We start from the raw sequence: 57,671 nt of genomic DNA on the forward strand, positions 1-57,671 counted from the left end.
CGATAGGTCAGTTCAAGCCCACCGCTGACGAGGGCGACCGCATCCGGCGTCAGCGCCACCTGCGCCGCGAACAGTTCCGGCAGGCTCGCCCCGGCAGCCCCGCCCCCGACGGCGGGCAGCAGCTCGCGGCGCTCCTCGGCGGAGAGCAGGTCGATCCCGCCGATCGGCCGGTCCGGCGCGGCGGCGACCGCGGCCAGCAGCCGCAGCCACCGCGCGACCAGGGCCTCGACCGTCGAACGGTCGAACAGGTCGGTGCTGTACTCGACCGCACCGCTGAGTCCGGCCGGCGCGCCGTCGGGCCCGTGCTCCTCCGCGAACCCGAAAGTCAGGTCCAGCCGCGCGGTCCCGGTGAGCACCGTCACTCCGGAGACCCGCAGGCCCGGCAACTCGAAGTCGCCGCCAGGCGCGTTCTGCACCACCAGACCGGTCTGGAACAGCGGGTGGTGGGACAGCGAGCGGGACGGGTTCAGCACCTCCACCAGGTGCTCGAACGGCACGTCCTGGTGCGCGTACGCCGACAGCGCCGTCTCCCGCACCCGGCCCAGCAGTTCGGCGAAGCTCGGATCACCACTGGTGTCGGTGCGCAGCACCAGGGTGTTGATGAAGAACCCGACCAGCTCGTCCAGGGCCTCGTCGGTCCGCCCGGCGACCGGGCTGCCGATCGGGATGTCCGTGCCCGCCCCCAGCCGGGTGTACAGCGCAGCGAGCGCGGCCTGCAGAACCATGAACAGGGTCGCACCAGCGTGTCGCGCCAACTCCGCCAGCGCCGCGTGCAGTTCGGCGTCGATTCGGAGTTCCAGCAGGCCGCCGCCGTAGGACATGGTGGCCGGGCGCGGCCGGTCGGCAGGCAGCTGAAGCTGCTCCGGCAGATCAGACAGCTGCCGCTTCCAGTAGGCGACCTGGCGGGCGAACACGCTGCCGGCGTCCTGCTCGTCGCCGAGGACCTCGTGCTGCCACAGGGTGTAGTCGCCGTAGGTCACCGGCAGCGGCGGCCAGGCCGGCGCTCCGCCGCCCCGCCGGGCGGTGTAGGCGGTGGCCAGGTCGCGGGTCAGCGGGCCCATGGACCAGCCGTCACCGGCGATGTGGTGCATCACCAGCAGCAGCACGTGCTCGTCCGGCGCGACCTCGAACAGCTCGGCCCGCAGCGGCACTTCCGAGGTCAGGTCGAAGCCGCGCACCGCCGCTTCACGCAGCAGCGCGGGCACCTCCGCCTCGCCGGCCGCACGCGCGGTCAGCGGGACGGCGGCCTCGGCGGCGTCCAGCACCCGCTGGTACGGAACTCCGGCGGTGTGCGGGAAGACCGTGCGCAGGGTCTCGTGCCGGGCCACCACGTCCGCGAGCGCGGCGTCCAGCGCGGTCCGGTCGAGCTCGCCGGACAGCCGCAGGGCCAGCGGCAGGTGGTACGTGGCACTCAGCGCCCCGAACTGCTGGAGGAACCAGAGGCGGCGCTGGGCGAACGACAGCGGCATCGGGTCGCGGCGGGGCCGGGGCACCAGGGCCTGCCGTGCGGTACCGGCTTCGTGCAGCCCGGCCGCCAGTCCGGCGGGCGTCGGGGTCCGGAACAGGCTGCGCAGCTCCAGCTCGACCCCGAGGGTCGCCCGGACCCGCGAGACCAGCCGGGTGGCGAGCAGGGAGTGCCCGCCCAGCGCGAAGAAGTCCTCGTCGACCCCGACCCGCGCGAGGCCCAGCACCGCGGCGAACAGCTCGCACAGGATCTGCTCCTGCGGTGTGCGCGGCGCCCGCCCGGCCGCCTCGACCGAGCCGAGGTCGGGGGCGGGCAGCGCCGCCCGGTCCAGCTTGCCGTTGGGCGTCAGCGGCAGGGCATCCACCAGCACGAACGCGGAGGGCACCAGGTGATCCGGCACCCGCTCGCGCAGGTACGACGCCAGCGCCGCGGCGCTCGCCCCGGACCCGGCCTGGGGGACGACGTACGCCACGATCCGGGTGTCGCCCGGCCGGTCCTCTCGGGCGAGCACCGCGACCTGGACGATCTCGGGGTGAGCGGCCAACTCGGCCTCGGTCTCACCGAGTTCGATCCGGAAGCCGCGCACCTTCACCTGGTGGTCCGCCCGCCCGGCGAACTCCAGCTCGCCGTCGGCCCGCCAGCGCACCAGGTCGCCGGTGCGGTACATCCGCGCACCAGCCGGCCCGTACGGATCGGCGACGAAGCGCCCGGCGGTCAGCCCGCGCCGGTTGAGGTAGCCGCGCGCCAGCCCCGCCCCGGCGAGGTACAGCTCCCCCAGCACGCCGGGGGCTACCGGTCGCAGCGCCGGATCCAGCACGTACGCGCGGCAGTTGGCGATCGGACGGCCGATCGGCACCGGAAGCGGGCAGTCCGCCGGGTCGGCCGGCAGCGGGTAGGCGGTGATCACATGGGTCTCGGCGGGCCCGTAGTGGTTGTGCAGCACCCGGCCCGGCCTGCGGGCCCGGAAGCGCCGCAGGGCACCGCCGAGGCGCATCGCCTCACCGGCCTGGGCGACCAGCCGCAGGTCGGGCAGGTCGAGCCCGGCCTCCTCGGCGGCCTCGGCCAGCGCCTCGACCACCAGGTTGGGAGCGAACAGCTCGCCGACCCGGTGCCGGTCCAGCCAGTGGGCGAACAGTTCGGCGCTGCGGCGCTGTTCCTCGGTCGGCACCACCAGCGTCTTGCCGTACAGCAGCGCGGAGAGCACCTCCTGCACCGAGACGTCGAAGCTGAGCGCGGTGAACTGCGCGGTGCGCGTGCCGGGTCCCCCGCCGACGGCCTCGTGGTGCCACGCCAGCAGGTTGAGCAGTCCGGCGGCGGGCATCACCACGGCCTTGGGGCGTCCGGTGGAGCCGGAGGTGTAGATGACGTAGGCCGGGTGCCGCGGGTCCACGGCGACGGCCGGGTCGTGCTCCTGCTGATCGTCGGAAGGGGCGACGGCCGCGCGGTCGTCGATCACCACGGCCGGGCGCGCGTCGTCCAGCATGAAGGCGATGCGCGCCGCCGGGTAGTCCGGGTCGACCGGCAGGTACGCCGCGCCCGTCTTGAGCACCGCGAGAACGGCGACCACCAGCTCGGCGGAGCGCGGCAGCCGCAGCGCGACGACCTGCTCCGGCCCGACCCCTCGCGCGATCAGCGCGTGCGCCAGCCGGTTGGCCCGGGCGTTCAGCTCCCGGTAGCTCAACACGGTGTCCTGGAACACCACCGCCTCGGCCTGCGGGGTCGCCCGGACCTGCGCCTCGAACAGGGCCGCCAGACCCTCGGCCTGGACGGGACGCGCGGTGTCGTTGCGGGCGACCAGCAGCTCGTGCCGCTCCTCGACGGTCAGGACCTCGATCCGGCTGAGCGGCCGGTCCGGCTCGGCGACCACGGCCGCCAGCAGCCGCAGCCAGCGCCCGACCAGGGTCTCCACCGTGGCGTGGTCGAACAGGTCGGTGCTGTACTCGACCCGCCCGACGATGCCCTCGGCCGGCCCGCCCGTGCCGCCGCGCTCCAGCAGGTGGAAGCCGAGGTCGAACATCGCCGTCGGTGTCCGCACCAGGACGATCTCGGCGGCCAGGCCGCTCAGCGCGAACTCGGTACGGGGCACGTTCTGCAGCGCCAGCAGCACCTGGAACAGCGGCTGCCGGGCGAGGGACCGGGACGGGTTGAGTGCCTCGACGACGTGCTCGAACGGCAGGTCCTGGTGCGCGTACGCCCCGAGCGCACCCTCCCGGACCCGGCCCAACAGCTCGGCGAAGGACGGGTCGCCGCTCGTGTCCGTGCGGATCACCAGGGTGTTGACGAAGAAGCCGACGAGGTCGTCCAGTGCCTGGTCGGTCCGGCCGGCGATCAGGCTGCCGACCGGGATGTCCGTGCCCGCACCGAGCTTGTCCAGCAGCGCCGCCAGGGCGGCCTGGAGCACCATGTACACGCTGGCACCGTGCTCCCGGCCCAGCCGGACCAGCCCGGCGTGCAGTTCGGCGTCCAGCTCGACCGCGAGGTGACCGCCGGAGTGGGAGGGGTTCGCTGGGCGGTGGCGGTCGGCGGGGAGCCGGATCTGCTCCGGCAGGTCCGCCAGCGTCCGCGTCCAGTACGCCACCTGACGGGCGAACAGGCTTTCCGGGTCGGCTGCGTCGCCGAGCAGCCGACGCTGCCACAGGGTGTAGTCGGCGTACTGCACGGACAGCGGTGCCCACTGCGGTTCCTCTCCCCGCAGGCGCGCCGCGTACGCGGTGGCCAGGTCGGCCGCCAGCGGGCCCAGCGACCAGCCGTCCCCGGCGATGTGGTGCATCACCAGGAGCAGCACGTGCTCCTCCGCCGAGAGCGCGAACACCTCTGCGCGCAGCGGCGGCTCGGCCGCGAGGTCGAATCCGCGTGCCGCAGCTCCGGTCAGCAGGGCCGGCAGGGCCGCTTCGGCGGCCGGGGTGACCTTCACTTCCGGCCGCACCTCTTCGGCTGCGAGCACCTGCTGGTACGGCTCGCCGTCAGCCGCGGGGAAGACCGTGCGCAGGGTCTCGTGCCGGTCCACGACATCGCCCAGCGCCGTCTCCAGAGCCACGAGGTCGAGCGGCCCCGAGAGCCGCCACGCGAGCGGCATGTTGTAGACCGAGTCGGCGCCCTCCAGCTGGCGCAGGAACCACAGCCTCCGCTGGGCGGACGACAGCGGCACCAGCGCGGGCCGCTCCGCCCGCTCCAGGGCGAGCCGGGAGCGGTCGGCGCCGCCCAGCCCGGCGGCCAGCCCGGCCACCGTCGGGGTGCGGAACAGGGTGTGCAGCGCCAGCTCGATGCCGAGTGTCGCCCGGACTCGGGCCACCAGCCGGGTGGCGAGCAGGGAGTGCCCGCCCAGGTCGAAGAAGTCGTCGTCGAGGCCGACCTGCGGCACGCCCAGCGCCTCGGCGAACAGCTCGGCCAGCACCTGTTCCCGGGGTGTGCGTGGTGCTCGGCCCGTTCGCGCCCCGGTGAGGTCCGGCGCGGGCAGGGCATGACGGTCGAGCTTGCCGTTGGTGTTCAGCGGCAGGGCGTCGAGGGGGACGAATGCGGCGGGCACCATGTACTCCGGCAAGCGCTCGCGCAGGTACGCCCGCAGTCCCTCCGGTCGGAGCGTCACCCCGTTGACGGGCACGAGGTAGGCGACCAGGCGCGTGTCCTCGGCCCGGTCCTTCCGCGCGATCACGGCGACCTGGCCGATCTGCGGGTGTTCGGCCAGTGCCGTCTCGACCTCGCCGAGTTCGATCCGGAAGCCGCGCACCTTCACCTGGTCGTCGGCGCGCCCGACGTACTCCAGCTGACCGTCGGCGCGTCGACGCACCAGGTCGCCGGTGCGGTACATCCGCGCACCGGCGGGGCCGAACGGGCAGGCCACGAACCGACCGGCGGTGAGTCCGGGCCGGTTCAGGTAGCCGCGCGCCAGGCCCGGGCCGGTTACGTACAGCTCCCCGGTCACACCCGCCGGCACCAGACCCAGCCGCTGGTCCAGCACGTACGCGCGGAAGCCGGCGACGGCGCGGCCGATCGGCGGCACGCCCGCTCCGGGCGACAGCGGCTCGCTGATCGTGGCGATGACCGTCGTCTCGGTCGGACCGTACGCGTTGACCATCCGCCGGCCGGGCGCCCACCGCGCGACCAGTTCCGGCGGGCACGCCTCGCCCGCCACCGCCAGCACCGGCACGGCCACCGTGTCCGGCGACAGCGCCGCGAGCACCGACGGCGGCACCGTCGCATGGGTGAGTGCGAGGCTCGGGTCGGTCAACGCGGCGACCGGCTCGGTCGCAGGCGCCGGAACCAGGGCGGCTCCGGTGAGCAGGGCACCGCACAGGTCCCACAGCGAGACGTCGAAGCTCGGCGAGGAGAACTGCAGTACCCGGCTGTCGGCCGCGATGCCGAGCCGTTCGACCTGCGCGGCCACCATTCCACGCAGACCCTCGTGACTCACCACCACGCCCTTGGGGCGGCCGGTCGAGCCTGACGTGTAGATCACGTACGCCGAGTGACGGGGGTCCACCACGACGGCGGGATCGGTCTCCGGCCACTCGGACGCCTCGGTGACCGTGGTCGGGTCGTCGACCACCACGGTCGGGCGGGCGTCCTCCAGCATGAACGCGATCCGCGACTCCGGGTACCCCTGGTCCACCGGCAGGTAGGCGGCTCCCGTCTTCAGGACGCCCAGGACGGCCACCACGAATTCGACCGACCGGGGCAGCGCCACCGCCACGATCTGTTCCGGCCCCACACCCTGCGCGATGAGCGAGTGTGCGAACCGGTTAGCCAGCTGGTCCAGTTGGCGGTACGTCAACTCCACGCCCGCGGAGACCAGCGCGACGGCCTCGGGAGTGGCCGCCACCTGCGCCGTGAACATCGCCGGCAGGCTCGCGGTGATCGCCCCGCCCCCGGGTACGGGCAGCAACTCGCGGCGTTCCCCGTCGGAGAGCAGATCGATGCCGCCGAGTCGGCGCTGCGGGTCGGCGACGGCCGCGCTCAGCAGCCGGACCAGGCGCGCGACCATCTTCTCGACGGTGGCGGCGTCGTACAGATCACTCGCGAACTGCACGAAGGCGTCGATCCCGGCAGGGGAGCCGTCCTCGGCCCGCCGCTCGGCCAGTGAGAGAACCAGGTCGAACTTGGCGGTGGCGGTGGTCAGTTCCAGCTCGTCGACACGCAGACCGGGTGGGGCGAACTCGGCCCGCGCGTTGTCCTGCAGCACCAGCATGATCTGGAACAGCGGATGGTGGGAGAGCGACCGGGACGGGTTGAGGACCTCGACCAGGTATTCGAACGGCATGTCCTGGTGCGCGTAGCCGGCGAGCGCGGTGTCCCGGACCCTCGCGAGGAGTTCCGCGAAGGTCGGGTCACCCGAGGTGTCGGTACGCAGCACCAGGGTGTTGACGAAGAAGCCAACCAGGTCGTCCACGGCCTCGTCGATGCGCCCGGCGGTGAGGCTGCCGACCGGGATGTCGTCGCCCGCGCCGAGTTTGTTCAGCAGCGCGGCCAGTCCCGCCTGGAGCACCATGAACAGACTGGCCCCGTGCGCGCGGGCGAGCTCGCGCAGACCGCGGTGCAGCTCAACGTCCAGCCCGGCGTACACGGACCCGCCCCGGTGCGAGGCGACGGCCGGGCGGGGCCGGTCGGTGGGCAGCTGGATCCGCTCCGGCATGCCCGACAACTGTTGCTTCCAGTAGGCCGCATGACGGGCGAACAGGCTCTCACCGTCCGCGGCATCGCCCAGCAACTCGTGTTGCCACAGGGTGTAGTCGACGTACTGGACCGGCAGTTCCGCCCACTGCGGCGCCCCGCCGCGGCAGCGCGCCGCATAGGCGGCCGCCAGGCACTGGGCGAGCGGACTCAGCGACCAGCCGTCGCCCGCGATGTGATGGAGCACCAGCTGGAGAACGTGCTCGTCCGGCGCCAGCTCGAACAGCTCGACGCGCAGCGGCAGGTCGACCGCCAGGTCGAAGGGGCGGTCCTTCGCCGCCGCCAGCGCACCGGACAGCTCGGCCTCGACGGTCCGGCTCACGGTCAGACCCGGGCGGGCCGCCACGGCGTCCAGCACCTGCTGGTACGGCGTGCCGTCGAACAGCGGGAAGACGGTGCGCAGGCTCTCGTGGCGCTCGACCACGTCCGCCAACGCGGCTTCCAGGGCCCGCCGGTCCAGGGCTCCGGACAGCCGCCAGGCCAGGGAGATGTGGTAGTTGGCGGTGCTGCCCTCCAGCTGGTGCAGGAACCAGAGCCGCCGCTGGGCGAACGACAGCGGAATCCGCTCGGGGCGCTCACGCCGTACCAGGGCGGCCTGCGCCGGTCCGGCCGCCACCAGGGCGGCTGCCAGGCCGGCCGGGGTCGGTGCCTCGAACAGCGTGCGCAGCGCCATCTCCACGCCGAGGGTGGCGCGGATCCGGGCGGCCAGCCGGGTGGCCAGCAGGGAGTGGCCGCCGAGGTCGAAGAAGCCGTCCTCGACGCCGACCGGGGCCACGCCGAGCACCTCGGCGAACAGTTCGCAGAGCACCTGCTCCTGCGGGGTGCGCGGCGCGCGGCCGGTGGCGGCGGGGGCGGAGTCGGGGGCGGGCAGGGCCCGGTGGTCCAGCTTGCCGTTGGTGGTCAGCGGCAGCGCGTCCAGCAGCACGAAGGCCGAGGGCACCATGTACTCCGGCAGCCGCGAAGCGAGGTGGCCGCGCAGCTCGGCCGGGCGCGGGGCGGCGTCCGCGGCGGGCACCAGGTAGGCGACCAGCCGGGTGTCGTCGGCGTGGTCCCGCCGGGCCAGGACGGCCGTCTGGGCGACGGCCGGGTGCGCGGCGAGGGCCGCCTCGATCTCGCCGAGCTCGACGCGGAAGCCGCGCACCTTCACCTGCTGGTCGGCCCGGCCGACGTAGCGCAGGCTGCCGTCCGCAGCCCGGCGCACCACGTCGCCGCTGCGGTACATCCGGGCGCCCGGCGGCCCGAACGGGTCGGCGACGAAGCGCCCGGCGGTCAGGCCGGGTCGGTTCAGGTAGCCGCGCGCCAGGCCGGGGCCCGCGACGTACAGCTCCCCCGCGACGCCCGGGGCCACCGGCCGCAGGCCGCCGTCGAGGACGTACGTGCGCAGGTCCGGCAGGGCCGTGCCGATCTGCCCGGCCGCCGTGCCGGACGCGCCGAGCGCCGCGTGGGTGACGTGCACCGTGGTCTCGGTGATGCCGTACATGTTGACCAGCCGCGGCGCGTCCTCCGGGTGCCGCTGGTACCAGTCCGCCAGTCGGGCGTGCTCCAGCGCCTCGCCGCCGAACACCACGGTGCGCAGGGCGAGTTCACGGCCGGTCCCGGGAGCGTCGGCGTCTGCCTGCATGAGCTGGTAGAAGGCGGAGGGCGTCTGGTTGAGCACCGTCACCCGCTCGCGGGCGAGCAGTTCCAGGAAGCGGCCGGGCGAGCGGCTGGTCTCGTGGTCCACGACGACCAGCCGGCCGCCGTGCAGCAGCGCGCCCCACAGCTCCCACACCGAGAAGTCGAAGGCGTAGGAGTGGAAGAGCGTCCAGACGTCCTCGGCGGTGAACCCGAACAGCTCCTCCGTGGTCCGGAACAGCCGCACCACGTTCCGGTGCGGGACCACGACACCCTTGGGGTCGCCGGTGGAGCCGGAGGTGTGGATGACGTACGCCGGGTGAGCCGGGTCGATCTCGACCTGCGGGTCGGTGTCCGGGTGTCCGTCCAGGTCGGCGGTGTCCAGCAGCAGCCGGTCCACGTCGTCCGCTCCCGGCAGCTCACCGGCCGTGCCGGTGGTCACCAGCAGCGCCGGCCGGCCGTCCCGGAGCAGGTAGCCGATCCGGGCGGCCGGGTACTGCGGGTCCACCGGGAGGTAGGCGCCGCCCGCCTTCAGCACGGCGAGCACCGCCACGACCAGCTCCGCCGACCGCGGCAGGGCCAGCGCCACCAGCTGCTCCGGTCCCACCCCCCGGTCGATCAGGGCGTGCGCGAGCCGGTTGGCGCGTGCGTTCAACTCGCCGTAGGTCAGGGTGACTTCGCCGTCCGCGAGGGCGACGGCGGCCGGGTTCTCCCGGACCTGCCGCTCGAACAGCGCGGGCAGGCCGCTCTCCGGCGGCTCTTCGGCCCGGCCGGTACGGGCCGGGAGCAGCGCGCCGCGCTCCTCGGCGGACAGCACGTCCACCCGGCCGATCCGCCGGCCTGGGTCGGCGACGACGGCGCGCAGCAGCCGCAGCCAGCGCTCGACGATCCCGGTCACGGTGGCCGCGTCGAACAGGTCGGTGCTGTACTCGACCACGCCCGACAGGCCGTCCCCGCCGGGCCGTTCGGCCAGGACGAAGGTCAGGTCGCACTTGGCCGTCCCGGTGTGGACCAGGTCGCTCTCCACGCGCAGCCCGGGCAGGTCGAGGGTGCCGAGCGGCGCGTTCTGCAGGGCGAGCATGGTCTGGAACAGCGGGTGGTGGGAGAGCGACCGGGTCGGGTTGAGCGCCTCCACCAGCTGCTCGAACGGCAGGTCCTGGTGGGCGTAGGCGGCCAGAGCGTCGGCGCGCACCCGGCCGAGCAGCTCGGTGAAGGTCGGGTCGCCGGAGAGGTCGGTGCGCAGCACCAGGTTGTTGACGAAGAAGCCGACCAGGTCGTCCAGGGCCTCGTCGGTGCGCCCGGCGATCGGGGTGCCGATCGGGACGTCGGTTCCGGCGCCGAGCTTGCCCAGCAGGGCGGCCAGTCCGGCCTGGAGCACCATGAAGAGGCTGGCGCCGCCGTCGCGGGCGAGTGCGTGCAGGCCCTGGTGCAGCTCCGGGTCGATCCGCACCGGCAGGTGGGCACCCCGGTGGGACGTCGCGGCCGGCCTGGGCCGGTCGAAGGGCAGCTCGACCTGCTCCGGAAGGTCGGCCAACCGCTCCCTCCAGTAGCTGAGTTGACTGCTCAGCAGGCTGTCCGGGTCCGAGCCGTCGCCGAGCAGCTCCCGCTGCCAGAGGGCGTAGTCGGCGTACTGGACGGGCAGCGGCGACCATTCCGGCTTCGCGCCCTCGGCGCGGGCCGTGTAGGCGGTCGTCAGGTCCCGCAGGAGCGGGCCCGCCGACCAGCCGTCACCGGCGATGTGGTGCACCACCAGCAGCAGCACGTGCTCCTCGTCCGCCAGCCGGAAGAGCTCGGAGTGCAGCGGTGGTTCCTCGGCGAGGTCGAAGCCGTACCGGGCCGCCTGTGCCAGCCGGTCGGGCAGCTCGCGCTCGCCGAGCTCGGTGACCCGCAGCCGCGGCCGGGCCGCTTCGGGGTCCAACACCCGCTGGCACGGCACGCCGTCGGCCGTCGGGAAGACGGTGCGCAGGCTCTCGTGCCGCTCGGCCAGATCCGCCAGGGCGGTCTCCAGGGCCCGCTGGTCCAGGCATCCGCTCAGCCGCAGGGCCAGCGGGATGTTGTAGGTGGCACTCGGGCCCTCCATGCGGTGCAGGAACCACAGCCGTCGCTGGGCGGAGGACAACGGGACCGTCTCAGGTCGCTCGCGCCGCCCCAGCGCCGGGCGCGCCCGGCCCGCGACGTCCACCGCCGCGGCCAGTCCGGCCACCGTCGGAGCGTCGAACAGGTCACCCAGCCGCAGTTCCACGCCCAGCACCGACCGCGCCCGGGCGACCAGCCGGGTGGCCAGCAGCGAGTGCCCGCCGAGGTCGAAGAAGTCGTCGTCGGCGCTGACTCCGGGCGCACCGAGCACCTCGGCGAACAGCCCGGCGAGCAGCTGCTCGGTCGCGGTGCGCGGAGCGCGGCCGGGGCCTGCGGGCTGCCGGTCGGGGGTCGGCAGGGCCTGCCGGTCGAGCTTGCCGTTCGGGGTCAGCGGCAGCGCGTCCAGCACCACGAACGCCGACGGCACCATGTGCTTGGGCAGCCGTTCCCGCAGGTGCCGGCGCAGCGCGGTGTCGGTCACCGTGGCACCTCGCTCGGGCACGGTGTAGGCGACGAGCCGGGGCTCGCCCTCGGCGCGCACCACGACGGCTGCCCGGGCGACCTGCGGGTGCTCGGCGAGGACGGCCTCGATCTCGCCGGGTTCGACCCGGAAGCCGCGGATCTTGACCTGGTCGTCCGTGCGGCCGAGGAACTCCAGGTTCCCGGCCGGGTCCCAGCGCACCAGGTCCCCGGTGCGGTACATCCGCGAACCGGTCGGACCGAACGGGTCCGCCACGAACCGCTCGGCGGTCAGCCCGGGCCGGTCCAGGTAGCCGCGGGCGAGGCACTCCCCCGCGATGTACAGCTCACCCGGCATACCGGCCGGCAGCCGCCGCAGCGCGCCGTCGAGCACGTACAGCCGGACGTTGGTGGCGGGCCGCCCGATGACCGGACGCGGGCTCGAGGCCACGGACGCGGTCACCGGGTTGACGGTGCACTCCGACGGTCCGTAGAGGTTGAGGCAGGACACGCCCTCGGCCGCCCGCAGTTGCTCCCACAGCCGCTCCGGTACGGCCTCGCCGCCCGCTGCGACCAGCGCCGGGCGGTGCTGCGCACCGCTCAACAGCCCGTGGGAGAGGAGCACTTGGAGGTAGGACGGGGTGGCCTCGACGTAGTCCAGCCCGCATCGCGCCGCGTAGCCGACGAAGGCGTCCGGTTCCGTCCAGGTGGCGTGGTCCAGGACGTGCAGCTCGTGGCCCGCGAACAGCGCGAGCAGCTGGTTCCAGGAAGCGTCGAAGGACACCGAGGTGGTCAGGGCCACCCGTCGGCGCCGCTCCCCCGGCACCGGCGGGAGGTGGGCCTGCCGGAGATCGGTGAGCAGGTTGAGCAGGCCGCCGTGGGTCGGCAGCACGCCCTTGGGCCGTCCGGTGGATCCGGAGGTGTGGATGACGTACGCAGGGTGGGCCCGGTCGACGGCCACCAGCGGGTCGGCCGCCGGGAAGCCCGCCACCAGGGCGGCCGTCTCCGGGTCGTCGAGCACCAACCGGTCGACGGGCCCGGCCTCGGGCAGCCGCTCAGCGCTGCCGGACGCGGTCACCACCAGCGCCGGGCGGGCGTCGTCGAGCAGGTGGGCGATCCGGGCGGCCGGGTACTCCGGGTCGACCGGGACGTACGCCGCACCGCACTTCAGCACCGCGAGGATCGCCACCACCAGCTCGGCGGACCTCGGCAGGGCCACCGCCACCAGCCGCTCCGGGCCGGCCCCTCGGGCGATCAGGGCGTGCGCCAGCCGGTTGGCCCGCGCGTCCAGCTCCGCGTACGTCAGCGAGACGTCCCCGCAGACCAGCGCGACCAGGTCCGGGGTCGCCCGCACGTGCTCCCGGAACAGTTCCGGCAGGCTCGTGGCCGGGGCCTGCGCCACCGGTCCGGTGCCGAGCCGCGCCAGCTCTCGGTGCTCCTCGGCGCCGAGCAGGTCGATCCGGCCGACCGGCTCGTCCGGGTCGCAGTCCGCGAGGGTGTCCAGCAGCGCGAGCAGTCGCTGCTGGTGGGCGGCGAGGTCCCCGTCGCCGTAGGCCTCCGGCGAGCCGTGCAGCCGGAGCAGCGGCGGGTTGCCGTCGCGGTAGTCGAAGACCCAGACGGCGAGGTCGGTGGTCGACCCGGACACGAAGTGGTGCACGGAGGCCGGGTGCCCGGCGAAGCTCGGCCGGGAGTTGAAGGCCATGACGTTGACGATCAGCGGGAAGGCCGTCCCGATGCCGCCCGGGGCGCCGAGGTCCCGCAGCAGGTCCTCGCTGCGGTAGCGCTCGTGCGCGACGGCCGTCCCGACCTCCCGCGCCGCCTGGGTGACGAGTTCCCCCCACGGCATGTCCGGCCGCACGGTCAGCCGCAGCGGCACCACGTTGGACATCGTGCCCGGCACCGCCGTCAGGTCGCGGTCGGCGCCGCGGCGGGCGGTGACGGGCAGGGCGAGCACCACGTCCCGGTTGCCGGTCAGCCGGTGGGCGTAGAGCGCCGTCGCCGCGACCAGCAGCCGGGACCACCGGACGCCGGAGCGTTCCGCGGCCGCCCGCAGGGCGTCCGGGCGGCGCAGTTCCCGTTCCCCGGCCAGCCGGAGGGCGCGGTGCGGGTCGGTCGCGGGCGCGGCGCCGAGCCGGGTCGGGGCGGGCAGGTCGGCGAAGCGTTCCGTCCAGTAGGCGCGGTCGGCGGCGAAGTCGCCGGACGCCCGGTAGGCGGTGTCGCTGTCGACCAGGTCCCGCAGCGGGCCGAACGGGCAGGGCGGCACGGTGCCGCCCCCGGCCAGCGCCGAGTACACCTCGCCGACCCGCTGCCGGAGCATGGAGCTGCTGATCGCGTCCAGCACCACGTGGTGGTAGTTCAGGTACCAGAGGTACTCGGTCGGCGACGCCTTGACCAGCGCGTGGCCGAACAGCGGGTCACGGGTGAGGTCCAGCGGGCGCAGCAGGTCCCGCTCCATCCACTCCACGGCCGCCGCCCGGGGGTCGGGCTCCCCGCTGAGGTCGAGGTGGACGGGTGCCCAGTCCCAGCTCTCCCGGAGGACCTGGCGCGGGCCGTCGCCGTCGTCGACGAAGGTCACGTGCAGGGCGTCGACCTCGTCGACGACCCGGCGCAGCGCGGCCTCGAAGAGCTCCCGGTCCACCGGCCCGTGGATCTCCAGGCACTCGCCGACGCGGTAGCCCGGGATCGGCGTCCGGGAGCGCTGCTCGGCGAGCCAGATCTCGCGCTGGGCCGCTGTCAGGGGAAGGACGTCGCCGTCGCGACGGGACATGGGGTTACCTCCGAGAGTGTGGGCGGGCGTACGCGCACGGCACGCCGGGCCGCGCCGACCGTGGGGGCGTCACGCGGTCGGCGGGGGGCGGCCTGGTGCGGTCAGGCGGCGAGTTCGCCGGCCTGGAGCTGCCAGAGGGATGCGTAGAGTCCGTGCTGGGCGAGGAGTTCGTCGTGGGTGCCCTGTTCGGCGACGATGCCGCCCTTGTCCAGCACGTAGATCCGGTCGGCGTGGCGGACCGTGGAGAGCCGGTGGGCGATGACGACCATCGTCCGGCCGGCCGCGAAGCCGCGCAGCGTGCGCTGGATGGCGGCCTCGGTCTCGTTGTCCACGGCGGAGGTGGCCTCGTCGAGGATGACGACCGGCGAGTCCTTGAGGATCGCGCGCGCCAGCGCGATCCGCTGCCGCTGGCCGCCGGAGAGGGCGGCCCCGCGTTCGCCGATCAGGGTGTCGTAGCCGTCCGGCAGGGTCGCGATGAAGGTGTGCGCCTCGGCCATGGTGGCGGCCTGGACGACGGCTTCGTCGGAGGCTCCGAAGCTGCCGTAGCGGATGTTGTCGGCGATGCTGCCGTCGAAGAGGAACGGGTCCTGGGCGACGAAGCCGATGGCGTGGCGCAGTTCGCGGCGCCGCAGGTCCCGCACGTCCTGCCCGTCGAGCAGCACGCTGCCGGACTCCGCGTCCTGGAAGCGCATCAGCAGTTTGGCGATCGTCGTCTTGCCGGAACCGGTGGCGCCGACGAGGGCGGTCACCCGCCCGGCCGGGATCGTCAGCGAGAGGTCCTCCAGCGCCGCCGGGCGGCCGGGGTAGGCGAAGGTGACCCCGTCGAGGACGATCTCGCCCCGTACCTCGGCGCGGTCGAGCGTCCCGTCGCTGCCGTCGGTCTCGACGGGCAGGGCATGCAGCCGCTGGACCCGGTCGTAGGAGGTCAGGGTGCGCTGGTACTGGTCGACGATGCCGCCGAGCCGGCTCATCCGCATCAGCAGCATCTGGGGCAGCCCGATCAGCGGGCTGAACACCTCGAAGCGCAGGGTGCCGTTGAGCACCGAGCGGCCGCCGATCAGCAGGGTGCCGGCCATCGAGGCGGTGGTGCAGGCCCGGACGGTCTCGGCGTGGCGAATCGTGCTCCGGTCGGTCTGCCGGGCGCTCTCCTGGGCCGCCTCGCTCAACCCGTCGATGCGTTCGGCCTCGTAGTCCTCGGTGCAGAAGCTCTTCACGGTGGCGCCGGCCTCCAGTGAGTTGATCACCTGGCTGCCCAGCCTGGCCCGGCGCTCGCCGGTGTCGGCGTAGTCGGCCGCGGCCTTGTCCTGGTGGCGCAGCGACAGCCAGGCGATGACCGGGATCGGCAGGAAGGCGATCCAGGCGATCTGCGGTGCCAGCAGCAGGAACGCCGGTACCAGCAGGGCCAGACTGGTGCCGAGTTGCAGCACGTCGTTGGCCGGGCCGGCGAAGAAGGCGCCAATCTGGCCGACGTCGTCGGTGAGCGCGCCGGCCACCCGGGTGGTCCGCTCGCCCTCCAGCTGCCCGAGTTCGAGGTGCTGGACGTGCCGGTACGTGCGGCTGCGCCAGTCGTGCTCGATGTCCTGGCCGAGCCGGCGCCACTGGAGGTTGGAGGCGTACGACAGACCCGCCACGGCGGCGCAGGCGCCGGCCACCAGCCCGGCGAGGCCCCAGAGTTGGGCGGACGCGGTGGTCAGGCCGAGGCTGACCAGCGGCGCCGCCTCGCCCTTGATGAGGACCAGTCCGGTCCAGCCGAGGAAGGTGCCGAGCGCCATCTCCGAGACCTGGCAGGAGACCGAGAGCGCGGCGGCCCGGTAGAGGCGGCGGCGGTGCGGTCCGACGATCTCCAGCAGGGGGTGTCGGCCCTCGCCCGGCCCGGCGACGTCCCGGGTGGTGTCGACGGTTCGCTGCCAGGCCTTCCGGGCCACGGCGGCGGTCGCGGTCGCGATCCCGCCGAGTGCCACCAGCTGCCTGCTCAGCGCTGACCCCTTGACCAGCGCGACGCCGGCCGCGACCCCGCCGCCGACGGCGAGCACCGGTCGTACGACCAGGCCGCGGTCCGCCCGCGGGACCGGTGCGGCGGCGGGCCGGGCCGGTGCGGGACGTCCTGCTCGGGTCGGTCCCTCCGCGACCAGGGCGACGGCCCGGCGGACGATCCCGCCGACGTCCGCGGCACGCACCCGGGCGTCGTGCCGGACGAGCACCCCGCCGGTGACCGGGTTGGCCTGGGCCTCGGTGATCCCGGGAACGCGGCGCAGCGCGGCGGCGAGGACCTCGGCCGTCCGGGGCCGTCCGAGCACCAGCTTGACGTCCCAGCGCTGGCGGCCCGGAATGACCGAGCGCGGGCTCGCGTCCAATTCCACGGAGCGGAATCCGGTTGCGGCACCCAGTAGCGATGGCATGTGTACGATCACCTGTTTGCGGAGGTCGCGGAAAAACCGTCACGGGCACGACGGAGTAGGGCGACGGAACGGGAATTCGGGGCGGCGGATCTCTTCGGCCGAACGGCCTGCGGTGGGCCGCCGCCCGTGCGCTCCGTCGAAATCGGTCGGAACGGGCGCCAGGCGGCGGCCGCGGCTCCTCAGGGGCCGTCAGTGCGTCTTTCCGGCGGCGGTTCCGGCGGCAGCGGTCGGCCGGATCTTGGGGGCCCTCGGGTCCCCCTCGGGGCGGGCTGCGACCTCCTCCTTGCCGCCGTTCGGGACGCCGCTCCCGGGGGCGCGCTGGCCGTCGCCGGAGCGGATCGCGGTGTCGCCGGAGGACGCCTGGGCGGCCACCATGTCGGCGGCCACCTCGGCGGCGAGGTCGTGGATGTTCTCCCCGGCCTCGTGGGCTGCCTTCTTCACCTCCATCGCGATGCCGACGGACGTCTTGACGACTCCTCGCACCAGTGGCTTGAGCAGTCGCTTGGCCAGCGGGGCGACGATGAGGCCGACCAGGAAGGGCGGTACTACGGGCGGCATGATGCTCCGTCCTCTCTACGCATACGTATGACAGGGAACCCGGGCACGGTGAAAAACCGGTGCAGCGCACACCGGGCAGACGGAAGCATTCCACCTCGGAAACCGGGATTCACCTACCGAACCGGATTTCCGACCACCGTCAGGCGCCGCCCGATCTCGTGGCCACCGTAGTCGAACCATGTCCGCCGGAGCCAAACGCCTTCCGGTCGGTTCACTCGTGCGAGTGTTCATGATCTTCTTGTACGGTCCGAATTTCAGCGCACCCGAACATCGCGCGATGTGACTGTCCGCTTTTACATGCCTCAGGAAGTGCCGAGTTCCCGTGCCACCCGCCTCCTGAGACCGTGGAACGGCAACGCCCCGCCACCCAGCACCGCCTCGTGGAACGCCCGCACGTCGAACCCGGCCCCGAGCGCCGCCTCGGCACCGGCCCGCAGCCGCCCGAACTCCAGGAAGCCGGCCCGGTAGGACAGCGCCTGCCCGGGCAGGTCCGTCGAGTAGCGCAGCAGGTCCGAGGCGATCTGGCCGTCCGCCTCGGTGGAGTTGGCGCGCATGAAGTCCCGGGCCTGCTCCAGGCCCATCGTCCCGAGGTTGAGCCCGGTGTCGACCACCAGCCGCTGCGCGGTGAACCGCTCCTGGGCCAGCCGCCCGTAGGCGTCCCACGGGTCCTCGTAGAGGCCCGCCTCCCAGCCCAGGCCCGCCGCGTACTCGGCCCAGCCCTCGTTGAACGCGCCGAACTCGGCCACCGTGCGCCGAAGTTGCGGCAGGGAGCGGTCCTCGGCCTGGCGGGCGAGGTGGAAGTGGTGGCCCGGCGCCAGCTCGTGGTAGATCAGCGAGGCCGAGCCGAGCAGGGACCGCCGCTCCAGGTCCGAGCCGTTGTAGCGGTAGCGCCCGACCGGGTCGGCCGCGGTCGGCGCCTCGTAGTACCCGAAGGTCATCCCGGGCTCCAGCGCCGGGTCCAGCCGGGCCAGCCCGTACGGCGCCCGCGGCAACACCGCGAACCAGCGCGGCAGCACCGGGGCCAGTCGGTCCAGGTGGCCCCGGTAGCGGGCCTCGACCTCCTCCGGCGTCCGGGCGTACAGCCGAGGCTCGGTCCGCAGCCGCTCGTGGAACTCGGCCTCGGAGCCGTGGAACCCGAGTGTCGCGCGCAACTCCCGCATCCGCTCGGCGAGTTCGCGGCACTGCTCGCGGCCGAGCTCGTGCAGCCGCTCGGGTGCGGTGTCGCCGCCGGTGCAGGTCCGGACGAAGTCCCGGTACGCCTCCTCGCCACCCTCGTAGCGCGCCCAGCCGACCTCCTGCGGCGCCCCGCGCAGATAGCCCGGGGCGTCGAGGACCGAGAGCAGCCGGTCGAACGCGGGCGCCAACTCGATCTCCGTCAACCGCCCCACGCCGTCCCGGAGCTGTCCGCGCTCGGCGGGCCCGAGCTCGTCGAGCCGGTCGTCCCCCACCTCGACCCGGCGGGCCACCGACTCCCGCAGTCCGGCGACTGCGGTGCGGACTCCGGCCAGCGCCTGGGGCGGCACCCGGAAGCCGCGCACCGCCTGCCCCACGAACTTGTCGCAGATCGAGCCGACCACCCCGGCCAGCTCCCCCACCAGTCCCAAGTAGCGCTCGACGTCCGCCCGTTCGGCGAAGCGGAACGGGCGCAGCACCGCGTCGACGTACAGCGACAGCGGGAACAGCCGGTACGGCGTGGCGGCGGGCGTCAGCCAGTAGTGGCGGTGGGCCCGCACCTCCTGTTCGGCCAGTCCGGCCAGGAAGGCGGCGGTGTCGGAGTCGGCGCCGGTCAGCTCCGTGCCGTCGAGCGACCGCACCTCGCCGAGCACCCCCTCGGCGAACCGCGCCCGCTCCTCGGCCTCGGCGAGCGAGGCCCCCGGCAGCGTCTCGACCGGAAGCCCCTGGCGGACCCTCAGCATCGGGTCGCGGGCCAGCAGGAACTCCCAGTAGCGGTCCGCCGTGCGGCCGATCCCTCGGCCCGGTTCGTTCGTCATGCGGCCATCCTGGCGACGACCGAGTTCTGGGCGGCCCGCTGCCGGACCCACGGATCGCGGCACCCCTCGAAAGGGTGAATCGTGATCGGCCCCCCAGGCCGCCGCCCCCGCTCCCGGCCCAGCGCACAGGCGGCCGAGCTCATTCGAACATGCTTGTCACACGCGTCAGTTGACTCGCCACGGCCAAGCCCCGGTGGCACCATGGCGCCATGCCCCGACGCTTCCCGCCGGTCGCCCCGGCGGCTCTCCTCACCGCCTCGGCCGTCGCGCTGAGCGGCTGCGGCGGCGTCGCCGGCTCCTCGACGACCACCCCCCTCGTCGACCGCGGCACCGTCCGGATCGCCGAGTCCAGCGAGACGCCGAGCTTCGACCCGTACTCCACCTTCGGCGCCGGTCAGGCCCGCTATGCCTACGACTCCCTAGTCAACCTCACCCCCGACGGCACCGTGGTCTCCGGCCTGGCCTCCTCCTGGCAGGCCACCACCACGACGGCAACCTTCACCCTCCGCCCGGGCATCACCTGCTCCGACGGCACCACGCTCACCGCATCCGCGGTGGCCCGGGCACTCGGCTACGCGGGCGACCCGGCCCACCAACTCGCCGGAGCCCAGACCGTCCTGCCGAACGTCCCGTTCACCGCGAGCGCCGACGACGACGCCGGCACGGTGTCGGCCACCACCGCCGCGCCCTTCCCGTTCCTCACCCGCACCCTGGGCCTGCTGCCGATCGTCTGCCCGGCAGGCCTCGACCGCCCCGCGACACTGGAACGCACCACCCAGGGCACCGGCCCGTACGTGCTCACCCGCTACCGCCCCGGCGGGCCCTACGAGTTCACCGTCCGCGAGGGCTACGCCTGGGGCCCGGCCGGGGCGACCACCGCAGAGCCGGGCCTGCCGGCCCGGATTGTCCTCTCGGTGGTGCCCCAGGCCTCCACCGCCGCGAACCTGCTGCTCACCGGGGGCATCGACATCGCGAACGTGAACGGGCCCGACCGCGCCCGGCTCACCGGCCACGGTCTGGCCACCGCCGACGTGCCGACGGTGGTCGGGCTGACCTTCTTCAACCAGCGCCCCGGCCGCTCCCTGGCCGACCCGGCGGTGCGCGGCGCCCTGGTGGCCGCGCTCGACCGCCAGGGCCTCGCCAACGTCGCCGTCGGCGGCGTCGGCCGGCCCGCCACCGACTTCGGCGCCGAGGGCGCCGTCTGCCACGCCGACCTCGCCGCCGCCAACCTGCCCGACCGGGACGCCGCCGAGGCCCTGCGCGCCGCCGGCTGGACCCGCACCGGCGGCGGCCCACTCGGCAAGGACGGCCACCGGCTGAGGCTGCGCCTGATCACCAGTGCCGACCTCGGCCCGACCCTGCCGCCCGCCGCCGAACTGATGGCCCGCGCCTGGACGGCGCTCGGCGCGGACGTCGAGCTGGTCACCGAGAGCCTGCCCGCGCTCGTCAACGCCATGTACCGGACCGCCGACTTCGACGTCGTGGTCGGCAGCACCCCCGGCTCCGCCCTGCCGGTCGGCTTCATCCCGTTCTTCTCCGGCCCGACCCCCGCCCGGGGCCTCAACTTCGCGGGCGTCACCAACCCGGAGTACGACGTGTTGGTCGCCCAGGCGCTGCGGGAGCCCGACACCACCGGCTGCGGCACCTGGAACCGGGCCGCCGCCGCGCTGCTGCGCGCCGCCGACGCCCTGCCCATCGCCGACGGCCGGAGCACCGTGTACGGCTACCGCACCACCTTCGCCACCACGTTCGGCGGCGGGCTCGTCCCCACCAGCATCCGGCTGCACCGGTGAACCGGCGGCCCGGCGCGGACCCGCCCCGCCTGCTGCGCAGCCCATGGACGGCGTTCCTGGCCCGGCGCTCGGCCCGACTGCTGGCCTCCCTCGCCATCGTGCTCACCGCCTCCTTCGCGATGGTCCGGCTCGTCCCCGGCGACCCGGTCCGCGCCGCCCTCGGCGTCGACGCGGCCCCCGAGTTGGTGGCCGCCCGTCGCCACCAACTCGGCCTCGACACACCGTTCCCGGCCCAGTACCAGCACTACCTCGACGGCCTGGTGCACGGCGACCTCGGCACCTCCCTGGTCACCGGCACACCGGTCGCGGAACTGGTCCGCACCCGGCTGCCGGCCACCCTGGGGATCGCCGCGCCGGCCTTCCTGGTCACCCTGGCCGTCGCCCTGCCCGGCGGACTGCTCGCCGCCGTCCGCACCCGCGACGGCCGGCACCCGCGCAGCGAGCTGGCGTTCACGGTGGTCACCGCCGGCCTGGCCGGGGTGCCGGACTTCGTCCTCGCCGCCGGGCTCACCGCCCTGCTGGCCGTCGGCCTCCAACTGCTGCCGGTGGCCGGCGCGGCGGGCGCCGAGTCCTTCGTCCTGCCGGTCCTCGCGCTCGCCCTCGCGCCCACGGCCGTCCTGCTGCGCGTCGTCCGGGTCGAGGCGCTGAAGGTGCTGGGCGAGGACTACCTCCGCACCGCCCGGAGCAAACGGCTCTCCCCCGCCCGCCGTTATCTGCGGCACGCGGCGCCCAACACGGCCACCGCCGCGCTCACCGTCGCCGGGAGCCTGCTGCCCGCCATGATCGCCGGCACCGTGCTGGTCGAGAAGGTGTTCGCCTGGCCCGGCATCGGATCGGCGATGGCCCAGTCCGTCGTGTCCCAGGACTACCCGGTGATCCAGGCGATGGTGCTGATCCTGGGCACCACCGTGCTGCTCTCCGGTCTCCTGGTCGACGTGCTGCTGGCCGTGCTGGACCCCCGTTCGGTGGTCCGGGAGAGCTGAGATGTCCCGTCCCCGCAGGTACCTCCGCTCGCCGATGGCCTGGGCCTCGGCCCTCATGCTGGCCTCACTGGTCGTGCTGGCGCTGGCCGCCCCGCCGGTGTGGGGCGTCGCGGCCGACCGTCCCGACCCCTCGGCGGTGCTGCAGGGCCCGTCCGCGACCCATCCTTTCGGCACCGACAACCTCGGCCGGGACGTGCTCGCCCGGGTCCTCACGGCCGCCCGGCCCTCCCTGCTGCCGGCACTGGCCGCCGCCCTGCTCGGCGCCACCGGCGGCGTCCTGCTCGGCGCGGCCACCGCCGTGGTCGGCCGCCGCGCCCGCCGGCTGCTCACCGCGCTGATCAACCTGCTGCTCGCCTTCCCCGCACTGCTGATCGCGCTCTTCCTCGCCGTCGTGTTCGGCGCGGGCGCGGCCGGGGCGGTGCTCGCCCTCGCCGTCGCGGGCGTCCCCGGCTTCGCCCGCCTCGCCCAGACGCTCGCCGCCGCGGTGGCCGGCACCGACCACCTGGCCGCGGCCCGGGTCCTCGGCCTGCGCCGGCACCGGCTGCTGTGGCGGCACGTCCTGCCCAACATCGCCGAGCCGCTGCTGCTGGCCGCCACCACCGCGGCGGGCACGGCGCTGGTCGCGCTCTCCGGGCTGAGCTTCCTGGGCCTGGGCGTCCAACCACCCGGCTACGACTGGGGGCAGCTGCTCAACCAGGGGCTGGACCGGATCTACGCCGACCCGCTGCCCGCGCTCGCCCCGGGCCTGGCGATCCTCTACGCGGCCCTGACCTTCCAGCTGCTCGGCGAGGTCCTGGCCGGCCGGGTCGCCCACCGGGCCCCGGCGGACCGGACGCCCGCGCCCCCACCCGCCCCGAGCGGGCCGGCCGAGGACGGCCCGGTGCTCCAGGTCGAGGACCTCTGCGTCGAACTGCCCACCCCGGACGGGGTGATCCGGCCGGTGCGCGGGGTCAGCCTGTCGCTTCGGCCGGGCGAGATCGTCGGGCTGGTCGGCGAGTCCGGCTCGGGCAAGTCGCTCACCGCGCTCGCCGTCGCCGACCTGCTGCCGGATCGGGCCCGGGTCTCCCGGCGGGCCATGCGCCTGCTCGGTGCCGACCTCGCCGCCATGACGCCGAAGGAGCGCGACCGCCACCTGGCGACCGGCCTGGCGATGGTCTTCCAGAACCCGGCCTCCGCGCTCAACCCGTCCCTGCGGATCGCCACCCAGCTCACCGAGGCCGCCCGGGCCCACCGCGGCGCGAGCCGTGCCGAGGCCGCCGCGCAGGCCGCCGACGCCCTGCGCCGGGTCGACCTTCCCCCCGCGCTGTTGCGCTCACGCCCCCACCAGCTCTCCGGCGGCCAGCGCCAGCGGGTGATGATCGCCTCCGGCCTGATGGTCCGGCCGGCCCTGATCATCGCCGACGAACCGACCACCGCCCTCGACGTCACCGTCCAGCGGCAGATCACCCGGCTGCTGTCCGAGATCCGCCGCGAGACCTCCGCCGCGATCCTGTTCATCAGCCACGACATCGCGCTCGTCGGCGAGTTCTGCGAACGCGTCCTGGTGATGTACGCGGGCACCGTCGTCGAGACCCTGCCCGCCGACCGCCTCGCCGACGCGACCCGGCACCCCTACACCCGGGCCCTGGTCGAGTCGGTGCCGGACCTCACCGCGGACCGCGACCGGGCACTGCCCACCGTGGAGGGCCCACCGCCCGACCCGCTCGCGCCCGCCCCGGGCTGCCTCTTCGAGCCGCGCTGCCCGCGCCGCCTGGACCGCTGCGCCGAACAGGCCCCGCCGCTGGACGGCCCCGACCCGGCGCACCGGGTCGCGTGCTGGAACCCGGTGCCGGTCGCCGTCGCGGCGGTGCCGTCATGACCGCCCTCCAGCTCCGCGACCTCACTGTCCGCCACCACGGCCCGCACGGCCCGGTCACCGCCGTGGACGGCGTCTCGCTGGACGTCCCCTCCGGCCGCACGCTCGGGCTGGTCGGCGAGTCCGGTTCGGGCAAGTCCAGCCTGGCCCGTGCGGTCGTCGGGCTCGCCCCGGTGCACGGCGGCCGGGTCCTGCTGGACGGCCGGGAGGTCCGGGTCCGCACCCTGCACGACCGGCGCCGGCTCGGCCGCCTGGTGCAGGTCGTCCTCCAGGACCCGGACACCGCGCTCGACCCGCGGATGACGGTTCGTCAGACGCTGGTCGAGGCAGCCACCGTCTTCCGGCGGCTCGACCGGACGGCCCGCATCGGGCACGTCACCGAACTGCTCGCCCTCGTCGGCCTGGATCCCCGGCTCTCCGACCGCCTCCCACTCCAGCTGTCCGGCGGGCAGCGCCAGCGGGTCGCCATCGCCCGCGCCCTGGCCGTCGGCCCGGAGCTGCTGATCGCCGACGAGATCACCTCGGCCCTCGACGTCTCGGTGCAGGCCGCCGTGCTCAACACGATCCGCGAACTCCAGCGGCGGCTCGGCCTGTCCATGCTGTTCATCGGCCACAACCTGCCCGCGGTCTGCCACGTCTCCGACACCGTGGCGGTCATGCGGCACGGCCGGATCGTCGAGACCGCCGCCACCGAGGCCCTGCTGCGCAACCCGCGGCACCCGTACACCCGGGAACTGCTCGACGCCGTACCGCGCCTGCGTACCCGCCCGGCCGAGGAGGAGCCGTCATGACCGTCGGGCAACCGGACGCCGTGGTGGTCGGAGCCGGGGTGATCGGCTCCGCCATCGCCCTCGAACTCGCCCGCACCGGACGGAAGGTGGTCGTGGTGGACAAGGCGGGCGCGCCCGGCCACGGCTCCACCGGTGCCTCCAGCGCGATCATCCGCTTCAACTACTCCACCTTCGACGGCGTCGCCACCGCCTGGGAGGCCCAGCACCTCTGGACGGACTGGCCCGGGCACCTGCGGCTCACCGGCAGCCGCCCGCTCGCCGCCTTCCACCGCACCGGAGCCGTCCTGCTCGACTCCCCCGCCGCCGACCCCTCCGGGGTCACCGCCCTGTTCGACCGCGCCGGCGTCCCGTACGAGCGGTGGGACGCCGCCGCGCTGCGCCGACACCTGCCCGGGATCGACCCCGGGCGGTACTGGCCGCCGAAGCCGGTCGACGACGACGCCTTCTTCGCCGACCCGACCGGCGAACTCGGCGCCCTGTTCACCCCGGACGCCGGGTACGTCGACGACCCTCAGCTCGCCGCCCAGAACCTCGCCGACGCGGCCGGCGAACTCGGCGCCCGCTTCCTGTTCCACCGGACCGTGACCACCGTGGACCGGCACGCGGACCGGGTGACGGGCGTCCGCCTGGCCGACGGCGGCCGGATCGCCGCACCGGTCGTGGTCAACGCCGCCGGACCGTGGTCGGGCGCCCTCAACCGACTGGCAGGCGTCAGCGGGGACTTCACCGTCGGCGTGCGCCCGCTGCGCGAGGAGGTCCACCAGGTCCCCGCGCCGAGCGGCTTCGGGCCGGTGGTCGCCGACCTCGACCTCGGCACCTACCTGCGAGCGGCCCCCGGCGGCCACCTCCTGATCGGCGGCACCCAGCCGGACTGCGACCCAACGGAGTGGGTCGACGACCCGGACGCCGCCGACCCCCGTCCCACCGCCCGCCGCTTCCGCACCCAGGTGACCAGGGCTGCCCGCCGCCTCCCCGCGATCGGGGTGCCCAACCGGCCCCTCGGGACCGCCGGCGTGTACGACGTCGCGGACGACTGGACCCCGATCTACGACCGCACCGCTCTCGACGGCTATTACGTCGCCATGGGCACCAGCGGCAACCAGTTCAAGAACGCCCCGCTGGTCGGCCGCTACCTGGCCACCCTGATCGGCCTGGTCGAGTCCGGCCACGACCACGACGGCGACCCCGTCCGCTACCGCTGCGACCACACCGGCAACGTCGTCGACCTGGGCTCCTTCTCCCGCCGCCGCCCGGTGCGGGCCGGCTCCGCGCGAACGGTCATGGGCTGACCCGGCTCATGGACTGACCCGGTCATGGGCTGGTCACCCGCAGCTCCCGCACCAGGTCCCGGACCACACCGACCACGAACCCGGGCGCCTCGCGCGGGAAGTCGTGGCCGGTCCCCGTCGGGGTGTGCACCAGCCGGGACGCCGTCGACGCCGCCAGGTACCGCACCCGGGCGCGCAGGTAGAACCGGCTGATCCGCTCGGCCTCGGCGGCGTCCCGGGCCCCGGCCAGCACGGTCTCGCCGCCGACGAGGTCCCGGGGTGTCACCAGCACCAGCGGCAGGTTCCCGAGGTCCCCGTCGTACACCACGGTCTCCCAGCCCACCTCCGCCAGCCCGGACGGCGTCAGTTCCCGGAAGGCCGACGCGGCGGCGCACAGGTGCCCCGTCCGCCCGCCCCGGCCGGTGAACAGCCGCCGCGCCGCCGCCAGCAGGAAACCCCGGCGCATCCCCGTGAGCTGCCGGTTGCGCGGCGCGAAGGCGATGATCTCCAGGGGCGTCGGATCCAGCAGCACGAGGCCGGCCACCAGGTCCGGCCGCCGCCTGGCCACGTTCGCAACCAGTAACCCGCCGAAGGAATGACCGACCAGCACGAAGGGGGGCCGCTCCCCCGCCGCCTCCAGCGCGGCCGGCAGCTCCTCGGCCTCGGCCGCCGTCGTCCGAGGGAAGGGCCCGACGTCGCTCCAGCCCGTCCCGAAGCGGTCGACCAGCACGGACCGGGCCTGGCCCGCCAGCATCGTGTGCAGCTCCCGGAACTCCTCACCGGGGGCGTGCCCGCCAGGCATCCAGACCACCGTCGGCCCGACTCCGGCCGGCCCCTCGGCGAGCACGTGCATCCGGTGGCCGTGCACCTCCACCAGCCGGCCCGGCGGCAGATTCAGGCGCGCTTCGCGGGCCACCAGCACCAGGTGCCGCGCGGCTCCCGTCGCCAGCAGCGCACCGACCGCCACCAGCAGTCCACCGAGAGCCACCGACCACGCCTCCCCCACCCCGACCAGCCCGCCACCGGCCCCCGCCACCAGCACCGCGACCGGCACCCCGAGCCAGTCCCGGCTCAGCAACGCGAGTAAGGAGTCCTTGATCCGTCCGTACCGGCGCATCGGTCCTCCGCGAAGGCACTCGAAAACCGATCCATGCCCTCTATCCTCCCCCCGTCCGACCGGGCCGACTCCAGGCTCCCGCGCCACCTCCCGGCTCCGGCCGTTCACGAACGGGTGAAACCCGACCGATCCCGCACTCGCCAGCCCCAGCTCGAACCCACCGCCGAGTACGGCATCGGAGCCGTGCCCTGCTTCGATGTCGCCCTGACGGACGACTCCTTCGCCGCCACGCCGTCGCGCACAGGCACGGTGGGCGACCTGCGGCTCGTCCCTCTTCGACGAGGAGCGGCGGCGGATTTCCACCTCACGCAGCGGCCCTTGCTTCCGTGCTCGGGATCACCGCTGAGCTATCAGATCCATCTCGCCGCGGACGGCCGCTGCGGGCGTCAGCAGCTCGGCGTGGATCTCGCGGATGGTCCGCTCGCCTTCCTCGGCCAGGACCGCCCTCGTGATCCGCCAGTCAGCGGGGGCGGCCTCCGGGCGGGCCAAGCCATGCATCTACAGCCGATCGACGATACCGGTGACGCTGGACAAGTAACGGCGAGCAGGTCGGCGAGGGCCTGCGTGGACTTGGGACGCCGAAGGAAGCTCGGCATCGTGCCCTGCGTCAGGGTGAGGCCGCGCGCTGCCGCCACAGTGACGAAGCTCCGGTAGTGCGCGGCCACGGCCCGGGCCGGCTGGTCCACGAGCTCGATCGGCGCGGGGGCGGCACGCGGGGTGACACTGGTCACAGTCCGACCGAGCAGAGATTAGTTGGCATCTTCAACTATTGAGGTCTACCATCGACGCATTGCTTGAGACTCTCAATCATCGATGATCTCAATTCTTTCTGGAGCACTACCATGACCGCCGCCCTCTTCGTCGTCACCGGCGCCGCGCACTGGACTCTCGCCGACGGCAGCCTCCACCCGACCGGCTACTGGGCCGAGGAGCTCGCCGAGCCACACCGGATCTTCCGCGAGGCCGGCTACGAGATCACCATCGCCACGCCCGGCGGGGTCGCGGCCCCCGTCGACCGTGGCAGCCTGACCGCCGAGGCCAACGGCGGCCAGGAGCGGGCCGACGCCATCGCCGGGTACCTCGACTCCATCCAGGCCTCGCTCAGCAGCCCCGCCACGCTGGAGGACATCGACCCGGACGCCTACGACCTGGTCTTCTACCCCGGCGGCCACGGCCCCATGGAGGACCTCGCGGTCAACGAGGCGTCCGGCCGGATCCTCACCCGCGCCCTCGACTCGGGCCGGCCCCTCGGCGTGGTCTGCCACGCGCCGGCCGCGATGCTCGCCGCGCGCCGCACAGACGGCAGCTGGCCCTTCGCCGGGTACCGCATGACGGCGTTCACCAACGCCGAGGAGGCCGCGGTCGGCCTGGCCGACCGCGCCACGTGGCTGGTCCAGGACCGCCTGGTCGAGCTGGGCGCCGACTTCGCCGAGGCCGCCCCGTTCACCCCGCACATCGCCGTCGACCGCAACCTGTACACCGGGCAGAATCCGGCCTCCTCCGCGGCCCTGGCCCACCGGCTGGTCGAGGCGCTCGCCACCGACGCCGCCACCGTCGTGAAGCGGCTGCGCGCCACGTTCCGGTCCGGGCACACCAAGCCGCTCGCCTGGCGCCTCGACCAGCTGCAGGCTCTGCGCTCACTGCTCACCGAGCAGTCCCAGGCACTTCTGGCCGCCCTCAACGCCGATCTGGGCAAGGGCGAAGCCGAAGCGCACCGTACCGAGGTGGCCTTCACGATCAACGAGATCGATCACACGGTGAAGCATCTGGAGGAGTGGCTGCAGCCGAAGCCGGCCGGCGTTCCCGACGCCTTCCTTCCGGCCGAGGCCCGGGTCGTGCGCGACCCGCTCGGCGTGGTCCTGATCATCGCTCCGTGGAACTACCCGCTGCAGCTGGCCCTCGCCCCGCTGGTGGGCGCCCTGGCGGCCGGGAACACCGCCGTGGTCAAGCCCAGCGAGCTGGCCCCGTCGACCTCGGCGGCCATCGCCCGCCTGCTGCCCCGCTACCTCGACCCGCAAGCCGTCGCCGTGGTGGAGGGCGCCGTCCCCGAGACCACCGCGCTGCTGGAGCAGCACTTCGACCACATCTTCTACACCGGCAACGGCGTGGTCGGCCGGATCGTCATGACGGCCGCCGCCAAGCACCTCACCCCCGTCACCCTCGAACTCGGCGGCAAGAGCCCCGTCGTGGTCGAGCCCGGCGTCGACCTGGCCGCGACCGCGCAGCGTCTCGTCCGGGGCAAGTTCCTCAACGCCGGCCAGACCTGCGTCGCCCCCGACTACGTCCTGGCCGTCGGCGACACCGCCGCCGCGCTCGAGACCGAACTGGCCGCCGCCGTCCGCACGGCCTACGGCGACGAACCGGCCGACAACCCCGAGTACGGACGGATCGTCAACCAACGCCACTTCGACCGCCTCACCGCCCTGCTCGCCGACGGACGCGTCGTCACCGGCGGCGGCCACGACCGCGCCACCCGCTACATCGCCCCCACCGTGCTCGCCGATGTCCCACCCGCGGCACCCGTGATGCAGCAGGAGATCTTCGGACCGATCCTACCGATCATCACCGTGCCCGACCTCGACGCGGCGATCGCCTTCATCAACGAGCGCGACAAGCCGCTCGCGCTGTACGCCTTCACCGACTCCGACCACACCAAGCAGCGCCTGGCCGAGGAGACCACGTCCGGCGCGCTCGTCTTCGGCCTGCCCGTGTCACACCTGGCGGTCCCCGAGCTGCCGTTCGGCGGCGTCGGCGAGAGCGGCATGGGCCGCTACCACGGCGAGTACTCCATCGACACGTTCAGCCACAGCAAGGCGATCCTCGACAAACCGCTCAGCTGAGACCACACCGACACCCTCGGACACCCATCGGATTCCAGATCGCCAGGATCCGGTCGGTGTCCGGGCCGTGCAGCACCACCTCGGCGTACTGGTCGAGCAGCAGCGCGACGGCTCGCCCCCACAGACGCCCGCATCCAGACCCCGGCACCAAGGACCACACCCCATGATCCGCCTGCCCGGTTCCCGCCTGGAGACCCACTCCTCCCGATGGAAGTCACCGCGCGCCACCGCCTGACCGCCTCCGACCTGCAGACCATGACCCTCGGCGCTCGCCCTGGCCGATGACCAGGACCGCGCCGCGCTCGCAAGTGGCCGTCTCCTACATCGAGAGCTTCGGGCAGGTCGACCCGCTCGTGCTGCCCGGGGCGACCGCGTGCTACGAGTGTTTCCGGAACGTCGGCGAGCTGGAACAGTATCTTGCTCCTGGCGAGCAGCCGGGTCCGGACCTCAACCCCGGTTTTCAGGCCGGAAGTTATGGTCCTCTCAAGACGATCGTGGCATCCATGGCCGCCAACGAGGTACTGCGCTGCCTTCTCGGTGCCGACTGCCGCTCGGCCGGCACCAGGCTGATGCTGGACTCCCGCTCCTACCGACTTCACAACGAGCACTTCCCGCGCCACGGCGACTGTCCTTCCTGCGGCTCCGTCATCGCGGACCCCCGCTGGTCCACCGCCGTGCAACAGGTGAAACTCGAAGACATCTACGACGCCGGCCGTGCGGATGCCTCGTTCTTCGTCCTGGACGGACTCATGGAGAAGATCTCACGAAGCGCCGCCGAACACGGGCCCGGCTGGAAAGCCCTTGACTACGGGTGCGGCACGGGCGAGCAAACGCGGGCGCTGGCAGACCACGGAGCCGACGTGGTCGCTTTCGACCGCTCCGAGCGAATGCTGGAACTGCTCCGGGACAAGCTCCCGACCCGCCTGGCTCCCCAGGTCACCACAGTCGCCGGCACTTCCCTTGGTAGTCGCGGCTGACCTCCCGGTCGCCTCGAGTTCGAGCGGCGCGGTGCCGCTTCTGGGTGTCGCGGGCCTCGCGTACCGCGCCGAGCGCGGCCCGGGACTTGGTGACCGCGCCCTCGAAGTCGCCGTTGCGGATGGCTGATGCAGTGCGCCACATCACGGGTGAACGTGCTCACTGACGGGAGCCGCCTGCGTGGAATGCCTTTCCCAGGCGGTGGCCGGGATGCGGGGTGGGCGGGCGGTGGATGGCGACGAGCGCGGCGTCGTCGTCGAGTCGCCCGCCGACGTGGGCGAGGAGATCGCGGCGGATGTGGTGCAGGAGTACGTCGGGAGAGCTGTCCGTCCAGTTGGCGATCCGTTCCGGGAGGGGGTAGAAGTCGCCGTCGTGATCGCGGGCCTCGATGACGCCGTCGGTGTAGAGGAGCAGGGTGTCGCCGGCATGGAAGGCGGCCACATCGGGCGTGTGGTCTGCCGCCGCCATCGCGGCCACACCCAGTGGAGGCGCGGGGTGCAGGCTCAGGGGGGAAACCGAGTGGTCGGGTGTGAGAAGCAGGGGCGGGGGATGCCCGCAGCTGATCATCTGGGTGGCGGAGCTGCGGTCTGGGATCTCCAGCAGCAGAGCGGTGGCGAAGTGCTCTCCCGCGTCGCCGTCCGAGGTCGCGAAGTCGGCCTCGTAGCGGCTGATGCTGTGCTCCAGGGCTGCGGCCAGCGCTGGAAGGTCCGCGTGCTGGTGTGCCGCCTCGCGGAAGGCTCCGAGCAGGATCGCGGCCTCTCCGACTGCAGGCAGGCCCTTGCCCCTGACGTCGCCGATCATCACTCGGACCCCGTCTTCGGTGCGGGTGGCCGCATACAGGTCACCGCCGATCCGGGCCTCTTCCTCGGCGGCCAGATAGAGGCAGGAGATCTGCAGCGGACCGATCTGGTCGGGCAGCGGCCACAACAGGACGTGCTGCGCGGCCTCGGACACGGACCGCACCTTGGCCAGCTGGCGATCGCGCCGCTCGCGCACCAGACAGAAGCAGACGACCAGGACCGACAGCACGGCGAGGGTGACGATCTGCACCAGGTGGTTCGTCGTGGTCAGTCCCCCGTGGAAGACCGCGATGATCACCTGCGCTGCCAGGGCCAGCGCTCCCATGGCCCCGGTCAACCGGGGACCGGCGAACGACGCGGTGATCGCGGGCGCGATGACCAGAGCCGGCCCCAGGTGGATGTCAGCGGGAGAACGCAGGTCCACCACGGTGATCACCACGATGAGCACAAGCGGAATCACCAGCAGCGCATAGCGCGACCGCCATAGCTGCCCCAGACCGGCGAAACGCCGCCCGAAACCCACCTTTTCACTGTGCACCTCTCCCGTTTGCTGTGCACCTCTCCCGTTTGCTGTGCACCTCTCCCGCGTCGCCGACGAACGCGGAGGAGCCCTGTCGCGGATCCGGGGCACCCTTGCCACACAAGCCCGTGCTTGCGCCGGGGACGCTCGTTGAGCTGGATACCTACCGGTCGCAGGACGGCGGTGCGAGGTGGCTCCGAATCTCGCTTCCGATCATGATCTGACAAGTCACAGCGTCCTCTCCACGAACGGCGCAGCGTGGCTCTCGATCTCGCTGTCGGAGTGGCAGACCGAGCGGCTGGAGGCCCTCGGCGTGGTCTGGTAGCCCCGCCGTGTCCGGGGCCGTCGCTACAGTGGCCCGGCGCTGAGAAGCCAAGGGGCCCCTCCGGGCAGGCGTCGTGATCCCCCGCGCGCCGCAGGGCTCCCCGCTTCGCCGAAGAAGCGGGGAGCCGTGCGGTCGGCCGGAGGGGAGGCGGCCCGCCGGATCTACGCCGGACTGCCTCCTTCGCGGACCGGGTCAGTCCACGTTCACGACCTTCCACAACTGGCTGTCGGCGCTGGTGTCCGTCGTCTGGACGAGCTGAGCGCCCGCCGAGGTCGACGCGCCGGACACGTCGAGCAGCTTGCCGCTGTTCACGTTCTTGATCTTGTAGTAGCCGCTTCCGGTGTCGATCAGCGTCCAGTGCTGGTCCGCGGCGCTGGTGTCGGTCGCCTGGACGATGTTCGCACCGTCCGCGGTGGAAGCACCGCTGACGTCCAGGCTCATGGGGCTGTTCCGGCTGACGACCTTGTAACCGCTCTCACCCACCGGGACGAAGCTCCAGTTCTGGTTCGCGGCGCCGTTGTCGGTCCACTGGTCGAGGTTGCGCCCGGAGGTCGTCGCCGCACCCGAGACGTCGGCCACAAGCGCGCTGTGCTTGTCGATCTGAGCGCCAAGGTCGCGGTGTCGGGCGCCAACTTCGCGGTTGCCGACACGGGGACGGTCGTGGTGGTCGAGTCGGAGGGCAACAGGCGGATGTGCCTGACCCTGCCCGACACCCTGATCACCGTGATGGGCATCGAGAAGGTCCTGCCCACCTGGTCGGATCTGGAGGTGTTCCTGCAACTGCTGCCGCGTTCCTCCACCGGTGAGCGGATGAACCCGTACACCTCGACGTCCCGCCCGACGAGACCCCGGACGACGTCCCCGTCCCGCGCGACTACCGCCGCAGCCACGCCAGCCCCGGCCAGGACACCGTCGCGCTCTTCGCCGAACGGGTCGCCGACTACCGCACCGACCGCGCCGGCCTGCACGACGCCATCGCCGCCGCCCTCACCCGGCACGGGGCCCGACGGCTCGCCCTGCCCAGCGGCTTCCCGGCCGAGCTGCTGCCGACCGGCAGCTGGGAGTGGCACCCCGAACCGCTCGACGTCCCCGACCTGGACGGTCTGGACGGCGCGATCACGCTCGCCGGCGCCGGCATCGCGATCACCGGCACCATCGTCCTGGACGCCGGCCCCGGCCAGGGCCGGCGAGCTCTCACCCTGGTGCCCGACTACCACCTGTGCATCGTCGGCGCCGAACAGATCGCCGACGACGTCCCCGAGGCGCTGACCCGCCTCGACCCCGCCCGCCCGCTCACCTTCGTCTCCGGCCCGTCCGCCACCAGCGGCATCGAACTCGACCACGTGGAAGGCGTGCACGGCCCCCGCACCCTGGACGTCATCATCGTCGATCCCTTTGAGGCGCTCGGCGATCCGGGGCTGGCCTACAAGACGGTGCTCACCGTCCTGGGTCGACTTCACGCCAAAGGGCTGCTGGACCGGGAGGGGTCGGCCGAGCGCACGCGTACGCGCCACGGCGGGGTCCGGCCGACGAGGTCGCCTCGCAGATGAACCGGGCGCTCGCCCGTGGCGCCCGACCGGGCGGCGGTGCTGCAGCACTTCGTCGCCAGGTTGGACCCGGAGAACAAACGGGCACTGCGAGACCTGCTCAACACCGGCGAGTAGGACGGCGACGCGGGGGGGACCGTCATGTACTTCACCGTGTACCTGTTGTTGCGCTGGCGGGCACCGCGGTCGCCCTGGCGGATGTCGGTGTCGCGCTCGTCCGCTGCCTCAACGCCCTTGCCCCGTAGACGGGTAACGGCGGCGTTGCCGCCGCGTGAGATTCGGTCGCACCTCTTGTGCGATGTCATGTCCCTCGTCACACTTCCGAGTTGCGAACACGCGCGCACTTCTGCGTGAACGTCCTTCACTCCCTCACCTGTCGGGCGATCCCCGACTATCGAAAGGATGTTCAGTGTCACGCTCCCCCTGCCATCCGCGCGAAGAGGACGGATCGCCGCGCTCGCGGCACTCCTCACCGCGCTGCCCGGGCTCTGGCTCGGGTCCGCTCCCGCGCACGCGGCCCCGGCCGTTCCTCCGGTCCAGTTGTCCGCCGAGTCAGGGGCCGCCGTCCACCACGACACCTCCGTCCCACTGCGGGACCTCGCCGCCGCGGCGACCCTCGCGCCCGGCCCCGAGCACCAGGGGAAGAACCACGAGGAGCGGCTGCCGCATCCGCCGGCCGCGCACATCCCCGACCCGGTGGTGCAGGACACGCCCGGCGGGCCGTCCGTCCCCTCGACCGGCGCGAGCTTCGACGGGATCGGCTCGGCGAACTACTCGGTGACCGGCGTGCCGCCGGATCCGCACGCCGCCGTCGGCTCGCCCCAGATCGTCGAGACGGTCAACACCGCCTACGCCGTCTACTCCAAGACCGGTGCCACCGTCCTCGCGCCGACCAGCACCCTGCTCACCGGCCGGCGGTGCGGTGGCGCCGTCGAGGTCGGAGGCGAGCAGCCCGCCGTACGAGGAGGAGGTGGTGGTGAAGCACTGCTGAGTGGCAGCGGCGCCGGTCAGCATCTTCGAGCAGCCTCAGCAGCTGGACCGGCACCGGCCCGGCCACCGGCGTAACCACCAGCAGCCCGCACAGCGGCAGTTACGCCGCCCTGCTCGGATCGGCCTCACCGACCAACGGCGACTCCTCGATCGCGAAGACCTTCACCGCGCCGACCGGCACCAGCACCCCGGCCTTCCGGTACAACGTGACCTGTCCCGACACCGTCACCTACGACTGGGCGACGGCCACCCTCAAGGACAACACCACGGGCACCACGACCACGGTCCTCGCCAAGACCTGCGTGGCGTCCTCCGGCTGGGTACAGAAGACCGCCACCGTCACCGCCGGGCACTCCTACACGCTCGCCCTGACCAGCCACGACGACAACTGGACGGGCGACGCCACCTACACCAAGGTTCGACGACGTCACCCTCGTCTGACATCCCCCGCACCTCGACCAGGGCAGGCCGCAGACCCCCGGACCGCGGCCCGCCCTCCGCCATCCGCACCTCCCACCCACGCAAGGAGCCCGGATGCGACACCCACGCACAACAACGGCCTGGCGGCGCCCGCTCGCCACGCTCGCCTCGGCGGCCCTCGCCTTCGCCGCCTGGAACGCGGTCCCGGCGGCCGCCGCCACCTCGATCACCAACGGCGACTTCGAGACCGGAAGCCTCACCGGCTGGACCGGCACCGCCTCCGTCACCACCAACGGCCCGCACGGCGGCAGCTACGCCGCGATGCTCGGCAGCACCTCGCCCACCAACGGCGCCTCCTCGATCAGCCAGTCCTTCACCGCGCCGACCGGCAGCCCCGCCCTGTCCTTCTGGTACGACGTGACCTGCCCGGACACCGTCACCTACGACTGGGCCACGGCGACCCTGAAGGACACCACCGCCGGGACCACCAGCACCGTCCTGCCCAAGACCTGCACCAACGGCGCCGGCTGGAAGCAGATCACCAGCGCCCTCACGGCCGGCCACGCCTACACGCTGACACTGAGCAACCAGGACGACGACTGGCCCGGCGACGCCACGTACACCCTCTACGACGACGTGCAGGTCACCGGCGCGGCCGCGAACGACTTCTCCCTCGCGGACAACCCGGCCTCGGCCACCGTGAACGCCGGAGCGAGCGCGAGCTCCACCGTCTCCACCGCCGTCACCGCAGGTTCGGCCCAGACCGTGGCCCTCACCGCAAGCGGCCTGCCGAGCGGCGCCACCGCAGCGTTCAGCCCGTCCTCGGTGACGGCCGGTAACTCGTCCACGCTGACCGTCTCGACCGCCACGAGCACGCCCTCCGGCACGTACCCGATCACCGTCACCGGCACCGGCGCCTCCGCCACCCACACCGCCACCTTCACCCTCACGGTCAGCGGATCGGGCGGATCGGGCCTGGTACAGGTGAGCACGGACCCGTTCACCAACTCCACCAGCCAGCACGCCACCGAACTGGAACCGGACACCTTCGCCTACGGCAGCACCATCGTCTCCTCCGCCCAGGTCGGCCGCTTCACCGACGGCGGCTCCTCCGACATCAGCTGGAACACCTCCACCGACGGCGGCGCCACCTGGCAGCACGGCATGCTCCCCGGCATCACCACCTACCAGGGCGGCGGCAGCTGGGCCCGCGTCTCCGACCCCTCGGTCGCCTACGACGCCCGGCACGGCACCTGGATGATCACCGGCCTGGTCATCGACGCCAACGTCAACGGCGCCGGGGTCAGCGTCAGCCGCTCCGCGGACGGGGTGAGCTGGCAGAACCCGGTGATGGCGGTCGGCAACGACGGCCGGGGCTACGACAAGGAGTGGATCGTCTGCGACAACACGACCACCAGCCCGTACTACGGCAACTGCTACATCGAGGCCGACATCACCTCCTCCGGCAACACGGTGATCATGTCGACCTCACATGACGGCGGCGCGACCTGGTCCGCCCCGGCAAGCCCCTCCGGCACCAACGCCGGCCTCGGCGGCCAGCCGCTGGTCCAGCCCAACGGCACCGTCGTCGTACCGTTCTCCACCAACGGCAGCTCGATCCGGTCCTTCACCTCCACCAACGGCGGTGCCTCGTGGGGCTCCACCGTGCTGGTCGCCAACGTCTCCTCGCACGGTGTGGCGGGCAACCTGCGCGACGGCGAGGGCCTGCCCTCGGCTGAGATCGATGCGAGCGGGAAGGTCTACGTCGCCTGGCAGGACTGCCGGTTCCGCTCCGGCTGCCCGGCCAACGACATCGTGTACGCCACCTCGACCGACGGCACCACCTGGTCCGCCGTCACCCGCGTCCCGATCGACGCCACCACCAGCACCGTCGACCACTTCATCCCGGGCTTCGGCGTCGACCACGCCACCTCCGGCTCCACGGCCAAGCTCGGCCTGTACTACTACTTCTACCCGAACGCCAACTGCACGGCGTCCACCTGCCAGTTGGAGGTCGGTTTCACCTCCTCCGCCAACGGCGGCGCCACCTGGAGCACCGCGCAGACCGTCGCCGGTCCGATGTCCCTGTCGCAGATCGCCTCCACCACCCAGGGCAGCATGGTCGGCGACTACCTCTCCACCTCGGTGGTGAACGGCAAGGCCGTGGCGATCTTCGCCGTCGGCAAGGCCCCCGCCAACGGCCAGGCCTTCGACGAGGCCATGTACGCCGTCGGCGGCGGCCTCACCCTCCGCGCCGGCACCTCTCCCTCCAGCACCGGGCCGGTGCTCTACACCGCGCCCGACCGGGAACGGACTCTGCCCGCGGCTGTCCGCCGCTGACGTTCCCGCCCCGCCTTCCCGCCCCGCGCGGGAGGGCGGGGCTTTCTGTTGACCTTCAACTTTCTCAACAGATTTGGTTTTAGGCATTCGTTATGAGAATTCCCTTCACTCCGACTCGTTGAGCCGCGAGGCTTCGGTCTGATTCCGCCGGGACCGCGCGACCTCGCGACCCGCCGCATGGGAGGACCCACCATCGTGCCCCACAGGCAACGCCGACGGCTGCTGCTGCCCGCCGTCACCCTGACCGCGCTCGGACTGACCACCACCCAGGCCCTCGCCGCGCCGTCCGAGACGCCCAAGCCCCGCCCGCACCAGGCCCAGCACCAGGCCGAGATCGGCCAGAAGCACGCGAAGAAGACCCAGGGCAAGGGCGCGGCAGGTCCGGCGTTCAGCGCCAAGGCGACGTCCGCCGCCCCCGGCGAGGACGAGGGCGACGAGGCGGAGAACTCCGCCGAGGGCACCGCCCAGTACACCGAGGCCCGCACCGCCCCCGGCGTCGTCGCCCCCGGCGCGTACGGCGCGGCCTGGTCGCAGCTGCAGTCGATGCCGCACACGGGCGGGTCCTGGGACCACGTCACCAACAAGCCCTACAACGAGGACGACCCGCGCTACCGCGACGTCAACTCCAACTCCAGCGGCGGCGCCGGATTCACCACCGGCCGGATCACCGGCATCGCCGCCGACAACGACGGCTACGTGTACGCGGGCGGCGCCAACGGCGGCGTGTTCCGCTCCAGCACCGGCGGCGGCCAGTGGAAGTCCATCTCGGACAAGCTGCCGTCCCTCTCCACCGGCGCGCTGAACCTCGACGAGGGCGGGCGGCTCTGGTACGCCACCGGCGAGTCCAACACCGGCGCCACCTCCTACGTCGGCACCGGCGTGTACGTCCTCGCGGACCCCAAGCACGGCGAGTTCCAGCCCGGCAACCGGGTCGGCGGAGCCGAGCTGGAGTCCACGATCATCCACGCGCTGCGCTTCGGCGGCGGCAAGGTGTGGGCGGCCACCAGCCGCGGCGTGTGGAGCCACTCCACCACCGACCTGTCCGGCCCGTGGACCCTGGAGTTCGCGCCCAACCCCGACTACCTGCCCGGTGGTTCGAAGGCGGCCGACCCCAGCGCGCCGTACAAGAACATCGCCAACGACATCGCGATCGACCCCAAGGACCCGACCAAGGTCATCCTCGCGGTCGGCTGGCGCGGCGGCGACACCTACAACGGCTTCTACAGCAAGGCCACCGACGGCAGCTGGCAGCGCGTCGCCTCGCTGGGCGACCTGCCCACCGACGCCGCGAACGTCGGCAACGTGACCTTCGCCCGCTCGGCGGACGGCTCGCGCTACTACGCCATCGACCAGTCCCCGGACGTCATGGCGCACAACCCGGACACCGGCCTCAAGGGCATCTACGTCTCCAAGTCCGGCTCCCCTTCCGGACCGTGGACGCTGATCGCGGACAAGGACAAGCTCAAGAACTCCGGCTCCGCCCTCCAGGGCGCCGGCTACCAGCCCGGCATCCAGGCCTGGTACAACCAGTTCCTCCAGGTCGACCCCGCCAACCCCGACCACGTCTACGCGGGCCTGGAAGAGGTCCTGGAGACGAAGAACGGCGGCAACACCTGGATCGTCCCCGGCCCCTACTGGAACTTCCCGTTCCCCTGCTGGAGCATCGACCCCACCAAGCAGACCGGTGACTGCTCGCCGACCACCCACTCCGACCAGCACGCCGTCGCCATCGGCAGCTACAAGGGCAAGACGAGCGTCTACGTCGGCAACGACGGCGGCATCTACACCCGCCCGGTCAACGGTGCCGTCGACTCCGGCGGCCACGCCAAGGACTGGAAGTCCCTGGCCGACGGCACCATCGACACCCTCCAGTACTACTCGGTCGGCGTCGGCAAGGACCCGGCGGACCGCTCCGGCAAGGGCGTCCTCGTCACCGGCGGCCTCCAGGACAACGGCCAGTCCATCCTGCGCGCCCACGACAAGGTGATGGGCTCCAACTTCGGCGGCGACGGCGCCGACACCATCGTCGACCCCGCCAACGGCTGCAACACCGCCGCGGAGTACGTCTACCTCGACATGTGGGTCACCCAGAACTGCGCCGTCAACGACGGCAGCTGGAACACCGACCCCACCAAGGCCACCTCCTACGAGGTCGCCCCGCCCGACAAGGACCTCGGCGGCGCCGGCGCCCGCTTCATCGCCCCGATCACCAGCGACCCGAAGAACGTCAACACCTGGATCGCCGGCGGACGCCACGTCTGGGTCCAGAACAAGGGCTTCGCGATCCGCAGCGGCAGCGAGTGGACCACCGCCTACGACCTCGGCGCCGGACACGTCGCCACCGCCGTCGCCACCGTCAACGGCACGGTGTACGCGGGCTGGTGCGGCCCGTGCAACAACCAGGGCTTCAGCCGCGGCATCGCCGTGGGCAACACCGACGGCACCGGCTGGCACCAGCTCAACCTGCCCGTCGACGGCGCCCTGCCCAACCGCTACATCTCCTCCTTCGCCGTCGACGAGAACGACGCCAAGCACGTCTTCGTCGCGTTCAACGGCTTCTCCCGGACCTGGACGGAAGGCCCGGGCGCCGGCATCGGGCACCTCTTCGAGACCCACGACGGCGGCACCACCTGGACCGACGTCTCGGCCAACCTGCCCGACGTCCCCGCCACTTCCGTCAAGATCCTGCCGAACGGCGGCCTCGCACTGGGCACCGACCTCGCCGCCTTCTACCGCGCGCCCGGCGAGACCGACTTCCGGGTGCTGGGCCGCAACCTGCCCACCACCTCCGTCCAGCAGCTCAAGCTCGGCCCTGACGGCAAGCTCTACGCCGCCACCTTCGGCCGCGGCATCTGGTCCTTCAACCTCCACAGCCTCGGCCACGGCCGGCACGACGAGGTCGAGGACTGATCCGCCGTTCCACCGCACAACCGGTGCCCGGCCTGCTCACCCGAGCGCGCCGGGCACCGGCGTTCCGGAACCGGTCCGGCGCCGCGAACGTCCAAACCCGGAACCGAACGAGACCGGAGACACCCCACCGTGAAGAGACCCCTCGCCATCTCGGCCAGCGCGCTGCTGCTGCTTCTGACCGCCGCCTGCGGATCCGGTGGCGGCTCCGCGCCGACGCCGACCGGCTCGCCCACGCCTCCCGCCCAGAGCACAGCCCCGGTGTCGGCAGCCAGCCCCAGCGCAACGCCCACCGAAACCCCCGCACCGACGTCGGGGTCGCCCTCGGCGGGTGCGGGAACGACCGCCCCGCAACCCCCCGGGGGCCGCACCACAGCCCCGACCCGGACGGCCTCGCAGGGGTCCGCATCCGCGGGCAGCCATGTTCCCGTCACAGCGGCGCCGAGCCCCGCTGCCACTGCGGCCCTGCCTCCGAACGACGGGGAGAACCCGGTCGACCTCCAGCACCGCCCCGGCGGCGGGACCTCCCGTCCGGCGGGCTGATCCGCACGGGCGATAGCTCGGTCCACGGCGATGGCATCATCTGTTGCTGTCGGGCGGGGCGAGCTCGCACCGGCTGCGGCCCTGTTCCGTTCCCTGGGCGATCCGGCCCGCCTGGCGAGAGCCTGACCCAGCCCTCCCTGATCGGCCTGCTCGCCGCTGCGGAGACCGTGCTGACCGACACCGGCGACGCGGTCGCGCTCCGCCCCACCTACGGCGCCAGCGAGGGGAACGACCGGTGACGTGGACATGCCGGACTCGGTCGGGGCGTCTCTGCGCGCCGACGGGGCGTGGGCAGCAAGAAAGGCGGACGGCGCGTCCGACCCCCTGCGGTCGACGGGGCGTTCCTGGCGGCGCTCCTGCGACGTTGAGGTCGCCGCGCAGGGTGAAGGTGATTGCCCGGCTGCTCGCCCTGGGCGATGGGCACAGTGGCGAACTGGCAGAAGACCTCGACCGGACAGTCCCGCTCCTGCAGGCCAGCTACGCCGCCGCGTGACAATCGGGTCCGTCTCACCTGCAGCGGCCGAGCCCGATCCAGGTGGCTGTCTGCTGACCCGGCCCTCCGGGGTGCCGCAGGGCCGGGCCACGGGTCAGTTCTCGATGCCGAAGTAGCGGCTGAGGTCGTCCCCGGACTCCACTGGGCCCACATCTCATTGGTGCTGCCGGTCATGCAGATGCAGGTGTTGCCGTTGTTGACAGCAACGGTGTTGCGGCCTCCGGCACTTCCCGGTGCAGATCCTGCGCTCGGCCGAACTCCTGGGGGCATCCGCGCACTTGGCAGTCACAGGTACGCCGCCAGGAGCTCTCGTTCGTCGACTGCTTGCTGCGCGATGCACGTCCGATTCGGCCGGCCCATGTCACACCAGTGCCCCGCCGCCGTCTACCGCGAGGGTGGTGCCGGTGACGTAGCCGTTGGCCAGGACGAAGAGGTAGGCCGCCGCCGCTTCCGCGGCAGTGCCGACGCGGCCGGTGAGCAGCTGGGACCCGGCGTCATGGAGGAAGGCGTCCGGATCCGGGACGCTGCCGTCCCACAGCTCGGTGCCGATCACGCCGGGCTGGATCACGTTGACACGCAGCGGGGCGAGTTCGACGGCGAGTGCCCGGGCCAGGGCCTCGATGCCGCCGGTGACACCTGCCGTGAGCGCGGTTCCAGGCACGGGGCGGATTGCGAGCACGCCGGAGCTGAAGGTGATCGAGCCGCCTTCGCGCAGTCGCGGTGCGGCGTACTTGGCGGACAGGAACGCGCCCCAGAACCGGCGCTCGAAGGCGGCCCTGGCCTCCTGCGGGGTGGTGTCGGCCAACGGCTTGATCACCAGGGATTCGCCCGCGGTGTAGACGAGGTGGTCGAACTGTCCGACCTGCTCGAAGAACGCGGCGATGGCGTCGCCGTCGGCGACGTCCAGGCGTCGGCCTTCGGCCGGTGCGCCCAGCCGCTTCGTCGCAGCGTCCACGCGGCCCTGGCTGCTGGAGGCGACCACGACGTTCGCGCCGCCCGCCGCGGCCTGCCGGGCCACCTCGAAGCCGATGCCGGAGGTTCCGCCGATGATCACGATCTTCTTGCCGGCCAGAGACATGGGATCCGCTCCTTCGTCGATGCGGTGCCGCTTCGGCGACCGCCCTGACATGAACCTACGTCTCCCAATCGAGATGACGAATGCCCAGAAGTCTTGGATTCCATGTCACATCGTCTCGCTGAACGAGCACTAGAGTGGCGCCATGGACATCCTGAGCGACACCCTCGAAGTCCTGCGGACGGGACGTCCGATGGTGACCCGCACCGAAGCCCACGCGCCTTGGGCCCTGAAGTTCCAACCCGTTTCAGGAGCCGGGTTCCACGTGGTCGTGGAAGGGCACTGCCATCTGCTTCCACCGCACGGTCAACCGCTCGCGCTCGGCCCGGGCGACATCGTGTTCCTGCGGCGGGGCAGCGGGCACACGTTGTGCGACGCGCCCGGCCGCGACCCGGTGGACTTCGTCCCGGAGCGCGTGGACCGTTCCTCTCCGATCGGCCGGGTCACCATGGACGGCTCGGGGCCGCGGACGGTGCTGGTGTGCGGCGCGTACGCGATCGACGTCGATCGGCCGCATCCGCTGTTCGGCGATCTACCGGAGGTCGTCCATCTCCCCGCGGTCCCCGGCCGCCACGCGGCGTTGCGCTCGGCCGTCGATCAGCTGTGTGCCGAGTTCCACGCGCCGCAGCCGGGCTCGGACGCGGTCGTCTCGGCGCTCATCGACCTGCTGCTGCTGTACATCCTGCGGGCGTGGTACGCCGAACCGCCGGAGGAACGGACCCCGGGGTGGGCGGCCGCGCTGACCGACCCGTTGGTCGCCCCGGCCCTGAAGGCGATCCACGACGATCCCGGCCACCCATGGACCGTGGAGTCGCTGGGCACCCGCGCCGGGCTGTCCCGCGCCGCGTTCGCCCGCCGGTTCGCCTCGGTGGTCGGCGAGCCGCCGTTGACCTACCTGACCAACTGGCGTATGGCCACCGCGGCCCGCCTGCTGCACCGATCGCCGGCGCCGCTGAGCACGATCGCGCAGCGCACGGGGTACACGTCGGAGTTCGCCTTCGCCAAGGCGTTCAAGCGACACTTCGGATCGCCACCGGGCGCCTACCGCAAGCAGGTCGGGACGGCGGGGGACCAGGCAGGCGGGCACGACTGACGGCAAGCAGGACAGCACCGCGTGGCGAGCTCGCGGGCCGGTCACCGACGACACGGCGCACGGGCCTTCACCGTGCAGGATGTGTCCCGTCGGCCCCTCAGTGGTTCTGGCGTCGGGAGCAGGGCCTCACGGGCGGCCGGGGAGGAGTCGCACTCCCGAGCCGCCCGGAGGCCCTGCCGTCAGGCTTCCCCGGCCCTCACTGACCCGGTCCTCCGCCGGTCCCCGCGGTGGCAACCCGGGGAACCGGCAGCCGGTCGCGACCCTGCTGCGCCCTGTGGCGGACCGCGCCTGACCAGCGGCTTCCGACGGCCACGGATAATGGCCTGGCCACCGGGCGGCCGTGCCCGCGGCACCGGACGACCTGAGAGGCGGAGCACGGATGACCCTGGAGGAAGGACGGCGCGTCAGGCTGACGGCGGACCTCGGCATCGGCGAGGCCTTCACCCGCGAGCCCGGGGAGCCCGGAATGCCCGGCGAGCCCATCGCGCCCGGGACCGTCGTCGGGTTCCTCTCCCTGGGAGCCGGGGCCGAGGGCACCGTCGAGCGGGTGGACGGCGAGCTCCCGGAGAGCGAGGAGGTCCGCGAGTACCAGCGGCTCAAGGCGCTCTTCGACGACTACGGGCACACCATGCCGGAGGCCAGCCGGGAGCGCCTGAAGGCGCAGCTCGCCGCGCTGGAACCGGAGTGGGCCGCGCACCGGGCACGTGGGAGCCGGGTGACGGTCCGGGTCCGCCTGGACAACGGTTTCGTCCTCGACGGTGTACACCAGGACGTCCTTGCGCCACTGTGAGAGGACGTCAGCGTGCCCTGCGAGCACGGGAGGCAGCACGATGCCCGAATGGACGGGAGGCAAACCGGTGCCCGATTGGAGCGGAGGCAAGCCGATGCCCGATGTGACAGGTGGGAGCGCGGACCGCGACGCGGCGGCTCCCGACGAGACGACCCCCGCGGAGACGACTCCCGCCGCGGCGGACACCGCGGCGCCCGAGGCTCCGGCCGCCGCCGGGCAGGAAGAGGGAGCCGGAAGCGCGCCGAACGACTGAGGCGCAGCGCGTGACCCGCAGCGACCGGGCCCCGGCCGTCAGCGGCGGCAGGCCGGCTCCTCGACGGTGACCGGCTCCGCGGCGGTGACCGGCTCCGCGGCGGCGCCCCGCTCCCCGGCCGCGCCCGGGCCGATCCGGGCGCGCTGGGCCAGGAGTTCGGCGAAGGCCACGGTGAGCGGGTCGGGCCGGGTGCGGGTGTACGCGGTGAGGGTGCGGCGGATCGGTGGGTCGGGGCGGAGCAGGAGCCCGTCGAAGTGCGGCGGGACGATGTCGGCCGGCACCAGGGCCGGGCCGAGACCGGCCGCGGCGAGCAGCGGTGCGGCGGAGGTCTGTTCGGCGCGTACCGCCGCCCGTGGGTGGAAACCGGCCCGGGCGCAGGCCTGGTCGAGCAGGTCGGCGAGGCCGTTGTCGGGGGCGTAGTGGACCCAGTCGCGATCGGCGAGGGCGCCGAGCGCGACGGTTCCGGCGGCACGGCCCTCACCCGGACCGCTGCGGGCCAACGGGTCGTCGGCCGGCAGGACGACCGTGAACTCCTCGACGCCGAGTTCCCGGATCGGCCCTTCCCAGCCCTCCGGCGCGGGGCCGATGGCGAGGTCGGCCCGGCCCGCGGCCATGGCTTCCTGGAGCCGGTCGGCGTGCGCGTACTCGCGCAGCCGGATCCGCACGCCGGGGTGCCGGCGGTGCCAGGCCCGTAGCACCGGCGGCAGGATGCCGAGGCTGATCGAGTAGACGGCGGCGACCTCCAACTCCCCCTCCTCCAGCCCGGTGGCCCGCCGGGCCACCGCCTGCAGCCGGTCGGCCTCGGCCAGTGCGGCACGGGCGTGCGGCAGCACCGCCCGGCCGGTCGGGGTGAGCCGCACCGAGCGCGGCAGGCGTTCCAGCAACGGGCCGCCGAGTGCCGTCTCCAGGGCCCGGACCTGGTGGGACAGCGCGGGCTGGGTGACGTGCAGCTGCTCGGCGGCGCGGGTGAACGAGCCGGTGTCGACCACGGCGGCCAGGTATTCGAGCTGTCGGAGCGTCGGGGTTGCCATGAAGGCATTTTATGGCAGCGGTAGAGAAGATGCCTTGGACTCATCATCCCAGGTCGGGAGAGGGTCGTGGTGCGGCCGCCGCAGGGAACAGCGGGCGGCCGGATCCCCGATGACCCGAACTCGAAGGAGTACTCCCATGTCCGACGGCACACCTCTGCAGGGACAGCGACTGGTCGTGGTGGGCGCCGGTTCGCGCACCGGACGCGCCCTGGCCAGGGCCGCATCGGCGGCCGGCGCCGCGGTGGTGCTGGCCGGTCCCGATCCGCGCAAGCTGGAGTGGACGGCCGGCGAGCTGACCGGGCCGTCCGAGGTGATCGCGCTCGACCTCGCCGACGAGCCCTCGATCGCCGGATTCGCCCGGCGGGGCGGCCGGTTCGACCACCTGGTCTCGACCGCCGCGATGCCCGCCAACGGCCCACTGAAGGAGCTCGAACTCGCCGACGTGCAGCGGGCGTTCGCGGCCAAGGTGATCGGCCCGATGCTGTTGGCGAAGCACCTGGCCGGGCAGGTGTCCGAGCGCGGCTCGTTCACCTTCTTCTCCGGGGTCGCCGCCTGGCGCCCGGCGCCCGCGCGCACGGTGATGGCCACCACCAACGGTGCGCTGGCCTTCCTGGTCCAGGCGCTGGCGGTGGAGATCGCCCCGGTGCGGGTCAACGCGGTCTCCCCCGGCATCGTCGACACCGGCTCCTGGGACGGCCTGGGCGCCGACAAGGAGGCGTTCCTGCGCGGGGTGGCCGAGCGCAACCCGGCCCGCCGCGTCGGCAGCCCGGAGGACCTGGTCAAGGCTGTGCTCTACGCCATCGACAACCCCTACGTCACCGGCACCGTGCTGCACGTCGACGGCGGCGGCCGGCTCGCCTGACCGGGCCGTTCGCCCGCCCTCCGATCCGTACGCCCGCCCGCCCGTCCGTCCATGTGCCCATCCGATCCGAGGAGCGATTCCCCATGCCCTGGCGCACCTTGACCCGTACCGCCGCCGTCGCCGCGACCGTGGCGGTCCTGGCGGCCGGCACCGCCGCCGCTGCCCCCGTCCCCGCTCACCACGACGGCGACCCCAAGCCCCCGTCTCACTCCTGGCCGCAGCGCCTGCTCGACCGCTCTCCCGACCTGGTCCAGCCGAAGGCGCTCACCGTCGACCGCTCCGTCGGCGCCCGGCGCGCGGCCCAGGAGGTCCGCCTGGCGCAGCAGTTGTACACCTTCTGGAACACCGGGCAGCAGCGCTACCTGGACGCGGCGATCAGCCCGCAGTTCCGGGACGACACCCTGCCTCCCGGCCGCCCCCAGGGCCCCGCCGGCCCGCTGACCGCATCGAGGACCTTCCGCGCCGCCGTACCGGACCTGACCTGCGAGCTGTCCGACCTGCTGGTCACCGGGGACAAGATCACCGCCCGGCTGGTCTTCCGCGGCCACTTCACCGGCAACTTCAACGGCACCCGGGGCAAGGGCCAGAGCGTCGAGTTCAACGCCATCGACATCCAGCACGTCGGCACCGACCGCATCGTCGAGGACTGGCACATCGAGGACAACGAGACGCTGCTGACCCAGCTGGGCGTCCGCGGCTGACGCCGGGAACGTGCCGGGCCGGGCCGGTGCACCACCGATCCCCTGGCCCGGCCCGCTCCGAACTGCCACCATGGCCCGATGCGCATTCTGATCATGGGCGGCACCAGGTTCGTCGGTTACCACTTCGCCCGGGCGGCCCTCGCCGCCGGGCACGACGTCACGGTGCTGCACCGGGGCAGGTCCGGTGCCCACCTGCTCCCGGACGCCACCCACCTCATCGCCGACCGCGACGCCGACCTGTCCGTCCTGCGCGGCCACGCCTGGGACGCCACCGTGGACGTCAGCGCCTACTTCCCGCGCCAGATCCGCCAGTTGGCCGCCGCACTCGACCCCGGCGCCGCCGGACGCTACCTCCTGGTGTCCTCCATGGCCGTCTACGACACTCCGGCCGCCCCTGGCTTCACCGAACACTCCCCCCTGCTCCCCGCCGACGGCCCGGAGGCCGAGGCGATCACCGCCGCCAGCTACGGCGTCCTCAAGGCGCAGTGCGAGCGGGAGGCCCGGGAGTCCTTCGGCCCGGACGTACTGCTGGTGCGTCCGACCTACGTGATCGGCCCCGAGGACTACACCCACCGCTTCGACCACTGGGTGCAGCGGCTCGCCCGGGGCGGCGAGGTGCTGGCCCCGGGCCGGCCCGACACCCCGATCCAGGTCGTCGACGCCCGCGACCTCGCTGACTGGATGCTCGGCCTGCTCACCCAGGGCGCCTCCGGCGCCTTCCACGCCGCGACGCCCCCGCCCTTCGTCATGGGCGACCTGCTCGGCGCGGTCGCCGCGGCGGTCGCCCCGCCCGGCACCACGCTCACCTGGGTGGACGACGACTTCCTCCGGGAGGCCGGCGTCCAGGACCAGGCGCTGCCGCTGTGGAGCACCGACCCGCGGATCCGGGCCACCGGCACCGCCGACCCGTCCGCGGCCCTCGCCACCGGCCTCAAGCTCCGCCCGGTGGCCGACTCCGCCCGCGACATCCTGCCGTTCGACCCGCTGCCGCAGGCCCTGACCCCGGAGCGGGAGGCCGAACTCCTCACCGCCTGGCACCGGCGCTGAGCCCCCGACTGCCCCTCGGGTCCACCCGGGGGCGGTCGACACGGTCAGTCGAGCGCGCTGTCCGTCAGCCCGAGGCGCAGGTGCTCGATGTGGTAGACGGCCTGGTCGAGCAGGGCGGCGACGTGGTTGTCGTAGAGCGCGTAGACGACCGAGCGGCCCTGCCGCTGACCGACCACCAGGCCGAGGTTGCGCAGCAGGCGCAACTGGTGGGAGCAGGCGGACTGCTCCAGCCCGACCTCGGCGGCGAGTTCGGTGGCGGCGCAGGGGCCCTCGCGCAGCCGGGAGAGGATCAGCAGCCGCGAGGGGGTGGCCAGGGCCTGGAGGGTGGTGGCCACCCGGGCGGCGCTGGCTTCGTCCAGGCGGGTGTGCGGGACGGCGGTTGCGGGGGCGGCTCCATGACCCATGCGGGCAATAGTACAACTCATACATGAAGAAGGGTTCATATGTTCATGTATCGTGGACGAGTCACCGGCCCGCCCTGCCCCGAAGGGTCCCGTCCGCATGCCCACCACCCTGCCCGCCACCCTGATCGAGCGCCCCGCGCCCTCCGCCGCGCCTCGCCCCGACACCGCCCCGCGCCGCCGCACCCGGGTGTTCGCCCTGCCCGAGGCCCGCTGGGCCGCCGCCGCGACGGTGCTGTTCCTGATCGCGCTCCCGCTCCAGCTCACCGGCGCCCCCGCCTGGGCCTGGGGCCCGCTGTACGCCCTCGCGTACGCCACCGGCGGCTGGGAGCCCGCCTGGGCCGGCCTCCGGGCACTGCGCGCGAGGACCCTCGACGTCGACCTGCTGATGGTCGTCGCCGCCCTGGGCGCCGCCGCCGTCGGCCAGGTCGTGGACGGCGCGCTGCTGATCGTCATCTTCGCCACCTCCGGCGCCCTGGAGGCCCTGGCCACCGCCCGTACCGCCGACTCGGTGCGCGGACTGCTCGACCTCGCCCCGGCCGGCGCCACCCGGCTGCTGGACGACGGCCGCGAGGAGAGCGTGCCGACCGAGCGGCTGGCTGTCGGCGACACGGTCCTGGTGCGGCCCGGCGAGCGGATCGGCGCCGACGGGCGGGTGCTGGACGGCGCGAGCGAGGTCGATCAGGCCACCATCACCGGCGAGCCGCTGCCCGTGGCCAAGGAGCCGGGCGACGAGGTGTTCGCCGGCACCCTGAACGGCACCGGCGCGCTCCGGGTGAAGGTCGAGCGCGACGCCTCCGACTCGGTGATCGCCCGGATCGTCGCCATGGTCGAGGAGGCCTCCGGGACCAAGGCGCCGACCCAGCTGTTCATCGAGAAGGTCGAGCAGCGCTACTCGATCGGCATGGTGATCGCCACCCTCGCGGTCTTCGCGGTGCCGCTCGCCTTCGGCGCGGCCTTCACCGGTTCGCTGCTGCGGGCGATGACCTTCATGATCGTCGCCTCCCCGTGCGCCGTCGTGCTGGCCACCATGCCGCCGCTGCTGTCCGCGATCGCCAACGCCGGACGCCACGGCGTACTGGTGAAGTCCGCCGTGGTCATGGAACGGATCGGCCAGGTCGACGGCGTCGCCCTCGACAAGACCGGCACCCTGACCGAGGGCACGCCCCGGGTCACCGACCTGCGCCCGCTCACCGGCTCCGGCCTGACCGAGGACGAGCTGCTCGCCCTGGCCGCGGCCGCCGAGCACCCCAGCGAGCACCCGCTCGCCCGGGCGATCGTGGACGCGGCCCGCAGCCGCGGTCTGGCCCTCGCCACGGCCGGGGACTTCTCCTCCGCCCCCGGCATCGGCGTCACCGCCACCGTCGCCGGCCGCGCCGTCGCGGTCGGTGCCCCGGCCCGGCTGCAGGGGGGCACCTCCCGACCGGAGGCCGAGGGGGACGCCGGGGACGCCGTCTCCGCCCGCGCCGCCGCGATCGCCGCAGAGCTGGAGAGCGGCGGCCGCACCGCCGTCCTCGTCGAGGCCGACGGCGTCCCGGTCGGCGTGCTCGGCATCGCCGACCGCCTGCGCCCGGACGCCGCCGCCACCGTCACCGCGCTCGCCTCCCTCACGGGCACGGCGCCGATGCTGCTCACCGGCGACAACCCGCGCGCCGCCGCCCGACTGGCCGCCGAGGTCGGCATCACCGACGTCCGCGCCGGGCTGCTCCCCCAGGACAAGGTCACCGCCGTCCAGGAGCAGGAGCGGGCCGGACGCAAGGTCCTGGTCGTCGGCGACGGCGTCAACGACGCGCCCGCCCTGGCCGCCGCCCACACCGGCATCGCGATGGGCCGGGCCGGCTCCGACCTCGCGCTGGAGACCGCCGACGCCGTCATCGTGCGCGACGAACTCGCCACCGTCCCCGCCGTGGTGGCGCTCTCCCGCCGGGCCCGCTCCTTCGTGACGCAGAACCTGGTGATCGCCTCGGTGTTCATCTCCGTGCTGGTGGTCTGGGACCTGGTCGCCACCCTCCCGCTCCCGCTGGGCGTCCTCGGCCACGAGGGCTCGACCGTCATCGTCGGCCTCAACGGCCTGCGACTGCTGCGCGAGGCAGCCTGGACCAGGGCCCGCGCCGAGGGCTGAGCCGTCGCCGCCGGAAGGCCGCCGCTCCCGGACAGGGACAGGGGGCGGCGGCCTTCCGCCGCATCTGTGGGGAAGGGGTGTGACAAACCGCCGGGTGTCGGCGCTGAACAGTCACGACCGGGGCACCGCCCGATCCGCCGGGGATCGGTGCATGCCCTCGTGGCAGCACGCGAACCGACAACACCTGGACCGACACCGTGACCGTCAAGCCGTACGACCCGTGGCCCGTCGCCGGGCAGCCGCCCCGCCCCTGGGAGGACCCGGGGCACCTCCCCGGCCCCCCGGACGGCGAAGCGGCCGCCGGTGCCACGGCCGAACACTTCGCCGTTCCCGCCTACGCCGCCGAGCACTTCGCCGCTCCGGTCCCCCTCGCCGAGTGCCTCCCCGAGCCCGACGGAACGGATCCCCCCACGGCCGAACTGCCCCCGATCGTCCCGGCCGTGGACCCGCTGACGGATTCCGCGCCCCCGGCGGTGTTCGTCGACGCCTCCGGCCGCCGACAGCGCCGGATCCGCCGGCTCGGAGCGGTCCTGGCGGTTCCGGCGGGCGGGTACCTGGCCCTGCTGGCCAGCGCACTGCTCGGCGGCCCCACCGTGAACGCGCCGTTCCTGCCCCTGCCCCAGCCGCCCGCGCCCAGCGCACCCGCCCCGGAGGCCACGCCGTCCGAGGCGCCGTCCGCCGCCCCGCCCGACGCGGATCCGACGGAAGCACCCGCCCACCGGGGCAGCGCCGCCGCGGTCGGCCTCCAGCACCCGTCGACCGCCGGCACCGCGGCACCGGCCGGGTCCACCCCCGCCGCGCAGGCGCCCTCGTCCACCACCGCGCCCGCCCCGACCAGCGGTCCCACAGCCTCTCCGGGCACCAGACCGACCGGTGCGGCCACCCCCGGGCACGGGCGCCCGACCACCGCACCGGGCAGAGGACCCGGCAAACCCTGACCCCTTCCGCCCCCTCGAACCGTCCCCACCCCAGAAAGCAGCACCCATGAGCGCCGCCCGCCGCCGAAGAGCCCCAGCCCCGGACCGCACCCGCCGAGGCCGGCGCGGCGTCGTCCGCCAGGGCCCGCTCCGCACCCACTGGCTCCTGCTGACCGCCCTGCTGCTCACGCTCATCGGCGCCCTGGTGCTCCAGGGCTACGCCCAGCACAGCTTCGACGACCGGCCCGACCAGGCGGCCGCCCCCGCTGCCGCGGACGCCGTACCGGCGGCGATCCGCGACGGCGGCCCGGTCATCGACGCCGCCGCCCCGCAGCCGCGCAGCGCCGCCCCCAGGCCCGGCACCATCGCGCTGACCTTCGATGACGGCCCCGACCCGACCTGGACCCCGAAGATCCTGGACGCACTGCGGCGGGCCGGGGTGCACGCGACCTTCTTCGTGGTCGGCACCCAGGCCGCCGCCCACCCGGACCTGATCCGCCGGATCGTCGCCGAGGGCCATCAGGTCGGCATCCACACCTTCACCCACACCGACCTCGGCGCGGCCCCCTCCTGGCGCCGCACGCTGGAGCTGCGCGAGGCCCAGCTGACCGTGGCCGGGGCGGCCGGAGTCACCAGCTCGCTGCTGCGCCCGCCGTACTCCTCGACACCCGAGGCCGTGGACGACCCCGGCTGGTCCGCCATCCGCCAGGCCGGCCGCGAGGGCTACCTGACCGTGCTCACCACCCAGGACAGCGAGGACTGGCGACGCCCCGGCGTGCCCGCGATCGTCAGGGCCGCGACGGCCGGCACCGGCGACCAGGGCCAGGTCCTCCTGATGCACGACGCCGGCGGCGACCGCTCGCAGACCGTCGCCGCCCTCGACGGCGTGCTGAGCACGCTCAAGGCCCGCGGCTTCCGCTTCACCACGCTGAGCGACGCCGTCGGCCTGCCCGACCCGGTCCGCCCGGCCGGAACCGGCGACCACTGGCTCGGCCTGGCCCTGATCTGGCTGCTCACCGGCGGCAACTGGGGGCTCACCGCGCTGGGCTGGCTACTCTGGGCAGCGGGCGCGGTCAGCGTGCTGCGCGCGGTCGTCGTCCTGTACGCCGCCCGCCGGCACAAGCGGATGCGCCGCGGCGGCTGGGGTGCCCCGGTCACCGAGCCGGTCAGCGTGATCGTCCCGGCCTACAACGAGGTCGCCGGCATCGAGCCCGCCGTCCGTTCGCTCCTGGCCTCGGACCACCCGGTCGAGGTGATCGTGGTCGACGACGGTTCCACGGACGGCACCGCCGACCTGGTGGAGTCGCTCGAGCTGCCGTACGTCCGGGTGATCCGGCAGGAGAACGCCGGCAAGCCGGCCGCCCTCAACACCGGCATCGCCGCGGCCCGCGCCGAACTGCTGGTGATGGTCGACGGCGACACGGTCTTCGAGCCCGACGCCGTGCGGATGCTGGTGCAGCCCTTCGCCGACCCCGCCGTGGGCGCCGTCTCCGGCAACGCCAAGGTGGTCAACCGCGGTGGCCTGCTGGGCCGTTGGCAGCACATCGAGTACGTGGTCGGCTTCAACCTGGACCGGCGGCTGTTCGACCTCGCCGAGTGCATGCCCACGGTACCCGGCGCGGTCGGCGCCTTCCGCCGCTCCGCACTGCTGGCCGTCGGCGGCGTGGGCGAGGAGACCCTCGCCGAGGACACCGACCTCACCATGGCCATGTGCCGGGCCGGCTGGCGGGTGGTGTACGAGGAGCGGGCCAAGGCCTGGACGGAGGCCCCCGCCTCGCTGGGCGCCCTGTGGCGGCAGCGCTACCGGTGGTGCTACGGCACTCTCCAGGCGATGTGGAAGCACCGCGGTGCCCTCGTCCAGGGCGGGCAGGCCGGCAAGCTGGGCCGGCGCGGGCTGCTCTACCTGCTGATGTTCCAGGTACTGCTGCCCCTGCTCGCCCCGGTCGTGGACGTCTTCGCGCTCTACGGACTGGCCTTCCTGGACCCGGTCCGGATCGTCGGCCTGTGGACGGCCTTCCTGCTGGTGCAGATGCTGATGGGCGCGTACGCGTTCCGGCTGGACAAGGAGAAGCTCGGCCCGCTGTGGAGCCTGCCGCTCCAGCAGTTCGTCTACCGACAGCTGATGTACCTGGTGGTGATCCAGTCCGTCTTCACCGCGCTCGCCGGCTCCCGGCTCCGTTGGCAGCGCATGCAGCGCTACGGCACGCTCCGGGTACCGGCGGGCGGCTGAGCGAACGGCGGGGTGCTGGCGCAACGGCGAGGCGGCATGTCATTTCTTCGGCGACGGAAGTGTTTGTCATCGAATGGATGACGTGTTAGAACGGAGGCAGGTGAAGCGCACTGGCACCCATCGATCAGTGGAGGTGTTTCGCGATGCTGATGCGCACCGATCCGTTCCGCGAGCTGGACCGTCTGACCCAGCAGTTCCTCGGAGGCACCGGCACCTGGTCGCGTCCGGCCCCGATGCCGCTGGACGCCTACCGCACCGGTGACGAGTTCGTGATCTCCTTCGACCTGCCCGGGGTCGACCCGGAGGCGATCGACATCGACGTCGAACGGAACATGCTGACCGTCAAGGCCGAGCGCCGCCCGCGCCACGAGGGCGAGGGCGTGAAGTGGGAGCTGTCCGAGCGCCCGCTCGGGGTCTTCTCCCGGCAGGTCATGCTCTCCGACACCCTGGACCCGGAGGGGATCAGCGCCGACTACGAGGCGGGCGTGCTGACCCTGAAGATCCCGGTCGCCGAGAAGGCCAAGCCCCGCAAGATCGCCATCAGTCACAGCGGCGGTCGCAAGGAGATCCAGGCCTGACCGTCCTCACGGACTGCGGGCCCCGGCGGTTCCCGCCCGGGCCCGCAGTCATGCCGACCCGTGCGGCGCACGGCGCGTTCTTCGCCCGGGCGCCGGATGGCCGCCTTCGAGAGCGCGCGGGGCCGGGCGGGAAACGCCGGGTCCGGGAACCGGCCCCGGCACGACCTCCAGCTTCCGCCGCACTTGACATGGGGAGGCTCAGGTTTTATGCCTCGATACATGGCATGCATCTCCGGAAGGAACGTCCGGAAGGAGGACGGAGATGGCACGCGCAGTCGGTATCGACCTGGGGACGACGAACTCGGTGGTGTCCGTGCTGGAGGCCGGCGAGCCCACGGTGGTCCCCAACTCCGAGGGGGCGCGCACCACGCCGTCGGTGGTGGCGTTCGGCAAGGACAGCGAGGTGCTGGTCGGGGAGATCGCCAAGCGCCAGGCGGTCACCAACGTGGACCGCACCGCCCGTTCGGTGAAGCGGCACATGGGTGAGGCCTCGTGGCGCTTCCCGGAGAACGGGGACGTGGACGGCAGGAGCTACACCGCGCAGGAGATCTCCGCGCGGGTCCTGCAGAAGCTGAAGCGCGACGCCGAGGCGTACCTCGGTGAGGACGTCACGGACGCCGTGATCACCGTGCCCGCGTACTTCAACGACGCGCAGCGCACGGCGACGAAGGAGGCCGGTGAGATCGCCGGGCTCAAGGTGCTGCGGATCGTGAACGAGCCGACCGCGGCGGCGCTGGCGTACGGGCTGGACAAGGAGAGCGACCAGACGGTGCTGGTCTTCGACCTCGGCGGCGGCACCTTCGACGTCTCGCTGCTGGACATCGGCGAGGGCGTGGTCGAGGTGAAGGCCACGTCCGGCGACACCCGCCTCGGCGGCGACGACTGGGACCAGCGGATCGTCGACCACCTGGTCAAGCAGTTCAGGAACAACTACGGCATCGACCTGTCGAAGGACAGGATGGCCGCCCAGCGGCTCCGGGAGGCGGCGGAGAAGGCGAAGATCGAACTGTCCGCGGCGAGCGAGACGACGATCAACCTGCCCTACGTCACCGCCTCGCCCGAGGGCGCGCTGCACCTGGAGGAGAAGCTCACCCGTGCCCAGTTCCAGCAGCTCACCGCCGACCTGCTGGAGCGCTGCAAGGAGCCGTTCCGGCAGGCGGTCGAGGACGCGGGGATCAAGGTCTCCGACATCGACCACGTGATCCTGGTCGGCGGCTCCACCCGGATGCCCGCCGTCACCGACCTCGTGAAGGAGCTGACCGGCAAGGATCCGCACAAGGGCGTCAACCCGGACGAGGTCGTCGCCGTGGGCGCGGCCCTGCAGGCCGGGGTGCTCCGCGGCGAGGTCAAGGACGTCCTGCTGCTGGACGTCACCCCGCTCTCGCTCGGTATCGAGACCAAGGGCGGCATCATGACCAGGCTCATCGAGCGGAACTCCACCATCCCCACGCGCCGGTCCGAGATCTTCACCACGGCGGAGGACAACCAGCCCGCGGTCACCGTGCAGGTCTTCCAGGGCGAGCGCGAGATCGCCGCGTACAACAAGAAGCTCGGCATGTTCGAGCTGCCGGTCGCCCCGGCCCCGCGCGGCCTGCCGCAGATCGAGGTCGCCTTCGACATCGACGCCAACGGCATCATGCACGTCACCGCGAAGGACCTCGCCACCGGCAAGGAACAGAAGATGACCGTCACCGGCGGCTCGTCCCTGTCGGAGCAGGACATCGACCGCATGGTCCGCGAGGCCGAGCAGCACGCCGAGGAGGACCGCCGGCGCAAGGAGGCCGCGGAGACGCGCAACCAGGCCGAACAGCTCGCCTACTCGACCGAGAAGATCCTCACCGACAACCAGGAGAGGATCCCCGCGGACGTGCGGGGCGACGTCCAGCACGCGATCGCGCAGCTGCGCGACGAGCTCAAGGGCGAGGACACCACGGCGATTCGCACGGCCGCCGACCACCTCGCCCAGGTCAGCCAGCGACTCGGCCAGTCCCTCTACGCGCAGCAGCCCGGCGCACAGGCGGCGTCCGGCCCTGCCGGCCCGCGGACGCCGCAGGAGGAGGACGAGGTGGTCGACGCCGAGATCGTCGACGACGACCAGAGCGGCCGCAGCGCCGCCTGAACGCAGCCGGCGGGCGCGTCCGATCGGCCGGGCCCGCCGACGGCAGGCAGCGCCGGGACACACCGGCATCACCTGCCGGACTCCGGCGAACGGCGGACCATGGAGGAAGCCGGACCGTTCACGCCCGCAGGCAGCCGAGGGAGGTGGTGTCGATGGCGCGCCGACTCGGCCCGGTGGACGCTGCGATGGCGGCAGGCGGGCTGCTGGACGTCCTGGGCGTGGCGGCCGTCGTCCTCGACGAGCGCGGCCACGTCGCCCTGTGGAGCCCGTCCGCCCAGGAACTGTTCGGCTACTCCTGCGAGGAGGCCCTCGGACGCGAGGCCTCACAACTGCTCGTGGAGCACGGACGCCGCGAACAGGTGCAGGAGGCGTTCGCCCGGGTGATGGCCGGCGAGGGCACCTGGGCCGGCGCGTTCCCCGTCCGGCACAAGGACGGCCACATCATGCTGGTGGAGTTCCGCAACACCCGACTGCAAGCCGCCTCCGGCGCCTGGTTCGCCCTGGGCATCGCGTCCCCACGCGAGACCCTGCGGCGTCTGGAACGCGACCTGGCCCTGGCCGCGCGGATCGTCGACCAGGCCCCCATCGGCCTCGCGGTCCTCGACCAGGACCTGCACTTCGTGCTGGTGAACCGCGCACTGGAGAGGATCAACGGCGTGCCGGCCGCCGACCACCTCGGCCACACCCCGCACGAGGTCCTGCCGCACCTGGACGTCGCGGCGATCGAGGACCGGATGCGCCAGGTCCTGGCCACCGGGCAGCCGGTGCTGGAGGAGGTCACCGTCGGGCGCACGCCGCACGACGACCGCATCCACGCGTGGACCTCTTCCTTCTACCGCCTGGAGGACCAGACCCACCGGGTGATCGGGCTGGCGATCTCGGTCATCGACGTCACCGAGCCCTACGAGCAGTCCCTCGCCGCCGCCCGCGCCAGGCGTCGCCTGTCCCT

36 protein-coding genes and 1 pseudogene (1 of these 37 running past the window's edge) are annotated in these 57,671 nt (G+C 73.3%); 25 read left to right on the forward strand and 12 right to left on the reverse strand.

Annotation, left to right across the window (positions count from 1 at the left end):
- The 4 genes from ACFV1W_RS22680 to ACFV1W_RS22695 form a co-directional block, all read right to left on the reverse strand.
- A partial coding sequence (locus ACFV1W_RS22680; RefSeq protein WP_380419027.1) for an amino acid adenylation domain-containing protein occupies nucleotides 1-14,048 on the reverse strand: 14,048 nt, incomplete at its 3' end.
- A gap of 101 nt (nucleotides 14,049-14,149) precedes the next feature.
- Nucleotides 14,150-16,408 carry an ATP-binding cassette domain-containing protein gene (locus tag ACFV1W_RS22685; protein ID WP_380419028.1) on the reverse strand — a complete coding sequence of 753 codons (2,259 nt, stop codon included), beginning with the start codon at nucleotides 16,406-16,408 and terminating at the stop codon, nucleotides 14,150-14,152.
- 228 nt (nucleotides 16,409-16,636) lie between these two features.
- Nucleotides 16,637-17,005 carry a DUF5132 domain-containing protein gene (locus ACFV1W_RS22690; protein WP_380419029.1) on the reverse strand — a complete coding sequence of 123 codons (369 nt, stop codon included), beginning with the start codon at nucleotides 17,003-17,005 and terminating at the stop codon, nucleotides 16,637-16,639.
- 302 nt (nucleotides 17,006-17,307) lie between these two features.
- On the reverse strand, nucleotides 17,308-18,996 hold the full coding sequence (locus ACFV1W_RS22695) for a DUF885 domain-containing protein (RefSeq protein ID WP_380419030.1): 1,689 nt from the start codon (nucleotides 18,994-18,996) through the stop codon (nucleotides 17,308-17,310).
- Between the two features lie 209 nt (nucleotides 18,997-19,205).
- Between ACFV1W_RS22695 and ACFV1W_RS22700 the strand changes: the two genes are divergently transcribed.
- The 5 genes from ACFV1W_RS22700 to ACFV1W_RS22720 are packed head-to-tail and all read left to right on the forward strand — an operon-like array spanning nucleotide 19,206 to nucleotide 25,707.
- Nucleotides 19,206-20,789: an ABC transporter substrate-binding protein gene (locus tag ACFV1W_RS22700; RefSeq protein ID WP_380419031.1), complete on the forward strand. Its 1,584-nt coding sequence runs from the start codon at nucleotides 19,206-19,208 to the stop codon at nucleotides 20,787-20,789.
- Nucleotides 20,786-21,772 (forward strand): ABC transporter permease, encoded by a 987-nt coding sequence (locus ACFV1W_RS22705; RefSeq protein WP_380419032.1) that lies wholly within the window; start codon nucleotides 20,786-20,788, stop codon nucleotides 21,770-21,772. The genes ACFV1W_RS22700 and ACFV1W_RS22705 overlap by 4 nt, the downstream gene beginning before the upstream one ends.
- Before the next feature lies 1 nt (nucleotide 21,773).
- A complete protein-coding gene (locus ACFV1W_RS22710; RefSeq protein ID WP_380419033.1) occupies nucleotides 21,774-23,630 on the forward strand; it encodes a dipeptide/oligopeptide/nickel ABC transporter permease/ATP-binding protein in 1,857 nt (618 codons plus the stop codon).
- The gene (locus ACFV1W_RS22715) at nucleotides 23,627-24,418 is read left to right on the forward strand and encodes an ABC transporter ATP-binding protein (protein WP_380419034.1); all 792 of its coding nucleotides are present in this window, start codon (nucleotides 23,627-23,629) and stop codon (nucleotides 24,416-24,418) included. Before ACFV1W_RS22710 ends, ACFV1W_RS22715 begins: the two co-directional genes overlap by 4 nt.
- Nucleotides 24,415-25,707, forward strand: coding sequence for an NAD(P)/FAD-dependent oxidoreductase (locus tag ACFV1W_RS22720; protein ID WP_380419035.1), 1,293 nt, complete (start codon nucleotides 24,415-24,417; stop codon nucleotides 25,705-25,707). The genes ACFV1W_RS22715 and ACFV1W_RS22720 overlap by 4 nt, the downstream gene beginning before the upstream one ends.
- Nucleotides 25,708-25,729: 22 nt before the next feature.
- Here the strand turns inward: ACFV1W_RS22720 and ACFV1W_RS22725 are convergent, their stop codons facing one another.
- Nucleotides 25,730-26,803, reverse strand: coding sequence for an alpha/beta fold hydrolase (locus tag ACFV1W_RS22725; RefSeq protein ID WP_380419036.1), 1,074 nt, complete (start codon nucleotides 26,801-26,803; stop codon nucleotides 25,730-25,732).
- Nucleotides 26,804-27,139: 336 nt separating this feature from the next.
- A complete protein-coding gene (locus ACFV1W_RS22730; RefSeq protein WP_380419037.1) occupies nucleotides 27,140-27,301 on the reverse strand; it encodes a hypothetical protein in 162 nt (53 codons plus the stop codon).
- Between the two features lie 344 nt (nucleotides 27,302-27,645).
- Here ACFV1W_RS22730 and ACFV1W_RS22735 point away from each other — a divergent pair, with 344 nt between their 5' ends.
- Nucleotides 27,646-29,643, forward strand: a complete 1,998-nt coding sequence (locus ACFV1W_RS22735) for an aldehyde dehydrogenase family protein (RefSeq protein ID WP_380419038.1) — start codon at nucleotides 27,646-27,648, stop codon at nucleotides 29,641-29,643.
- 281 nt (nucleotides 29,644-29,924) lie between these two features.
- On the forward strand, nucleotides 29,925-30,620 hold the full coding sequence (locus tag ACFV1W_RS22740; RefSeq protein ID WP_380419039.1) for a methyltransferase domain-containing protein: 696 nt from the start codon (nucleotides 29,925-29,927) through the stop codon (nucleotides 30,618-30,620).
- A gap of 157 nt (nucleotides 30,621-30,777) precedes the next feature.
- Here ACFV1W_RS22740 and ACFV1W_RS22745 read toward each other — a convergent pair whose 3' ends face one another.
- Nucleotides 30,778-31,956: a PP2C family protein-serine/threonine phosphatase gene (locus tag ACFV1W_RS22745; protein ID WP_380419040.1), complete on the reverse strand. Its 1,179-nt coding sequence runs from the start codon at nucleotides 31,954-31,956 to the stop codon at nucleotides 30,778-30,780.
- A gap of 172 nt (nucleotides 31,957-32,128) precedes the next feature.
- On the opposite strand from ACFV1W_RS22745, the gene ACFV1W_RS22750 reads away from it, so the two are divergent.
- Entirely contained in the window at nucleotides 32,129-32,263 is a 135-nt protein-coding gene (locus ACFV1W_RS22750; RefSeq protein ID WP_380419041.1) for a hypothetical protein, read from the forward strand.
- A gap of 192 nt (nucleotides 32,264-32,455) precedes the next feature.
- On the opposite strand, the gene ACFV1W_RS22755 is transcribed toward ACFV1W_RS22750, so the two are convergent.
- A complete protein-coding gene (locus ACFV1W_RS22755; protein ID WP_380419069.1) occupies nucleotides 32,456-32,863 on the reverse strand; it encodes an RICIN domain-containing protein in 408 nt (135 codons plus the stop codon).
- Between ACFV1W_RS22755 and ACFV1W_RS22760 the strand changes: the two are divergent.
- The 3 genes and pseudogenes from ACFV1W_RS22760 to ACFV1W_RS22770 form a co-directional block, all read left to right on the forward strand.
- Nucleotides 32,864-33,091, forward strand: a pseudogene (locus ACFV1W_RS22760) (LUD domain-containing protein); the annotation flags it as partial.
- A 287-nt stretch (nucleotides 33,092-33,378) separates the two neighbouring features.
- Nucleotides 33,379-33,813: an LUD domain-containing protein gene (locus ACFV1W_RS22765; protein ID WP_380419070.1), complete on the forward strand. Its 435-nt coding sequence runs from the start codon at nucleotides 33,379-33,381 to the stop codon at nucleotides 33,811-33,813.
- Nucleotides 33,814-34,212: 399 nt separating this feature from the next.
- A complete protein-coding gene (locus tag ACFV1W_RS22770) occupies nucleotides 34,213-34,875 on the forward strand; it encodes a hypothetical protein (protein ID WP_380419042.1) in 663 nt (220 codons plus the stop codon).
- 25 nt (nucleotides 34,876-34,900) lie between these two features.
- Here ACFV1W_RS22770 and ACFV1W_RS22775 read toward each other — a convergent pair whose 3' ends face one another.
- Nucleotides 34,901-35,023, reverse strand: coding sequence for a hypothetical protein (locus tag ACFV1W_RS22775; protein ID WP_380419043.1), 123 nt, complete (start codon nucleotides 35,021-35,023; stop codon nucleotides 34,901-34,903).
- Between the two features lie 311 nt (nucleotides 35,024-35,334).
- Here ACFV1W_RS22775 and ACFV1W_RS22780 point away from each other — a divergent pair, with 311 nt between their 5' ends.
- A complete protein-coding gene (locus ACFV1W_RS22780; RefSeq protein ID WP_380419044.1) occupies nucleotides 35,335-37,560 on the forward strand; it encodes a hypothetical protein in 2,226 nt (741 codons plus the stop codon).
- A 177-nt stretch (nucleotides 37,561-37,737) separates the two neighbouring features.
- The gene (locus ACFV1W_RS22785; protein WP_380419045.1) at nucleotides 37,738-40,470 is read left to right on the forward strand and encodes a glycosyl hydrolase; all 2,733 of its coding nucleotides are present in this window, start codon (nucleotides 37,738-37,740) and stop codon (nucleotides 40,468-40,470) included.
- 1,394 nt (nucleotides 40,471-41,864) lie between these two features.
- On the opposite strand, the gene ACFV1W_RS22790 is transcribed toward ACFV1W_RS22785, so the two are convergent.
- The gene (locus ACFV1W_RS22790) at nucleotides 41,865-42,581 is read right to left on the reverse strand and encodes an SDR family oxidoreductase (protein WP_380419046.1); all 717 of its coding nucleotides are present in this window, start codon (nucleotides 42,579-42,581) and stop codon (nucleotides 41,865-41,867) included.
- A 142-nt stretch (nucleotides 42,582-42,723) separates the two neighbouring features.
- Between ACFV1W_RS22790 and ACFV1W_RS22795 the strand changes: the two genes are divergently transcribed.
- The 3 genes from ACFV1W_RS22795 to ACFV1W_RS22805 all read left to right on the forward strand — a co-directional run bounded on the left by ACFV1W_RS22795 (nucleotide 42,724) and on the right by ACFV1W_RS22805 (nucleotide 44,714).
- Complete coding sequence (locus ACFV1W_RS22795; protein ID WP_380419047.1) at nucleotides 42,724-43,671, forward strand: AraC family transcriptional regulator; 948 nt, start codon at nucleotides 42,724-42,726, stop codon at nucleotides 43,669-43,671.
- A 379-nt stretch (nucleotides 43,672-44,050) separates the two neighbouring features.
- Nucleotides 44,051-44,461, forward strand: coding sequence for a hypothetical protein (locus tag ACFV1W_RS22800; RefSeq protein ID WP_380419048.1), 411 nt, complete (start codon nucleotides 44,051-44,053; stop codon nucleotides 44,459-44,461).
- 94 nt (nucleotides 44,462-44,555) lie between these two features.
- On the forward strand, nucleotides 44,556-44,714 hold the full coding sequence (locus ACFV1W_RS22805; protein ID WP_380419049.1) for a hypothetical protein: 159 nt from the start codon (nucleotides 44,556-44,558) through the stop codon (nucleotides 44,712-44,714).
- A 38-nt stretch (nucleotides 44,715-44,752) separates the two neighbouring features.
- Here ACFV1W_RS22805 and ACFV1W_RS22810 read toward each other — a convergent pair whose 3' ends face one another.
- Nucleotides 44,753-45,745: a LysR substrate-binding domain-containing protein gene (locus ACFV1W_RS22810; RefSeq protein WP_380419050.1), complete on the reverse strand. Its 993-nt coding sequence runs from the start codon at nucleotides 45,743-45,745 to the stop codon at nucleotides 44,753-44,755.
- Nucleotides 45,746-45,881: 136 nt separating this feature from the next.
- On the opposite strand from ACFV1W_RS22810, the gene ACFV1W_RS22815 reads away from it, so the two are divergent.
- From ACFV1W_RS22815 to ACFV1W_RS22825, 3 genes are all read left to right on the forward strand, one after another.
- Complete coding sequence (locus ACFV1W_RS22815; RefSeq protein WP_380419051.1) at nucleotides 45,882-46,607, forward strand: SDR family oxidoreductase; 726 nt, start codon at nucleotides 45,882-45,884, stop codon at nucleotides 46,605-46,607.
- Nucleotides 46,608-46,690: 83 nt separating this feature from the next.
- Nucleotides 46,691-47,308, forward strand: coding sequence for an ester cyclase (locus ACFV1W_RS22820; RefSeq protein WP_380419052.1), 618 nt, complete (start codon nucleotides 46,691-46,693; stop codon nucleotides 47,306-47,308).
- 78 nt (nucleotides 47,309-47,386) lie between these two features.
- The gene (locus ACFV1W_RS22825; RefSeq protein ID WP_380419053.1) at nucleotides 47,387-48,355 is read left to right on the forward strand and encodes an NAD-dependent epimerase/dehydratase family protein; all 969 of its coding nucleotides are present in this window, start codon (nucleotides 47,387-47,389) and stop codon (nucleotides 48,353-48,355) included.
- A 44-nt stretch (nucleotides 48,356-48,399) separates the two neighbouring features.
- Here the strand turns inward: ACFV1W_RS22825 and ACFV1W_RS22830 are convergent, their stop codons facing one another.
- The gene (locus ACFV1W_RS22830; RefSeq protein WP_380419054.1) at nucleotides 48,400-48,759 is read right to left on the reverse strand and encodes an ArsR/SmtB family transcription factor; all 360 of its coding nucleotides are present in this window, start codon (nucleotides 48,757-48,759) and stop codon (nucleotides 48,400-48,402) included.
- Between the two features lie 97 nt (nucleotides 48,760-48,856).
- On the opposite strand from ACFV1W_RS22830, the gene ACFV1W_RS22835 reads away from it, so the two are divergent.
- The 6 genes from ACFV1W_RS22835 to ACFV1W_RS22860 form a co-directional block, all read left to right on the forward strand.
- Entirely contained in the window at nucleotides 48,857-50,878 is a 2,022-nt protein-coding gene (locus ACFV1W_RS22835; RefSeq protein ID WP_380419055.1) for a heavy metal translocating P-type ATPase, read from the forward strand.
- Nucleotides 50,879-51,075: 197 nt separating this feature from the next.
- Entirely contained in the window at nucleotides 51,076-51,816 is a 741-nt protein-coding gene (locus ACFV1W_RS22840) for a hypothetical protein (protein WP_380419056.1), read from the forward strand.
- A gap of 46 nt (nucleotides 51,817-51,862) precedes the next feature.
- Nucleotides 51,863-54,025: a bifunctional polysaccharide deacetylase/glycosyltransferase family 2 protein gene (locus tag ACFV1W_RS22845; RefSeq protein WP_380419057.1), complete on the forward strand. Its 2,163-nt coding sequence runs from the start codon at nucleotides 51,863-51,865 to the stop codon at nucleotides 54,023-54,025.
- A 143-nt stretch (nucleotides 54,026-54,168) separates the two neighbouring features.
- Nucleotides 54,169-54,603 (forward strand): Hsp20/alpha crystallin family protein, encoded by a 435-nt coding sequence (locus ACFV1W_RS22850; protein WP_380419058.1) that lies wholly within the window; start codon nucleotides 54,169-54,171, stop codon nucleotides 54,601-54,603.
- A gap of 262 nt (nucleotides 54,604-54,865) precedes the next feature.
- Nucleotides 54,866-56,722, forward strand: coding sequence for a molecular chaperone DnaK (gene dnaK, locus ACFV1W_RS22855; RefSeq protein WP_380419059.1), 1,857 nt, complete (start codon nucleotides 54,866-54,868; stop codon nucleotides 56,720-56,722).
- Nucleotides 56,723-56,874: 152 nt separating this feature from the next.
- On the forward strand, nucleotides 56,875-57,671 hold the beginning of the coding sequence (locus tag ACFV1W_RS22860; RefSeq protein ID WP_380419060.1) for a SpoIIE family protein phosphatase. It continues 1,252 nt past the right edge of the window; 797 of the gene's 2,049 nt are visible here — the first part of the coding sequence; the start codon lies at nucleotides 56,875-56,877; its stop codon lies beyond the right edge, outside the window.

Source organism: Kitasatospora sp. NPDC059648 (assembly GCF_042734825.1).
In the GTDB taxonomy this organism is placed as follows: domain Bacteria; phylum Actinomycetota; class Actinomycetes; order Streptomycetales; family Streptomycetaceae; genus Kitasatospora.

Excerpts from the sequence above, each read along its gene's own strand:
- ACFV1W_RS22690 (WP_380419029.1), bottom strand. The coding sequence starts at position 17,005 with ATGCCGCCCGTAGTACCGCCCTTCCTGGTCGGCCTCATCGTCGCCCCG.
- ACFV1W_RS22695 (WP_380419030.1), bottom strand. The coding sequence starts at position 18,996 with ATGACGAACGAACCGGGCCGAGGGATCGGCCGCACGGCGGACCGCTAC.
- ACFV1W_RS22700 (WP_380419031.1), top strand. The coding sequence starts at position 19,206 with ATGCCCCGACGCTTCCCGCCGGTCGCCCCGGCGGCTCTCCTCACCGCC.
- ACFV1W_RS22710 (WP_380419033.1), top strand. The coding sequence starts at position 21,774 with ATGTCCCGTCCCCGCAGGTACCTCCGCTCGCCGATGGCCTGGGCCTCG.
- ACFV1W_RS22715 (WP_380419034.1), top strand. The coding sequence starts at position 23,627 with ATGACCGCCCTCCAGCTCCGCGACCTCACTGTCCGCCACCACGGCCCG.
- ACFV1W_RS22720 (WP_380419035.1), top strand. The coding sequence starts at position 24,415 with ATGACCGTCGGGCAACCGGACGCCGTGGTGGTCGGAGCCGGGGTGATC.
- ACFV1W_RS22725 (WP_380419036.1), bottom strand. The coding sequence starts at position 26,803 with ATGCGCCGGTACGGACGGATCAAGGACTCCTTACTCGCGTTGCTGAGC.
- ACFV1W_RS22730 (WP_380419037.1), bottom strand. The coding sequence starts at position 27,301 with ATGCATGGCTTGGCCCGCCCGGAGGCCGCCCCCGCTGACTGGCGGATC.
- ACFV1W_RS22735 (WP_380419038.1), top strand. The coding sequence starts at position 27,646 with ATGACCGCCGCCCTCTTCGTCGTCACCGGCGCCGCGCACTGGACTCTC.
- ACFV1W_RS22740 (WP_380419039.1), top strand. The coding sequence starts at position 29,925 with ATGACCAGGACCGCGCCGCGCTCGCAAGTGGCCGTCTCCTACATCGAG.
- ACFV1W_RS22770 (WP_380419042.1), top strand. The coding sequence starts at position 34,213 with ATGTTCAGTGTCACGCTCCCCCTGCCATCCGCGCGAAGAGGACGGATC.
- ACFV1W_RS22780 (WP_380419044.1), top strand. The coding sequence starts at position 35,335 with ATGCGACACCCACGCACAACAACGGCCTGGCGGCGCCCGCTCGCCACG.
- ACFV1W_RS22785 (WP_380419045.1), top strand. The coding sequence starts at position 37,738 with ATGGGAGGACCCACCATCGTGCCCCACAGGCAACGCCGACGGCTGCTG.
- ACFV1W_RS22790 (WP_380419046.1), bottom strand. The coding sequence starts at position 42,581 with ATGTCTCTGGCCGGCAAGAAGATCGTGATCATCGGCGGAACCTCCGGC.
- ACFV1W_RS22795 (WP_380419047.1), top strand. The coding sequence starts at position 42,724 with ATGGACATCCTGAGCGACACCCTCGAAGTCCTGCGGACGGGACGTCCG.
- ACFV1W_RS22800 (WP_380419048.1), top strand. The coding sequence starts at position 44,051 with ATGACCCTGGAGGAAGGACGGCGCGTCAGGCTGACGGCGGACCTCGGC.
- ACFV1W_RS22805 (WP_380419049.1), top strand. The coding sequence starts at position 44,556 with ATGCCCGATGTGACAGGTGGGAGCGCGGACCGCGACGCGGCGGCTCCC.
- ACFV1W_RS22810 (WP_380419050.1), bottom strand. The coding sequence starts at position 45,745 with ATGGCAACCCCGACGCTCCGACAGCTCGAATACCTGGCCGCCGTGGTC.
- ACFV1W_RS22815 (WP_380419051.1), top strand. The coding sequence starts at position 45,882 with ATGTCCGACGGCACACCTCTGCAGGGACAGCGACTGGTCGTGGTGGGC.
- ACFV1W_RS22820 (WP_380419052.1), top strand. The coding sequence starts at position 46,691 with ATGCCCTGGCGCACCTTGACCCGTACCGCCGCCGTCGCCGCGACCGTG.
- ACFV1W_RS22825 (WP_380419053.1), top strand. The coding sequence starts at position 47,387 with ATGCGCATTCTGATCATGGGCGGCACCAGGTTCGTCGGTTACCACTTC.
- ACFV1W_RS22830 (WP_380419054.1), bottom strand. The coding sequence starts at position 48,759 with ATGGGTCATGGAGCCGCCCCCGCAACCGCCGTCCCGCACACCCGCCTG.
- ACFV1W_RS22835 (WP_380419055.1), top strand. The coding sequence starts at position 48,857 with ATGCCCACCACCCTGCCCGCCACCCTGATCGAGCGCCCCGCGCCCTCC.
- ACFV1W_RS22845 (WP_380419057.1), top strand. The coding sequence starts at position 51,863 with ATGAGCGCCGCCCGCCGCCGAAGAGCCCCAGCCCCGGACCGCACCCGC.
- ACFV1W_RS22850 (WP_380419058.1), top strand. The coding sequence starts at position 54,169 with ATGCTGATGCGCACCGATCCGTTCCGCGAGCTGGACCGTCTGACCCAG.
- dnaK (WP_380419059.1), top strand. The coding sequence starts at position 54,866 with ATGGCACGCGCAGTCGGTATCGACCTGGGGACGACGAACTCGGTGGTG.